At 71.5% G+C, this 55,504-nt stretch carries 53 protein-coding genes (1 of these 53 running past the window's edge); 29 read left to right on the top strand and 24 right to left on the bottom strand.

What is annotated here, in order from left to right:
* Positions 1-42 precede the first annotated feature (42 nt).
* Positions 43-360: a hypothetical protein gene (locus tag JYK17_RS10425; protein ID WP_108013123.1), complete on the top strand. Its 318-nt coding sequence runs from the start codon at positions 43-45 to the stop codon at positions 358-360.
* Between the two features lie 75 nt (positions 361-435).
* Here JYK17_RS10425 and JYK17_RS10420 read toward each other — a convergent pair whose 3' ends face one another.
* From JYK17_RS10420 to deoC, 3 genes are read right to left on the bottom strand one after another with little or no spacing between them, the layout of a single operon-like run.
* Complete coding sequence (locus tag JYK17_RS10420) at positions 436-1,341, bottom strand: aldehyde dehydrogenase family protein (RefSeq protein ID WP_222810224.1); 906 nt, start codon at positions 1,339-1,341, stop codon at positions 436-438.
* Positions 1,342-2,799 carry an aldehyde dehydrogenase family protein gene (locus tag JYK17_RS10415; RefSeq protein ID WP_108013121.1) on the bottom strand — a complete coding sequence of 486 codons (1,458 nt, stop codon included), beginning with the start codon at positions 2,797-2,799 and terminating at the stop codon, positions 1,342-1,344.
* Positions 2,800-2,804: 5 nt separating this feature from the next.
* Entirely contained in the window at positions 2,805-3,767 is a 963-nt protein-coding gene (gene deoC / locus JYK17_RS10410; protein WP_108013319.1) for a deoxyribose-phosphate aldolase, read from the bottom strand.
* Between the two features lie 443 nt (positions 3,768-4,210).
* On the opposite strand from deoC, the gene JYK17_RS10405 reads away from it, so the two are divergent.
* Entirely contained in the window at positions 4,211-4,927 is a 717-nt protein-coding gene (locus JYK17_RS10405) for a PH domain-containing protein (protein WP_108013120.1), read from the top strand.
* Between the two features lie 83 nt (positions 4,928-5,010).
* Positions 5,011-5,535 (top strand): hypothetical protein, encoded by a 525-nt coding sequence (locus JYK17_RS10400; protein ID WP_128802778.1) that lies wholly within the window; start codon positions 5,011-5,013, stop codon positions 5,533-5,535.
* Positions 5,536-5,556: 21 nt separating this feature from the next.
* Here the strand turns inward: JYK17_RS10400 and JYK17_RS10395 are convergent, their stop codons facing one another.
* From JYK17_RS10395 to JYK17_RS10385, 3 genes are all read right to left on the bottom strand, one after another.
* The gene (locus JYK17_RS10395) at positions 5,557-7,188 is read right to left on the bottom strand and encodes a phospho-sugar mutase (RefSeq protein ID WP_108013118.1); all 1,632 of its coding nucleotides are present in this window, start codon (positions 7,186-7,188) and stop codon (positions 5,557-5,559) included.
* Positions 7,189-7,398: 210 nt separating this feature from the next.
* Complete coding sequence (locus JYK17_RS10390; protein WP_108013117.1) at positions 7,399-8,223, bottom strand: purine-nucleoside phosphorylase; 825 nt, start codon at positions 8,221-8,223, stop codon at positions 7,399-7,401.
* A 102-nt stretch (positions 8,224-8,325) separates the two neighbouring features.
* Positions 8,326-8,763, bottom strand: a complete 438-nt coding sequence (locus JYK17_RS10385) for a gamma-glutamylcyclotransferase family protein (protein ID WP_108013116.1) — start codon at positions 8,761-8,763, stop codon at positions 8,326-8,328.
* 106 nt (positions 8,764-8,869) lie between these two features.
* Between JYK17_RS10385 and JYK17_RS10380 the strand changes: the two genes are divergently transcribed.
* Together JYK17_RS10380 and JYK17_RS10375 are read left to right on the top strand one after the other, a co-directional pair.
* A complete protein-coding gene (locus JYK17_RS10380) occupies positions 8,870-10,318 on the top strand; it encodes an NAD(P)H-quinone dehydrogenase (protein WP_108013115.1) in 1,449 nt (482 codons plus the stop codon).
* 175 nt (positions 10,319-10,493) lie between these two features.
* Complete coding sequence (locus tag JYK17_RS10375; RefSeq protein ID WP_108013114.1) at positions 10,494-11,450, top strand: DeoR/GlpR family DNA-binding transcription regulator; 957 nt, start codon at positions 10,494-10,496, stop codon at positions 11,448-11,450.
* 89 nt (positions 11,451-11,539) lie between these two features.
* Here JYK17_RS10375 and JYK17_RS10370 read toward each other — a convergent pair whose 3' ends face one another.
* Positions 11,540-12,091 (bottom strand): TetR/AcrR family transcriptional regulator, encoded by a 552-nt coding sequence (locus JYK17_RS10370; protein ID WP_108013113.1) that lies wholly within the window; start codon positions 12,089-12,091, stop codon positions 11,540-11,542.
* 202 nt (positions 12,092-12,293) lie between these two features.
* On the opposite strand from JYK17_RS10370, the gene JYK17_RS10365 reads away from it, so the two are divergent.
* Positions 12,294-13,283: a helix-turn-helix transcriptional regulator gene (locus JYK17_RS10365; RefSeq protein ID WP_108013112.1), complete on the top strand. Its 990-nt coding sequence runs from the start codon at positions 12,294-12,296 to the stop codon at positions 13,281-13,283.
* Between the two features lie 216 nt (positions 13,284-13,499).
* Here JYK17_RS10365 and JYK17_RS10360 read toward each other — a convergent pair whose 3' ends face one another.
* The gene (locus JYK17_RS10360) at positions 13,500-15,272 is read right to left on the bottom strand and encodes an acetyl/propionyl/methylcrotonyl-CoA carboxylase subunit alpha (protein WP_222810223.1); all 1,773 of its coding nucleotides are present in this window, start codon (positions 15,270-15,272) and stop codon (positions 13,500-13,502) included.
* 384 nt (positions 15,273-15,656) lie between these two features.
* Between JYK17_RS10360 and JYK17_RS10355 the strand changes: the two genes are divergently transcribed.
* On the top strand, positions 15,657-16,187 hold the full coding sequence (locus JYK17_RS10355; protein ID WP_108013110.1) for a hypothetical protein: 531 nt from the start codon (positions 15,657-15,659) through the stop codon (positions 16,185-16,187).
* On the opposite strand, the gene JYK17_RS10350 is transcribed toward JYK17_RS10355, so the two are convergent.
* The 4 genes from JYK17_RS10350 to JYK17_RS10340 form a co-directional block, all read right to left on the bottom strand.
* A complete protein-coding gene (locus JYK17_RS10350) occupies positions 16,156-16,776 on the bottom strand; it encodes a Maf family protein (protein ID WP_108013109.1) in 621 nt (206 codons plus the stop codon). The two genes, JYK17_RS10355 and JYK17_RS10350, sit on opposite strands and share 32 nt — an antisense overlap.
* Before the next feature lie 37 nt (positions 16,777-16,813).
* Positions 16,814-16,942, bottom strand: coding sequence for a morphogenic membrane protein MmpB (mmpB, locus tag JYK17_RS40450; protein ID WP_258198326.1), 129 nt, complete (start codon positions 16,940-16,942; stop codon positions 16,814-16,816).
* Between the two features lie 111 nt (positions 16,943-17,053).
* Positions 17,054-17,263: an acyl-CoA carboxylase subunit epsilon gene (locus tag JYK17_RS10345; protein WP_108013108.1), complete on the bottom strand. Its 210-nt coding sequence runs from the start codon at positions 17,261-17,263 to the stop codon at positions 17,054-17,056.
* 22 nt (positions 17,264-17,285) lie between these two features.
* Positions 17,286-18,905 (bottom strand): acyl-CoA carboxylase subunit beta, encoded by a 1,620-nt coding sequence (locus JYK17_RS10340; RefSeq protein WP_222810222.1) that lies wholly within the window; start codon positions 18,903-18,905, stop codon positions 17,286-17,288.
* Between the two features lie 111 nt (positions 18,906-19,016).
* Here JYK17_RS10340 and JYK17_RS10335 point away from each other — a divergent pair, with 111 nt between their 5' ends.
* Positions 19,017-19,877: a biotin--[acetyl-CoA-carboxylase] ligase gene (locus tag JYK17_RS10335; protein ID WP_222810221.1), complete on the top strand. Its 861-nt coding sequence runs from the start codon at positions 19,017-19,019 to the stop codon at positions 19,875-19,877.
* 122 nt (positions 19,878-19,999) lie between these two features.
* Positions 20,000-21,124 (top strand): adenylate/guanylate cyclase domain-containing protein, encoded by a 1,125-nt coding sequence (locus JYK17_RS10330; protein ID WP_128802783.1) that lies wholly within the window; start codon positions 20,000-20,002, stop codon positions 21,122-21,124.
* A gap of 848 nt (positions 21,125-21,972) precedes the next feature.
* On the opposite strand, the gene JYK17_RS10325 is transcribed toward JYK17_RS10330, so the two are convergent.
* Positions 21,973-22,545 (bottom strand): hypothetical protein, encoded by a 573-nt coding sequence (locus JYK17_RS10325; protein WP_222810220.1) that lies wholly within the window; start codon positions 22,543-22,545, stop codon positions 21,973-21,975.
* Positions 22,546-22,717: 172 nt separating this feature from the next.
* Between JYK17_RS10325 and JYK17_RS10320 the strand changes: the two genes are divergently transcribed.
* The 3 genes from JYK17_RS10320 (at position 22,718) to hutH (ending at position 26,848) form a co-directional block, all read left to right on the top strand.
* Positions 22,718-23,527 (top strand): enoyl-CoA hydratase/isomerase family protein, encoded by an 810-nt coding sequence (locus JYK17_RS10320; RefSeq protein ID WP_222810219.1) that lies wholly within the window; start codon positions 22,718-22,720, stop codon positions 23,525-23,527.
* Positions 23,528-24,073: 546 nt separating this feature from the next.
* Entirely contained in the window at positions 24,074-25,219 is a 1,146-nt protein-coding gene (locus JYK17_RS10315) for a GGDEF domain-containing protein (RefSeq protein ID WP_108013102.1), read from the top strand.
* 90 nt (positions 25,220-25,309) lie between these two features.
* Entirely contained in the window at positions 25,310-26,848 is a 1,539-nt protein-coding gene (hutH, locus tag JYK17_RS10310) for a histidine ammonia-lyase (RefSeq protein WP_128804514.1), read from the top strand.
* A gap of 102 nt (positions 26,849-26,950) precedes the next feature.
* Here hutH and JYK17_RS10305 read toward each other — a convergent pair whose 3' ends face one another.
* Positions 26,951-27,280, bottom strand: coding sequence for an LPXTG cell wall anchor domain-containing protein (locus JYK17_RS10305; protein ID WP_181362504.1), 330 nt, complete (start codon positions 27,278-27,280; stop codon positions 26,951-26,953).
* A gap of 109 nt (positions 27,281-27,389) precedes the next feature.
* Here JYK17_RS10305 and JYK17_RS10300 point away from each other — a divergent pair, with 109 nt between their 5' ends.
* From JYK17_RS10300 to JYK17_RS10280, 5 genes are all read left to right on the top strand, one after another.
* Entirely contained in the window at positions 27,390-27,743 is a 354-nt protein-coding gene (locus JYK17_RS10300; protein WP_108013099.1) for a hypothetical protein, read from the top strand.
* A gap of 201 nt (positions 27,744-27,944) precedes the next feature.
* Positions 27,945-29,210: a L,D-transpeptidase gene (locus tag JYK17_RS10295; protein WP_108013098.1), complete on the top strand. Its 1,266-nt coding sequence runs from the start codon at positions 27,945-27,947 to the stop codon at positions 29,208-29,210.
* A gap of 172 nt (positions 29,211-29,382) precedes the next feature.
* A complete protein-coding gene (locus JYK17_RS10290; RefSeq protein WP_108013097.1) occupies positions 29,383-30,846 on the top strand; it encodes an ABC transporter permease in 1,464 nt (487 codons plus the stop codon).
* Between the two features lie 48 nt (positions 30,847-30,894).
* Positions 30,895-31,578 carry an ABC transporter ATP-binding protein gene (locus JYK17_RS10285; protein WP_108013096.1) on the top strand — a complete coding sequence of 228 codons (684 nt, stop codon included), beginning with the start codon at positions 30,895-30,897 and terminating at the stop codon, positions 31,576-31,578.
* A 236-nt stretch (positions 31,579-31,814) separates the two neighbouring features.
* Positions 31,815-35,090, top strand: coding sequence for a S8 family serine peptidase (locus JYK17_RS10280; RefSeq protein ID WP_372465053.1), 3,276 nt, complete (start codon positions 31,815-31,817; stop codon positions 35,088-35,090).
* Positions 35,091-35,158: 68 nt separating this feature from the next.
* On the opposite strand, the gene JYK17_RS10275 is transcribed toward JYK17_RS10280, so the two are convergent.
* The gene (locus JYK17_RS10275) at positions 35,159-36,064 is read right to left on the bottom strand and encodes a helix-turn-helix domain-containing protein (protein ID WP_108013095.1); all 906 of its coding nucleotides are present in this window, start codon (positions 36,062-36,064) and stop codon (positions 35,159-35,161) included.
* Positions 36,065-36,181: 117 nt separating this feature from the next.
* Here JYK17_RS10275 and JYK17_RS10270 point away from each other — a divergent pair, with 117 nt between their 5' ends.
* Positions 36,182-37,225 carry an NAD(P)-dependent alcohol dehydrogenase gene (locus JYK17_RS10270; RefSeq protein WP_108013317.1) on the top strand — a complete coding sequence of 348 codons (1,044 nt, stop codon included), beginning with the start codon at positions 36,182-36,184 and terminating at the stop codon, positions 37,223-37,225.
* A 66-nt stretch (positions 37,226-37,291) separates the two neighbouring features.
* Here the strand turns inward: JYK17_RS10270 and JYK17_RS10265 are convergent, their stop codons facing one another.
* Positions 37,292-38,404 carry a serine hydrolase domain-containing protein gene (locus JYK17_RS10265; RefSeq protein ID WP_222810218.1) on the bottom strand — a complete coding sequence of 371 codons (1,113 nt, stop codon included), beginning with the start codon at positions 38,402-38,404 and terminating at the stop codon, positions 37,292-37,294.
* Positions 38,405-38,412: 8 nt separating this feature from the next.
* Positions 38,413-39,366, bottom strand: a complete 954-nt coding sequence (locus tag JYK17_RS10260; protein ID WP_108013094.1) for a hypothetical protein — start codon at positions 39,364-39,366, stop codon at positions 38,413-38,415.
* A gap of 254 nt (positions 39,367-39,620) precedes the next feature.
* Here JYK17_RS10260 and JYK17_RS10255 point away from each other — a divergent pair, with 254 nt between their 5' ends.
* The 4 genes from JYK17_RS10255 to JYK17_RS10240 all read left to right on the top strand — a co-directional run bounded on the left by JYK17_RS10255 (position 39,621) and on the right by JYK17_RS10240 (position 44,114).
* Positions 39,621-41,258, top strand: a complete 1,638-nt coding sequence (locus JYK17_RS10255; protein WP_222810217.1) for a phosphodiester glycosidase family protein — start codon at positions 39,621-39,623, stop codon at positions 41,256-41,258.
* A gap of 140 nt (positions 41,259-41,398) precedes the next feature.
* Positions 41,399-42,235 carry a CPBP family intramembrane glutamic endopeptidase gene (locus JYK17_RS10250; protein WP_222810216.1) on the top strand — a complete coding sequence of 279 codons (837 nt, stop codon included), beginning with the start codon at positions 41,399-41,401 and terminating at the stop codon, positions 42,233-42,235.
* Positions 42,232-43,434 (top strand): sensor histidine kinase, encoded by a 1,203-nt coding sequence (locus JYK17_RS10245; protein ID WP_108013091.1) that lies wholly within the window; start codon positions 42,232-42,234, stop codon positions 43,432-43,434. Before JYK17_RS10250 ends, JYK17_RS10245 begins: the two co-directional genes overlap by 4 nt.
* Positions 43,431-44,114: a response regulator gene (locus JYK17_RS10240; RefSeq protein WP_108013090.1), complete on the top strand. Its 684-nt coding sequence runs from the start codon at positions 43,431-43,433 to the stop codon at positions 44,112-44,114. Before JYK17_RS10245 ends, JYK17_RS10240 begins: the two co-directional genes overlap by 4 nt.
* 7 nt (positions 44,115-44,121) lie before the next feature.
* Here JYK17_RS10240 and JYK17_RS10235 read toward each other — a convergent pair whose 3' ends face one another.
* Positions 44,122-44,574: an SRPBCC family protein gene (locus JYK17_RS10235; RefSeq protein WP_222810215.1), complete on the bottom strand. Its 453-nt coding sequence runs from the start codon at positions 44,572-44,574 to the stop codon at positions 44,122-44,124.
* Between the two features lie 247 nt (positions 44,575-44,821).
* Here JYK17_RS10235 and JYK17_RS10230 point away from each other — a divergent pair, with 247 nt between their 5' ends.
* Both JYK17_RS10230 and msrA read left to right on the top strand, forming a co-directional pair.
* The gene (locus JYK17_RS10230) at positions 44,822-46,123 is read left to right on the top strand and encodes a DUF11 domain-containing protein (RefSeq protein WP_108013089.1); all 1,302 of its coding nucleotides are present in this window, start codon (positions 44,822-44,824) and stop codon (positions 46,121-46,123) included.
* 81 nt (positions 46,124-46,204) lie between these two features.
* On the top strand, positions 46,205-46,717 hold the full coding sequence (gene msrA, locus JYK17_RS10225; protein ID WP_108013088.1) for a peptide-methionine (S)-S-oxide reductase MsrA: 513 nt from the start codon (positions 46,205-46,207) through the stop codon (positions 46,715-46,717).
* A 52-nt stretch (positions 46,718-46,769) separates the two neighbouring features.
* Here msrA and JYK17_RS10220 read toward each other — a convergent pair whose 3' ends face one another.
* Positions 46,770-47,888, bottom strand: a complete 1,119-nt coding sequence (locus tag JYK17_RS10220; RefSeq protein WP_108013087.1) for a hypothetical protein — start codon at positions 47,886-47,888, stop codon at positions 46,770-46,772.
* 152 nt (positions 47,889-48,040) lie between these two features.
* Here JYK17_RS10220 and JYK17_RS10215 point away from each other — a divergent pair, with 152 nt between their 5' ends.
* The gene (locus JYK17_RS10215; RefSeq protein ID WP_108013086.1) at positions 48,041-49,195 is read left to right on the top strand and encodes a cystathionine gamma-synthase; all 1,155 of its coding nucleotides are present in this window, start codon (positions 48,041-48,043) and stop codon (positions 49,193-49,195) included.
* 12 nt (positions 49,196-49,207) lie between these two features.
* On the opposite strand, the gene JYK17_RS10210 is transcribed toward JYK17_RS10215, so the two are convergent.
* The 3 genes from JYK17_RS10210 to JYK17_RS10200 all read right to left on the bottom strand — a co-directional run bounded on the left by JYK17_RS10210 (position 49,208) and on the right by JYK17_RS10200 (position 50,666).
* Positions 49,208-49,456, bottom strand: a complete 249-nt coding sequence (locus JYK17_RS10210; RefSeq protein WP_108013085.1) for a hypothetical protein — start codon at positions 49,454-49,456, stop codon at positions 49,208-49,210.
* A 25-nt stretch (positions 49,457-49,481) separates the two neighbouring features.
* Positions 49,482-49,985, bottom strand: coding sequence for a sigma factor-like helix-turn-helix DNA-binding protein (locus JYK17_RS10205; protein WP_108013084.1), 504 nt, complete (start codon positions 49,983-49,985; stop codon positions 49,482-49,484).
* A 174-nt stretch (positions 49,986-50,159) separates the two neighbouring features.
* A complete protein-coding gene (locus JYK17_RS10200) occupies positions 50,160-50,666 on the bottom strand; it encodes a MarR family winged helix-turn-helix transcriptional regulator (RefSeq protein ID WP_441350882.1) in 507 nt (168 codons plus the stop codon).
* A 163-nt stretch (positions 50,667-50,829) separates the two neighbouring features.
* Between JYK17_RS10200 and ilvA the strand changes: the two genes are divergently transcribed.
* From ilvA to JYK17_RS10185, 3 genes are all read left to right on the top strand, one after another.
* On the top strand, positions 50,830-52,059 hold the full coding sequence (gene ilvA / locus JYK17_RS10195; RefSeq protein ID WP_108013083.1) for a threonine ammonia-lyase: 1,230 nt from the start codon (positions 50,830-50,832) through the stop codon (positions 52,057-52,059).
* Between the two features lie 196 nt (positions 52,060-52,255).
* Positions 52,256-53,272 (top strand): ATP-binding cassette domain-containing protein, encoded by a 1,017-nt coding sequence (locus JYK17_RS10190; RefSeq protein ID WP_108013082.1) that lies wholly within the window; start codon positions 52,256-52,258, stop codon positions 53,270-53,272.
* On the top strand, positions 53,269-54,126 hold the full coding sequence (locus JYK17_RS10185; protein WP_108013081.1) for an ABC transporter permease: 858 nt from the start codon (positions 53,269-53,271) through the stop codon (positions 54,124-54,126). The genes JYK17_RS10190 and JYK17_RS10185 overlap by 4 nt, the downstream gene beginning before the upstream one ends.
* A gap of 93 nt (positions 54,127-54,219) precedes the next feature.
* On the opposite strand, the gene greA is transcribed toward JYK17_RS10185, so the two are convergent.
* On the bottom strand, positions 54,220-54,720 hold the full coding sequence (greA, locus tag JYK17_RS10180; RefSeq protein ID WP_108013080.1) for a transcription elongation factor GreA: 501 nt from the start codon (positions 54,718-54,720) through the stop codon (positions 54,220-54,222).
* A 177-nt stretch (positions 54,721-54,897) separates the two neighbouring features.
* The gene (locus JYK17_RS10175; RefSeq protein ID WP_108013079.1) at positions 54,898-55,296 is read right to left on the bottom strand and encodes a DUF4307 domain-containing protein; all 399 of its coding nucleotides are present in this window, start codon (positions 55,294-55,296) and stop codon (positions 54,898-54,900) included.
* A 134-nt stretch (positions 55,297-55,430) separates the two neighbouring features.
* Between JYK17_RS10175 and mca the strand changes: the two genes are divergently transcribed.
* A protein-coding gene (gene mca, locus JYK17_RS10170) for a mycothiol conjugate amidase Mca (RefSeq protein WP_164932389.1) crosses the window boundary here: on the top strand, positions 55,431-55,504 show its 5' portion. Its footprint extends 787 nt past the window's final position; 74 of the gene's 861 nt are visible here — the first part of the coding sequence; its start codon is at positions 55,431-55,433; the stop codon falls past the right edge of the window.

The following is a 55,504-nucleotide window of genomic DNA, read 5'->3' as shown; positions in this document are numbered from 1 at the left end:
TGTCGTTCTGATTACTCTGCGAACTCGAAGGTGGCCGCACCCATGGCACGACACTCGTCCCCCCTCAACTCCACCGCGGCGCGCGCCCTGATCGCCCTCGCGACCGCCTCGGCCGCTCTGGGGGCGGGCGCGGCGACCGCGTCCGCGGCCCCCGCCGTGCCGCAGGTGGGCCCGCTGAACGGCGTCGGGGGCGACATCACGATCCTGAGGGGCGCCGCCGGCGACCCGCACGGCAACGGCGTGGACATCCCGCTCTCCCAGCTGACCGGCCCGGTCACGCAGACCGGCCCGGTCGGTGCCGTACCGGCGCTGGAAGGCGTCGCGGGACTGCTGGGCGGCGGCGCGAGCGGCCTGTCCTGACCGCGCACAGGAGAGAGCCGCGTTCTCCCCGGACGGAGGGAGGACGCGGCTCTCGGTCTGCCGGAGCGGACGGGCTCAGTACGACGAGCCGGACGCGCCCAGCGCGCCCGTCGGGTGCCAGACGGTCTTCGTCTCCAGGAACGCCGTCATGCGCTCCGTCCCCGGCGTCGCCGCCCAGTCGGCTCCGTCCACAGGCTGTGGACGAAGAACCCGCTTCAGATTGTCGGCGGCCGCGATCTCCAGCTCCTTCGCCAGGCCATCGTCGGTGCCGGCGCCCGCGAGGTCGATCGCGTTGACGTCCTGGTGCGCGGCGAGCGGCGTCGCGATCTCCGCCGTACGGCCGGACAGGACGTTGACGACACCGCCGGGCAGGTCGGAGGTGGCCAGCACCTCGCCCAGCGACAGGGCGGGCAGCGGGGCCCGCTCGCTCGCGACCACGATCGCGGTGTTGCCGGTCGCGATCACCGGGGCGATCACCGAGACCAGGCCCAGGAAGGACGACTCCTGCGGTGCGAGGACCACGACCACACCCGTCGGCTCCGGCGAGGAGAGGTTGAAGAACGGGCCCGCGACCGGGTTGCCGCCGCCCACGACCTGGGCGATCTTGTCGGTCCAGCCCGCGTACCAGACCCAGCGGTCGATCGCGGCGTCGACGACGGCGGCCGCCTTCGGCTTCGACAGCCCCTCCGACTCGGCGACCTCACGGACGAACTGCTCCTTGCGGCCCTCCAGCATCTCCGCGACGCGGTAGAGGACTTGGCCGCGGTTGTAGGCCGTCGCGCCGGACCAGCCGCCGAACGCCTTGCGGGCGGCGACCACCGCGTCACGGGCGTCCTTGCGGGACGAAAGGGGCACGTTCGCCAGCCAGTTGCCCTTCTTGTCGGTCACCTCGTACACCCGGCCGCTCTCGGAACGCGGGAACTTCCCGCCCACGTACAGCTTGTAGGTCTTGAAAACAGACAGGCGCTCAACTGCACTCATTTATCGCTCGCCCTCCGGGCTCGACGGGGCGAGGTACGCCTCCAGGCCGTGGCGACCGCCCTCGCGGCCGAAGCCCGACTCCTTGTAGCCGCCGAACGGCGAGGTCGGGTCGAACTTGTTGAACGTGTTGGACCAGATGACGCCCGCCCGGAGCTTGTTCGCGACCGCGAGGATGCGCGAACCCTTCTCCGTCCAGATGCCCGCCGACAGGCCGTACGGCGTGTTGTTCGCCTTGGCGACCGCCTCGTCCGGGGTGCGGAAGGTGAGGACCGACAGCACCGGGCCGAAGATCTCGTCGCGGGCGATGGTGTGCGCCTGGGTGACGTTGGTGAACAGCGTCGGGGCGAACCAGTAACCGCTCTCCGGGAGTTCACAGGCCGGCGACCAGCGCTCGGCACCCTCCGCCTCGCCCCGCTCGACGAGCGCGGTGATACGGGAGAGCTGCTCCGCGGAGTTGATGGCGCCGATGTCGGTGTTCTTGTCCATCGGGTCGCCGAGCCGCAGCGTGGACAGCCGCCGCTTGAGGGAGTCGAGGAGTTCGTCCTCGATCGACTCCTGCACGAGCAGCCGGCTGCCGGCGCAGCAGACCTGGCCCTGGTTGAAGAAGATGCCGTTGACGATCCCCTCCACCGCCTGGTCGATCGGGGCGTCGTCGAAGACGATGTTGGCGCCCTTGCCGCCCAGTTCGAGGGTGAGCTTCTTGCGGGTGCCCGCGACCGTCCGCGCGATCTGCTTGCCGACGGCCGTGGAGCCGGTGAAGGCGACCTTGTTCACGTCCGGGTGCGCGACGAGCGCGGCGCCCGCGTCGCCGTATCCCGGAAGGATGTTGACGACGCCCTTCGGCAGGCCGGCCTGGCGGCAGATGTCCGCGAAGAAGAGCGCGGAGAGCGGGGTGGTCTCGGCGGGCTTCAGGACGACCGTGTTGCCCGTGGCCAGCGCGGGGGCGATCTTCCACGCCAGCATCAGCAGCGGGAAGTTCCACGGGATGACCTGGCCGGCCACGCCCAGCGGGCGCGGGTCGGCGCCGAAGCCGGCGTGGTCGAGCTTGTCGGCCCAGCCCGCGTAGTAGAAGAAGTGCGCGGCGACCAGCGGGAGGTCCGCGTCGCGCGTCTCCCTGATCGGCTTGCCGTTGTCCAGCGTCTCCAGGACGGCCAGCTCACGGCTGCGCTCCTGGATGATACGGGCGATGCGGAACAGGTACTTGGCGCGCTCGGCACCGGGCAGCGCCGACCACTTCTCGAAGGCCCTGCGCGCGGCCTTCACCGCGCGGTCCACGTCCGCCTCGCCCGCCTGGGCGATCTCGGAGAGGACCTCCTCCGTCGACGGCGAGACGGTCTTGAAGACCTTGCCGTCGGCGGCCTCCGTGAACTCGCCGTCGATGAACAGGCCGTAGGACGGGGCGATGTCGGCGATCGAGCGGGACTCGGGCGCCGGGGCGTATTCGAAGACAGAAGCCATGGTGATCAGTCCACCGTCACATAGTCGGGGCCGGAGTAGCGGCCGGTGGCCAGCTTCTGACGCTGCATCAGCAGGTCGTTCAGAAGGGAGGAGGCGCCGAAGCGGAACCAGTGGTTGTCGAGCCAGTCCTCGCCCGCGGTCTCGTTGACCAGCACCAGGAACTTGATCGCGTCCTTGGACGTACGGATGCCGCCGGCCGGCTTCACCCCGACCTGCACCCCGGTCTGGGCGCGGAAGTCGCGCACCGCCTCCAGCATCAGCAGGGTGTTCGCCGGGGTCGCGTTCACCGCGACCTTGCCGGTGGAGGTCTTGATGAAGTCGGCGCCCGCCAACATGCCGAGCCAGCTCGCGCGCCGGATGTTGTCGTACGTGGACAGCTCGCCGGTCTCGAAGATGACCTTGAGGCGGGCGGCGGTCCCGCAGGCCTCCTTCACGGCGGTGATCTCGTCGTACACCTTGCTGTAGTCGCCCGCGAGGAACGCCCCGCGGTCGATGACCATGTCGATCTCGTCGGCGCCCGCGGCGACGGCCTCGCGCACGTCCGCCAGCTTCACCGAGAGCGGGGCGCGGCCCGCGGGGAAGGCGGTGGCGACCGAGGCGACCTTCACGGTCGAGCCGGCGACGGCCTCCTTGGCGACGGGCACCATGTCGGGGTAGACGCAGACGGCCGCGGTGGGCGGGGCCGTGCGGTCCGTCGGGTCGGGCCTCACCGCCTTGGCGCCGAGCGCCCGGACCTTGCCCGGGGTGTCCGCGCCTTCGAGCGTCGTCAGGTCGACCATCGAGATCGCGAGGTCGATCGCGTACGCCTTCGCGGTGGTCTTGATGGAACGGGTGCCGAGCGAGGCTGCGCGCGCCTCCAGGCCGACCGCGTCGACGCCGGGCAGCCCGTGCAGGAAGCGGCGCAGCGTGCGGTCGGACGCGGTGACGTCCGTCAGTGCGTGAGCTGCGGAGGGTGCATTAGTGGGCATGGTCACCAGACGAGCATATCTACGCGCGTAGCGGCTGTACAGCCCGGGGAGGGGGATCGCTGCGCGGGCTTGTCGGGAGGGAGGTGTGCCTTGCGCGCGGGGGGCTCGCGCTCTGGAGGGAGCGGCACCCGCGCCCGGACGGACCCGGACGCGCGTACCGCGTGGGACGCGCACCGTGTACGGGAGGGACCCGGACGCGCGTACGGGGTGGACCCGGACCCGCGTACGGGACGGACCCGGACCGCGTCCGGACGGAGCCGCACCTGTCTAGGGGGCGGCCGCCCCCACCCGTACCCGGGCGAGCGGTCGGGCGACGTGGGCATGCGTACGGGACGGACCCGGACCCGCGCCCGGACGGACCCGCACCTGCCTGCGGACCGGCCGCCCCCACCCGTACCCGGGCGATCGGTCGGGCGACGTGGGCATGCGGCACAATCGCAGGCATGACGACCCCCGACCACGAGTCACCAGCGCCGCAGCCCCCCACCCCGGGGCAGAAGGACCGTATCTACAGGTCACCCTCGGGTATCGCCGCAGGTGTCCTGCTGCTGGCCATCGTGGCCTGGCTCGGCATCGACGCGATCGTCTCCGGGCACGACCGCACCCCGTGGCTGGCGCTGGCCGCGATGATCTTGCTCGTCCCGCTGGTCACGGCCTTCACACTGCGCCCCGCCGTCTACGCGAGCGACGAGCGGCTGCGCATCCGCAACCCCTTCCGCATCGTCACGGTGCCCTGGGGAGAGGTCGTCTCGCTGCGGTCCGGCTACTCCAACGAGGTCGTCGTGAAGTCCGGCCGCAAGTACCAGCTGTGGGCCGTCCCCGTCTCGCTGCGGGCCCGGAAGAAGGCGGCGGCGCGCGACGCCAGGGCGAACGCGCAGCGCGCGGCCGAGGCCAGAGGTGAGAGCGGGCGTCGTACCGGTGGGCTGGGCGGGGGGATGAACTTCGGCTTCGGCGGAATGTCGCGCGGCAGCGTCGACGTCTCCGACGGGCCCGCCCGCGCCGAGTCCGACAAGGTCATGGACGACCTGCGCGAACTCCTTGAGACCCAGGGGGAGTCGGAGGCGGCGCGTGGTGAGGTGACGGTCCGCTGGGCGTACGAGATCGCGGGGCCTGCGGTGGCGGGGGCGGTGCTGTTGGCGATTCTGGTGGCGACTGGTTGAGCGGTGCGCGGCGGCTCGGGGGTGGGCCGGGGGCGCGTGACACAACACGTACGAGAAGGAAGCCGGCCTGGGGGCTGTCGGTGGTGCTGACCAAGAGACTGCTGTGGACACTCGGCTGCGGCCTGCCGGTGGTGCTGACCCTGTCCGCCTGTACACGCACCCCCTCCGACCCTCCGGACGTCGGGTACAGGCAGTCGAGCAGCGGATCCGTCACCGTCGCCTACCCGCTGTGCCCGGGGCAGACCGTCGACGGAGCAGCCATCGTGGTCCGCGCCAACCGCAACAGCTTCGACTACAAGTCGCTGTGGAAGGCGGACAGGCCCGCCGATGAGGAAGCGGCCCGAGGACTCTTCACCGTCGGGAAATCCAGCAGCTTCACCACGCAGCGCCAGAGACTGACGGGGCCCCTTCCCCAGAACTTCGTGATCACCGTGCGCGTCCTGCAGGACGGCCGGCGCACCGACAGCGTGGACGGCGTGATCGACCTGAAGAAACTGTCCTCCTCAGCCCTCCGAGCCGGTGAATTCATGACCTACACCGGCAAGGTCATGAACCGCGGCCAGATAGACGCACAGCTGAAATGCGACCGGGAGGACGAGGCCCCCTGAGAGGCCGCGGGGGCCAGGACGTCAGATTCCGGCGGCGTTCGACAAGTCCCGTTTGATCGCCGCGAGGCGGTCCCTTGCCGTCGTGCGGGCTGCCGGGAGTGCGGTGTGCGCCGCGACCGGGACCACGACCTCCAGGTAGCACTTCAGCTTGGGTTCCGTGCCGCTGGGGCGGACGACCACTCGGGCGCCGTCGAGGGTGTAGCGCAGGCCGTCGGTGGGTGGGAGGCGGTCGGTGCCCTCGGTGAGGTCCTCGGCCTTGGTGATGGCCAGGCCCGCCAGCTGCGTCGGCGGCTGCTCGCGCAGGCGGCGCATCGCGGCGGCGATCAGGGAGAGGTCCTCGACGCGCACCGAGAGCTGGTCGGTGGCGTGCAGGCCGTGCTCCACCGCGAGGTCGTCGAGGAGGTCCAGGAGCGTACGGCCCTCCTCCTTGAGCCCGGAGGCCAGTTCGGTGATGAGCAGGGCCGCGGTGATGCCGTCCTTGTCGCGTACGCCGTCGGGGTCGACGCAGTAGCCGAGGGCCTCCTCGTAGCCGTAGCGCAGGCCCTCGACGCGGGCGATCCACTTGAAGCCGGTGAGGGTCTCCTCGTACGGCAGCCCCGCCTTCTCGGCGATACGGCCGAGGAGCGAGGAGGAGACGATCGACTCCGCGAAGGTGCCGCGGGCGCCGCGCCGCACGAGGTGCGCGGCGAGCAGCGCGCCGACCTCGTCGCCGCGGAGCATGCGCCATTCGCCGCCGTCCCGCACGGCGACGGCACAGCGGTCGGCGTCCGGGTCGTTGGCGACGATCAGGTCGGGATCGGCCTTCCGGGCCGTGGCGAACGCCAGGTCCATGGCGCCCGGCTCCTCCGGGTTGGGGAAGGCGACGGTGGGGAAGTCCGGGTCGGGCTCGGCCTGTTCGGCGACCAGGACCGGCTCCGGGAAGCCGGCGCGGGCGAACGCGGCGAGGAGGGTGTCCCTGCCGACGCCGTGCATCGCCGTGTAGACGGTGCGGGCGGTGCGCGGGGAGCCGGGCGCGAGGACGGCGTCCGTACGGGCCAGATAGGCGTCCAGTACGTCCTCGCCGAGGGTGTCCCAGCCCTCCTCCGGGCGCGGTACGTCGGCCAGCGCGGCGATCGCGTCGATCTCGGCGGCGATCTCCGCGTCCGCGGGCGGCACAATCTGGGAGCCGTCGCCGAGGTAGACCTTGTAGCCGTTGTCCCGGGGCGGGTTGTGGCTGGCGGTGACCTCCACGCCGGCGACCGCGCCGAGGTGCCTTATCGCGTACGCGAGGACGGGGGTGGGCAGCGGGCGGGGCAGTACGGCGGCCCGCAGTCCCGCGCCCGTCATCACGGCCGCCGTGTCGCGCGCGAAGTCGGCGGACTTGTGGCGGGCGTCGTAGCCGATGACGACGAGGCCGCCCGCCCGGCCGTTGTTCTTCAGGTACGCGGCAAGGCCCGCCGCCGCCCGGATCACGACCGCGCGGTTCATGCGGTTCGGCCCCGCCCCGAGCTCACCGCGCAGACCCGCGGTGCCGAACTGGAGGGTGCCGTCGAAACGGTCGGCGAGCTCCGTGACATCCCGGGCCTCGACGAGCGCGGCGAGCTCCTCGCGGGTGTCCGGGTCGGGGTCCTCGGCCAGCCACGCCTGGGCTCGCGCGAAGAGTTCGTCGTGCACGGTCGGTCAACCTCTCGTTCGGTTTCCGGTGGACGGGCAAGGTCTGGCTTGGACGGGCAACGTCCGGCCTGGACGGGCAAGTTCCGGCCCGGACAGGCAGGTTCCGGTGGACAGGCGGTGCCCGATGGTCGGGCAGTTTCCGTTGGGCAGGCGGTGTCCGGTGGATACGCCCCGGGGAGCAGCCCCCGGCAACGGCGCCGGCGCCTACACCTACAGCCGCCCGAGCACCTGCGCCAGCAGCGAGCCCATCCGCGTCGCCGAGTCGCGGCCCGCCTGCAGGACCTCCTCGTGGTTGAGCGGCTCGCCCGTCATGCCCGCGGCGAGGTTCGTCACCAGGGAGATACCCAGCACCTCCGCGCCCGCCTCGCGCGCCGCGATGGCCTCCAGGACCGTCGACATGCCCACCAGGTCCGCGCCGATCACCCGGGCCATCCGGATCTCGGCCGGGGTCTCGTAGTGCGGGCCGGGGAACTGGGCGTAGACGCCCTCCTCCAGGGTGGGGTCGATCTCCTTGCACAGGGCGCGCAGGCGCGGCGAGTACAGATCGGTGAGGTCGACGAAGTTCGCGCCCACGATCGGGGAGGTCGCCGTCAGGTTGATGTGGTCACTGATCAGCACCGGCTGACCGGGGCGCATGCCCTCGCGCAGACCGCCGCAGCCGTTGGTGAGGACGATCGTCTTGCAGCCGGCGGCGACGGCGGTGCGGACGCCGTGCGCGACGGCGGCGACGCCGCGGCCCTCGTAGTAGTGCGTACGGCCCAGGAAGACCAGCGCCCGCTTGTCGCCGGAGCGGTACGAGCGGATCTTGCCGCCGTGTCCCTCCACCGCCGGGGGCGGGAATCCGGGCAGCTCGGTGACCTGGAACTCGGCGTCGGGTGCGCCGAGGGCGTCCACGGCCGGAGCCCAGCCGGAGCCCATCACGAGGGCGACGTCGTGGGTCTCGGCGCCGGTCAGTTCGCGCAGGCGCGCTGCGGCGGCGTCGGCGGCGGCGTGGGGGTCGCCCTGGATGTCGTCCGGAAGAAGAGATGCGTTCACGCGCACGAGAGTAGCCGGTTTGGGCCTACGCGCGTAGATGACAGAGCACACGGGATGGCGATCGTTGTCTTGTCGTTTCCAACGAAACCCGGGCCGCTGTGGTCAGCAGGGGCGCTTGCGCAGCTCCATCACGTAATCGTGTGGCGCCCCGGCGGACTCCGCCGCGTCCGCGATCTCGCCCAGGTACCGCGCCGCCGGCAGACCGCCCTCGTAGCCGTCGAGAACGTAGGTCCAGGCCGACTCCTCACCCTCCAGGGTGTGCACCCGCACCTTCATGCGGCGGTAGATGCCGAGCCCCACGCCCTCCCAGCGGTCCATGGACTCCTCGTCCAACGGGGCGATGTCGTAGAGCGCGACGAAGACCTGGCTGAGGGGGTCCTCGACGATCGTCGCCAGCGCGCCCTCCCAGCCCATGTGCTCGCCCCCGAACGTCAGCCGCCACTCGTTGAGCCAGCCGGTGGCGCGCATGGGCGAGTGGGGAGCGCGACGGGTCATCAGCCGCGCATCGAGGTTGCCGGCGTACGCGGCGTAGAGCGACATGTGTCGAGGGTACGGCAGCCGGACCGCATGCCCCGCCCGTATCAGGAGCCCCTTGCGAACCCATTGCCTCGCCCCCGGGCAGTAGCACCTTGAGGAGTGCGGGACAATGGGGTACGTGACTCGGATCGTGATCATCGGTGGCGGACCCGGCGGATACGAGGCGGCCCTGGTGGCCGCCCAGCTCGGCGCGGAGGTGACCGTCGTCGACTGCGACGGTCTGGGCGGGGCGTCGGTGCTGACCGACTGCGTACCGTCGAAGACTCTCATCGCCACGGCGGAGGTGATGACCACCTTCGACTCCTCCTACGAAGAGCTCGGCATCATCGTGGCCGACGACACCCCGCCGCTGGAGCAGGCCGCTCGGGTCGTCGGCGTGGACCTCGGCAAGGTCAACCGCCGCGTGAAGCGGCTCGCCCTCGCCCAGTCGCACGACATCACCGCCTCGGTCACACGCGCGGGCGCCCGGGTCATGCGCGGCCGCGGCCGCCTTGAGGGCATGCAGGCCCTCGACGGCTCCCGCAAGGTCGTCGTCGCCGCGGCCGACGGCACCGAGGAGACCCTCACCGCCGACGCCGTCCTGATCGCCACCGGCGGCCACCCGCGCGAGGTGCCCGACGCCCTGCCCGACGGCGAGCGCATCCTGAACTGGACCCAGGTGTACGACCTGGACGAGCTGCCCGAGGAGCTCATCGTGGTCGGGTCGGGTGTCACCGGCGCCGAGTTCGCCGGCGCCTACCAGGCGCTGGGCTCGAAGGTCACCCTCGTGTCGTCCCGCGACCGTGTGCTGCCCGGCGAGGACCCGGACGCCGCCGCCGTCCTGGAGGACGTCTTCCGCCGCCGCGGCATGAACGTCATGGCCCGCTCCCGCGCCGCCGCCGCCAAGCGGGTCGGCGACCGGGTCGAGGTCACCCTCTCCGACGGCCGCGTGATCACCGGCTCGCACTGCCTCATGGCCGTCGGCGCCATCCCGAACAGCCAGGGCATGGGCCTGGAGGAGGCGGGCGTCCGGGTCCGCGAGTCCGGGCACATCTGGACCGACAAGGTGTCCAGGACCACGGCTCCCGGTGTCTACGCCGCCGGTGACGTGACCGGCGTCTTCGCGCTCGCGTCCGTCGCCGCCATGCAGGGACGTATCGCCATGTACCACTTCCTCGGCGACGCGGTGGCCCCCCTGGACCTCAAGACGGTCTCCTCCAACGTCTTCACCGACCCGGAGATCGCCACCGTCGGCTACTCCCAGGCCGATGTGGACGGCGGCAAGATCGACGCCCGCGTGGTGAAGCTGCCGCTGCTGCGCAACCCGCGCGCGAAGATGCAGGGCATCCGCGACGGCTTCGTGAAGCTGTTCTGCCGGCCGGGCACGGGCATCGTCGTCGGGGGTGTCGTCGTGGCGCCGCGCGCCTCCGAACTGATCCATCCGATCTCGATCGCCGTCGACAACAATCTGACGGTCGAACAGATCGCGAACGCCTTCACCGTGTACCCCTCTCTTTCGGGGTCGATCGCGGAGGTCGCGCGCCAGCTCCACAACCGCAAGACCGGCGCGGGTCTCTAGGCTCCGACCCGGCCGAAACCAACTCCTCGCTGGTCACGGGGAGTTGTCGAGCATGCGTGCGGCATAGGCGGGGCGAGTAGGCTCTATACCACTTCTCGCCCTCCTGTGCGAACAACTTCTGTTATTCGGCGCAAACTGCTGAAAGCAGACGGTCGTTGGGGTTACTGTCAGTTTCGTGTTCGCTGCAGAACGTCGCCAATTGATCCTCGAAATGGTGCGAGCGAACGGGGCAGTATCGCTCCGTGAGCTCGCCCGCGTCGTCCAGACCTCCGAAGTGACCGTACGGCGGGACGTGCGCGCACTGGAGGCAGAAGGACTCCTCGACCGCCGGCACGGCGGTGCGGTACTGCCGGGCGGATTCACGCGGGAGTCCGGCTTTCCGCAGAAATCACATCTCGCGACCGCCGAGAAGACGGCCATCGCCGACCTCGCCGCGGGCTTCGTCGAAGAGGGCGAGGCCATCGTCGTCGGGGCGGGCACCACGACACAGGAGCTGGCCCGCCGGCTCGCCCGAGTGCCCGGACTGACCGTCGTCACCAACTCCCTGCTCGTCGCCCAGGCGTTGGCACATGCCAACCGCGTGGAGGTCGTGATGACCGGCGGCACGCTGCGCGGCTCCAACTACGCCCTCGTGGGCAGCGGTGCCGAGCAGTCCCTGCAGGGGCTGCGGGTCTCCAGGGCCTTCCTGTCCGGGAGCGGGTTGACCGCCGAGCGCGGGCTGTCCACGTCCAACATGCTGTCCGCGTCCGTGGACCGGGCGTTGGTGCAGGCGGCCGCCGAGGTCGTCGTCCTCGCCGACCACACCAAGCTCGGGACGGACACGATGTTCCAGACCGTGCCCACGGATGTGATCACGCGTCTGGTGACGGATGAGCCTCCGGCGCATGACGACCGGGCCTCCACCGAGTTGCAGGCGCTTGCGGATCAGGGGGTGCAGATCGCGGTCGCGGGGGGGTCCTCCGGGGGTTCGGGTGGGGCGGGTGGTGATTCTGTCCCCCCGCGACAGGGGCGCCGTGATGTTGCTCTGCCGGGGCCTCGGCGGGGGGCGGCTGGTCTTCGGACCGCGGTTCTTGGTGAGGCTTCGGCGGGGGCTGAGCGCGGCGGGCGCGTTGCAGATATGCGGCGACGTTAGCTGCGCCGTTTCGCCACCTCGCCGTAGGGGTCGTTGTGGGTGCGCGGCTATCGGTCTGTGTGGGTTGCTCGCGCAGTTCCCCGCGCCCCTTAGGGGGTTGCAGCCAGGCCTTTCACTGTCAGGTTCAGGAGGCGGTCTGCTAGGTGGGGGTCTGTTGGGGATTCCTCTGCTGCCAGGGCGATGGCGTGGGTGAGTTGGAGGAGGTCCTGGATGGCCACGTCCTCGCGGATCTTGCCTGCTTGTTGGGCTCGGGCCAGGAGGGCGTTGCCGGCCTCGCGGATGGGGGCGCTGCAGCGGGACAGGGCCGAGGTCGTGTCGGAGGAGACCGACATGAGGGCGCGGGAGAGGCCGCGGTACTCGCTCGCGTGCGTGACCGTCTCGCGGAGCCAGGTCACCAGGGCCGTGCAGGGCTCCGGGGCGTCGAGCAGTTCGCGGGAGCGGGTGAGCAGGTCGCCCACCGCGTCCTCGAAGACGGCGCTCAACAGGGCGTGCCGGTTGGGGAAATGGCGGTAGAGGGTGCCGATGCCCACGCCCGCGCGACGGGCCACGTCCTCCAGGGACGCGTCCGTGCCATGGGCGGCGAAGGCGGACCGGGCCTCGGCGAGCAGCCGCTCGTAGTTGCGGCGGGCGTCGGCACGCATGGGTCGCGGTGGCACGGGCGTCACGGCCGTCCCGCCCTGTGCTGCCGCCTTCGTCGACGTCGTGTCCACCACGCCTCCCACCTGCCCTCGTGCGCGCCCCCTTGTGCCTCCAGGATGCCATCGAGGATGCGCGAGCGGGCTTCCCCGAGCCCGTACGGGCCGTAACGTCGTCTCAGGCGAGAGCAGCGCCGGGGGAAACGGGATGGACATCAGTGGTGCGGACGCGCGTCGGGTGCTGACGCTCGTGGAGGAACTCGAGGAGTCCGACTCCGTCGAGGAGTTGCAGGAACGGGCCCTGCCCGAACTGCTGGGACTGATCGGCGCCGACGCGGCCCAGTGCTACCGGCTCTCGGTCGACGGGATGGGCCTGACCGCCCTCGCGCTGCCCGGGGACGCCTTCCACCAGGACCCGATGGTCATCTACGACCACCCCATCGACCACCCGCTGACCGAGGTCATGATGCAGACGCCGACCCTGGAGGCCTGGCGGGTGAGCGATGTCGCCGGGGACCTCCAGTGGCAGCGCACCCACTGCTACAACCTGGACTTCCGTCCCTTCGGCCTGCGCCGGCACCTGGTGGCCTCGGGCGGCTCCGACACGGTCGAGGTCGCGGGGTACACACTGGTCCGCTCGGGCGAGGACTTCACCGAACGCGACCGTGACCTCTTCGGCTTCGCGCAGCTCCAACTCCAGGTCGCCCAGCGGGCGGTGCGCGAGCGCGAGCAGCTGCGCGCGCTCGCCGCCGTGGCCCTGCAGCTGGCCGGAAACCAGGAGCGCGGAGTCGCCGCCCTCGATGAGCGCGGCCGTCCGCAGGCGCTCAACGCGGTCGCCGCCGGACTGCTCGCCGTCGTACGGGGCGATCCGCGGCTCGGCCGGCCCGAGTCGTTCACCGTGCGGGACATCGAGGTGCGGTACGTGCCCCCGGCGGGCCCCGGGCACACCGCTCTGCTTCTGTTGCGCGACCTCGCGCGGGGGCGTGCGATCGCGCGCCGGTTCGGGGTCACCGAGCAGGAGTACCGCACGCTCCTCCACCTCGACGAGGGCCGTACGGCGACCGAGGCGGCCCGGCGGATGGGCCTGTCCACGGCGACCGTGCGCGGCTACATCGCCGCCCTGCACCGCAAGTTGGAGGCGGGACACACGGCGGCGCTGCTGCGCAGGGGACGGGATCTCGGGCTGATCGGCGACTGAGGACGCACGTCCCGGAACGCGTACGACGCCCGTCCGGATGCGATAGGTCGCGACCCGTCAGAATTGACGGATGGTGGTCCTCCGCACGTCGCCGCTTCACTGATCCCAGGTGCTTCGCGACCAACGCCTCGGGGGAACGGGGGCACGGGGGAAACAACGAGGCGCCCGGCGGTCTGACTGCTCCAGACCGCCGGGCGCCTCGTGAACTTCCGTATGTCAGTCCTTGATCTCGCAGATGGCGGCGCCGGAGGTGAGGGAGGCGCCGATCTCGGCGGACAGGCCCTTGATGGTGCCGGACTTGTGCGCGTTCAGCGGCTGTTCCATCTTCATGGCCTCCAGGACGACGATCAGGTCGCCCTCCTTGACCTCCTGGCCCTCCTCGACGGCGACCTTGACGATGGTGCCCTGCATCGGGGACGCCAGGGTGTCGCCGGAGGCGACCGGGCCGGACTTCCTGGCCGCCCGCCGCTTGGGACGCGCCCCGGCCGCGAGCCCGGTGCGGGCCAGCGACATGCCCAGCGAGGACGGCAGGGAGACCTCCAGGCGCTTGCCGCCGACCTCGACGACGACCGTCTCCCGGCCCGGCTCCTCGTCCGACTCCGCATCCGCGGGGGCGGTGAAGGGCTTGATGTCGTTGACGAACTCGGTCTCGATCCACCGGGTGTGGACCGTGAACGGCTCGCTGCTGCCGGTCAGTTCGGGGGCGAACGCCGGGTCGGTGACCACCGCGCGGTGGAACGGGATGGCCGTGGCCATGCCCTCCACCTGGAACTCGGCCAGGGCGCGGGCGGCCCGCTGCAAAGCCTGCTCGCGGGTGGCGCCGGTGACGATCAGCTTGGCCAGCAGCGAGTCCCAGGCCGGGCCGATCACACTGCCGGACTCCACGCCCGCGTCCAGGCGCACGCCCGGACCCGACGGCGGGGCGAACGCGGTGACCGTGCCCGGGGCGGGCAAAAAGCCCCGGCCGGGGTCCTCGCCGTTGATGCGGAACTCGAAGGAATGCCCGCGCAGTTCGGGATCGCCGTAGCCGAGTTCCTCGCCGTCGGCGATGCGGAACATCTCCCGCACCAGGTCGAGGCCGGCGACCTCCTCGGTGACCGGGTGCTCCACCTGCAGACGGGTGTTGACCTCAAGGAAGGAGATCGTGCCGTCCGCGCCGACCAGGAACTCCACCGTGCCGGCGCCGACATAGCCGGCCTCCTTCAAGATGGCCTTGGAGGAGGCGTACAGCTCGGCGACCTGCGCCTCGGACAGGAACGGGGCGGGGGCCTCCTCGACCAGTTTCTGGTGGCGGCGCTGCAGCGAGCAGTCACGGGTGGAGACCACGACCACGTTGCCGTGGGTGTCGGCCAGGCACTGAGTCTCCACGTGGCGGGGCTTGTCGAGGTAGCGCTCCACGAAGCACTCGCCGCGGCCGAAGGCGGCCACCGCCTCACGCACCGCCGACTCATACAGCTCCGGCACCTCCTCCAGGGTGCGGGCCACCTTCAGGCCGCGCCCGCCGCCGCCGAAGGCCGCCTTGATGGCGATCGGCAGGCCGTGCTCGCGGGCGAAGGCGACGACCTCGTCGGCGCCGGAGACCGGGTCGGGGGTGCCGGCCACCAGCGGGGCCCCCGCACGCTGCGCGATGTGCCGGGCGGCGACCTTGTCCCCCAGATCGCGGATGGCCTGCGGCGGCGGGCCGATCCAGATCAGCCCCGCGTCCAGGACGGCCTGGGCGAACTCGGCGTTCTCCGACAGGAAGCCATAGCCCGGGTGGATCGCATCCGCCCCCGCCTCACGGGCGGCACCCAAAACCTTGCCGATGTCCAGGTAACTGGTGGCCGGGGTGTCACCGCCCAGGGCGAACGCCTCGTCCGCGGTCCGGACGTGCAGAGCGTCGCGGTCCGGATCCGCGTAGACGGCCACGCTCGCGATTCCGGCATCCCGGCAGGCCCGGGCAACGCGGACAGCGATTTCGCCACGGTTGGCGATGAGCACCTTGCGCACGATTGAGGCTCCCTCCTTGAAACAAGCCGAGTTTAGGGACTGGCTACACGGCACTACGACCCGTCCCCAATGGTGAGCTTGCCCACACGGAGCGTGATACGAGGCTCGCTCGACCCGCGAAAGCCCTTGTCGCGCCGCGGCACGCAGGACTCCTCCCGGAAACCCTAGCTCGCCCGTGTGGTCAAGGTCTCTGTGAGAGCGTGCTGCGGGCCACTCGGTTTCTTTGTGGAGTCCCTACGAATGGCCCAACGAATCTTTGCCCGCCGTAGAACCCTTGTCCCGCCGTTTACCCGTTAGTAGCGTTCGCGATGCAGCGAACGTACTTGAGGTAACAGCAGCCTTGTTCGCCCCACTCGGGCGGCAGTCGAAAGTGGGTGGGGGCCGGTGATACGCAGGCCGGTGGCGTGGGTCGTGGCGATCGTGCTCTTCGTGGAAGCGCTCGGAGTGGCCGCGCTGAACTGGTTCCTGGGGATCGTGGTCGACCGCCAGGACATGTCTCTTGCCGGACTCGACTCCGACATGATGGCGAACTCCTCGAAGATCGCCGGGATCGTCTTCGGGCTCTACTTTGCCCTATGCGGCGTGGTCGCGCTGCTCGTGGCGCTGCGCGACCGTCCGCCGGCCGGCTTCGGGCGCATCCTGCTGATCAGCGCGGCCGTGGTGCACGCGCTGCTGGGGGCGTTCTCCTGGGGCCTGGTGGGCTGGGGCGCGTTCCTGCTCATGGTGGTGGTGCTGGGGCTCATCGTGCTGCTCCTGATGACCTACGACAGGCCCGCGCAGCCCGCCGACGCGGCCCCGCCCGCCGCACCCGGCCCCGACGGCCCCGCGAACGGCGGGAACGGTGGCAGCAAGGACGGCGGCAGGGGCGGCGAGGGCTCCCCCCTCACTTCTCCGCCGGCGCCCACAACTCCGTGATGCCGACGCCCAGTTGGGCGAGCAGCCTGCGGACGAGGGGCAGGCTGATGCCGATCACGTTGCCGTGGTCGCCGTCGATGCCGTCGATGAACGGCGCGCTGCGGCCGTCGAGCGTGAACGCCCCCGCGACGTAGAGGGGTTCGCCCGAGGCGACGTAGGCGGCGACCTCCTCGTCGCTGGGCTCGCCGAAGCGGACGACGGTGGAGGCGGTGGCGGAGGTGTAGCGGCCGCTGACGGTGTCGTAGACGCAGTGGCCGGTCTGCAGGGTGCCCGCGCGCCCGCGCATCGACTTCCACCGTGCCGTCGCCTCCTCGGCGTCGGCGGGCTTGCCCAGCGCGACGCCGTCCAGGTCGAGGACCGAGTCGCAGCCGATCACCAGCGCGCCCTGTACGTCCGGCCTGGCGGCCACCACGGAGGCCTTGGCCTCGGCGAGCGCGAGGGCGAGTTCGGCCGGGGTGGGAGCGGTGACGGCGTCCTCGTCCACGCCGCTGACGATGGCCTCCGGCGCGAGACCGGCCTGGCGCAGGAGGTTCAGCCTGGCGGGGGACTGGGAGGCGAGGACGAGGCGGCGGCGGGGGGCGTCTGTCATGCGCTCAGGGTAGTCGCGCCGCGGGTTCGGCCGGGGGCTACCTCAGGCCGATCACGATCATGGTCAGGACCATGGCCAGGGCCATGAGGAGGCCGAGCCTGCGCAGCATGTTCTGGGTTTCGCGCAGGTCTTTGGGGGGTTCGTCCTCGGGGTCTGACCACAGCATGCCCCTAGCGTGGGGCTTGGCCTTGGGAGGGTGCCTGAGTACGCGTACTCAAGTTGGGGCGCGGAGCTGCCATGACGTGCGCGGTTCCCCGCGCCCCTGGGGAAACTGCAGTTACCCCGGCCAGTAGGTGCGGGTCCATGATGTGGGGCCCGGTTGGGGGAGGCGGTGGGTGGCGATCCTGGCCGGGTCCGACCAGGAGTCGCGGTCTCGGGGGGCGCCGGGCGGGACTGAGGCTTCCGCCGCGGCGCGGGCGCGGACCACCGCGAGGGCGGCGGCCAGCTCCTCCGGTGTCGGGTTGCCCCGTACGACCTTGATGTTCATGACGGCTCCCGGGTCCGCGGGTCTACAGGGGGATGTTGCCGTGCTTCTTGGGCGGCAGCGACTCGCGTTTGGTGCGCAGCTGGCGCAGGCCGCGGACGATGTGGGCGCGGGTGTCGGAGGGCATGACGACCGCGTCGATGTAGCCGCGTTCGGCCGCGATGTAGGGGTTGAGGAGGGCGTCCTCGTACTCCTGGATCAGCCGGGCCCGGGTCGCCTCCAGGTCGCCGTTGGCGTCGGCCTCGGCGATGGTGCGGCGGTGCAGGATGTTGACCGCGCCCTGGGCGCCCATGACGGCGATCTGGGCGGTCGGCCAGGCGAGGTTGAGGTCGGCGCCCAGGTGCTTGGAGCCCATGACGTCGTAGGCGCCGCCGAAGGCCTTGCGGGTGATGACCGTGATCAGCGGGACGGTCGCCTCGGCGTAGGCGTAGATCAGCTTGGCGCCGCGGCGGATGATGCCGTCGTGCTCCTGGTCGACGCCGGGCAGGAAGCCGGGCACGTCGACGAAGGTGATGACCGGGATGTTGAAGGCGTCGCAGGTGCGCACGAAGCGCGCGCCCTTCTCGGAGGCCTTGATGTCCAGACAGCCGGCGTACTGCATCGGCTGGTTGGCGACGATGCCCACCGGGTGGCCCTCGACGCGGCCGAAGCCGGTGAGGATGTTCGGCGCGAACAGCGGCTGCGTCTCGAAGAACTCGGCGTCGTCGAGGATGTGCTCGATGACGGTGTGCATGTCGTAGGGCTGGTTAGCGCTGTCCGGTACGAGGGTGTCCAGCTCCAGGTCCTCGCCGGTGACCGCGAGGTCGGCCTCCTCGGGGAAGGCGGGGGCCTCGGAGAGGTTGTTGGACGGCAGGTACGACAGCAGCTGCTTGACGTACTCGATGGCGTCCTTCTCGTCGCCGGCCATGTGATAGGCCACACCGGAGGCGGAGTTGTGGGTGCGGGCGCCGCCCAGCTCCTCGAAGCCGACGTCCTCGCCGGTGACGGTCTTGATGACGTCGGGCCCGGTGATGAACATGTGCGAGGTCTGGTCGACCATGACCGTGAAGTCGGTGATCGCCGGGGAGTAGACCGCACCGCCCGCGCACGGGCCGACGACCAGGCTGATCTGCGGGATGACACCGCTCGCGTGGGTGTTGCGGCGGAAGATCTCGCCGTACGCGCCGAGGGACGCGACGCCCTCCTGGATGCGGGCGCCGCCGGAGTCGTTGATGCCGATGACCGGGCAGCCGGTCTTCAGCGCGAAGTCCATGACCTTGACGATCTTCTGGCCGTAGACCTCGCCGAGCGCACCGCCGAAGACGGTGAAGTCCTGGGAGAACACGGCGACGGGGCGGCCGTCGACCGTGCCGTAGCCGGTGACGACGCCGTCGCCGTAGGGCCGGTTGTTCTCCAGGCCGAAGTTGGTGGAGCGGTGCCGCGCGAACTCGTCGAGCTCGACGAAGGAGCCCTCGTCGAGCAGCAGCTCGATCCGCTCACGAGCCGTCAACTTGCCCTTGGCGTGCTGCTTCTCGACGGCGCGAGCCGAGCCGGCGTGCGTCGCTTCCTCGATACGGCGCTGGAGATCCGCGAGCTTGCCCGCGGTGGTGTGGATGTCGATCCCACGGGTCTGATGGATCTCTTGACGCTCTTCCGGCTCGGACATCGGGATCGCGGCTCCCTGCCTGCTCAAAAGGGGGGACGGTTACTCATCCGTAGAGTAGTGGGGGGCCTACGAAACAGCAGTGCGGCGTTTCACACACCTAGGGTGGCTTGCATGACGCCGCGAGATGCATCAGACGACAGCCGCTGGTCGGATCTGGACCGGCCTCCGCTCAACGCCGCCGCCCTGCGCCGCGGCCTGGTGCAGGAGGGCGGGCTGTGGCGCGAGGTGGAGGTGGTGCGGAGCACCGGCTCCACCAACTCCGACCTGGTCGCCCTGGCCGGGGCGGGGAAGGCGGCCGAGGGCTCGGTCCTGGTCGCCGAGGAGCAGACCGCCGGGCGCGGCCGTCTGGACCGGCAGTGGACGGCACCGGCCCGCTCGGGCCTGTTCTTCTCCGTCCTGCTGCGGCCGAGCGAGGTGCCGGTCGCCCGCTGGGGCTGGCTGCCGCTGCTCACCGGGGTCGCCGTGGCGACGGGCCTGTCCCGGGCGGCGGGCGTGGACACGGCACTCAAGTGGCCCAACGACCTGCTGGTCTCCGTCGGCGGCGAGGAGCGCAAGGCGGGCGGGATCCTCGCCGAGCGGGCTGGCGACGACGGCGTGGTGGTCGGGGTCGGCATCAACGTCACCCTGCGGGAGACCGAGCTGCCGGTGCCGCAGGCGGGCTCACTGGCGCTCGCGGGGGCGGTCAGCACCGACCGCGATCCCCTGCTGCGGGCGATGCTGCGGTCCCTGGCGGAGTGGTACGGGCGCTGGCGCGACGCGGGCGGCGATCCGGCGGCCTGCGATCTGCAGGAGACGTACGCGGCGGGGTGCGCGACGCTGGGACGGACCGTGCGGGCGGAGCTGCCGGGGGACCGGGCGATCACCGGGGAGGCGGTGGCGATCGACGGTGACGGGCGGCTGGTGATCGCGACCGGGGACGGGGTACAGGAGCCCGTCGGAGCGGGCGACATCGTGCACCTGCGGCCCGCCTAGCAGAGGGTGGAGGTACGGCTGCCTGCAGCTGTGCGCGACGGAGGGGAGTGAGCTACCGCACACCTGCCGTACAGTTGAGGCCGGTCGATACCTGACCGTGACAGATCGGAAGGGCAGCAGGCGTGACCGTCGACGACACGGGCTCCGGCGCGGACGGGGACGGCCGGGTGGACCCCCATGCCGCCGATCCCGGCGAAGACCCGCTCGCCCTGCGTCTGGAGCATCTGATCCTCGGCGCCGAGCGGCGCTACACCCCCTTCCAGGCGGCGCGCAGCGCGGGCGTCTCCATCGAGCTGGCCACCCGTTTCTGGCGGGCGATGGGCTTCGCCGACATCGGACAGGCCAAGGCGCTCACCGAGGCCGACGTGCTGGCGCTGCGCCGGCTCTCCGGTCTGGTCGAGGCGGGGCTGCTGAGCGAGGCCATGGCGGTGCAGGTGGCGCGGTCCACCGGGCAGACCACGGCCCGGCTGGCCGAGTGGCAGATCGACTCCTTCCTGGAGGGCCTGACCGAGCCGCCCGAGCCGGGGATGACCCGCACCGAGGTGACGTACCCGATCGTCGAGCTGCTGCTGCCCGAGCTGGAGGAGTTCCTCGTCTACGTCTGGCGGCGCCAGCTGGCCGCCTCGGCGGGCCGGGTCGTGCAGGTCGCCGACGACGAGGAGATGGTCGACCGGCGTCTCGCCGTCGGCTTCGCCGACCTGGTCGGCTTCACCCGGCTGACCCGCCGGATGGAGGAGGAGGAACTCGGCGAGCTCGTCGAGGCCTTCGAGACCACCGCCGCCGACCTGGTCGCCGCGCACGGCGGCCGGCTGGTCAAGACGTTGGGCGACGAGGTGCTGTACGCGGCGGACGACGCCGGGGTCGCCGCCGAGATCGCGCTGCGGCTGATCGAGACCATGGCGAACGACGAGACGATGCCCGAGCTGCGCGTGGGCATCGCCTTCGGCACCGTGACCACCCGTATGGGCGATGTGTTCGGTACGACGGTGAACCTCGCGTCCCGGCTGACCTCGATAGCGCCGCGCGACGCCGTGCTCGTCGACACCGACTTCGCCCACGAGATCATCCGCCACGGCGAGGCCCCGGCCTCCGAGGCGGACGCGGCCGAGGCCGCCGCCACCGCGGAGAAGGAGGGCGAGGACCCCCCGTCCTACCGCTTCGCCCTCCAGCCGATGTGGCAGCGCCCGGTGCGCGGCCTCGGCGTGGTCGAGCCCTGGCTGCTGACGCGGCGGAGCGAGGAGCAGTAGCGGTTCGGGGGGCGGTGGGCTTGCGTGACCGCCGGCTTCTCCGGTCTGGGGGCGTGCCGGGTCGGTGGTTGTTGCGGTTGGGTGGTTGTGCCGGTTGGGTGGTTGTTCCGGTCCGCCGGCCCCGGGGCCTGACGGCCTTTTCGGCTCGGTGGCCCCTGGCCCGGCGGTCTTTGCTGGTCCGGTCCTCTCTCTCGGCCTGGCGCCTTTCCCGATCCGGCGCTGCCGCCCGGTACACCCGGGCCGGGACGACCACCGGCGCGGCGACCCTTGGTCCGGTGCTCTTTCCGATCCGGTGCTCCCGCCCGGCGCTCCCGGGCCGGGACGACCGCCGGCCTGGCGGCCTTCGGTCCGGTTGCGTTTTCCGGCCCGGTGGTCGGCCGGCGGCCGGTCGCTCGATTGCCCCTGTGGCCTGATGGCCTTTTCGGTCCGGTGGCCTCCTGGCCCGGCGGCCTTTGCCGGTCCGGTCTTCCCCCTCGGTCCGGCGCCTTTCCCGATCCGGCGCTGCCGCCCGGTACACCCGGGCCGGGACGACCGCCAGCCTGGCGGCCTTCGGCCCGGTTGCCTGTCCGGCCCGTTGGTCGTCCGGTGACCGGTGGCTCAATGGCCCCCGTGGTCTGACGGCCTTTTCGGCCCGATGGCCCCTGGCCCGTTGACCCCAGGCCCGGTGGCTCCAGGTCCGGTGACCCCCTGGCCCGGCGGCCTTTTGGTGGTCCGGTCTTCCCCCTCGGCCCGGCGCCCTTCCCGATCCGGGGCTCCCGCCCGGTGCCCCCAGGCAGGGCCGACCACCAGCGCGGCGGCCCTCGGTCCGGTTGTCCTTCCGGTCCGGTGGTCGTCCGGCGACCGGTGGCTCAATGGCCCCCGTCGCCGAGCAGTCCCACGCACAGGCTGATGACCGGTACGCACAGGGTTGGGTCGGCCGGGGCGGTCGGGTCGGCCGTGTGGGGCGGGGGTGTGGTTCGGTCGGGGGGCGGGGTCGGGCGGGGTGTGGGGGGTGTTGTGGCCGGTGGGTGGGGGGCGGTTGTCGGCGGTGGCGCGTTCCGGGTGTTCGGGGCTTCCGGGATCGTCGTGGTGTCGGTGGTCGACGGGGCGGCCGGCGGTGTCGTCGTGGGTGGTACGGGTGCGGTGCTCGTGTCCGGGGTCGGTGTCGCGCTGCGGCCGCCCAGGGCGGAGGTGGCCGACGGGCTCACCTCGGGGAGGGTTCCGACGGTGGCGGCGGTGTTGCCCGCGCGGTCGGTTTCGGCGCCCGGGTCGTGACGGGGTTCTGCCTCCGCGCTTCCGGGACCGCCGAGCACGGACTCGGGTGCCAGCCGTACCAGGCTCAGCGCGCCGGCGGCCAGCGCCAGCCCGCCGACCGCGAACAGGACCTTGCGGGGCCGGGGCCGGCGATGCCGCCCGCGTCCTCCCGGTGTCTGCGTCGTCATGACCCCTCCCCCCGCGCTCGCGCCCCCTGCGCGCCGTGGCGCAGGCAAGCTATGCGCTCCCGCGGGCGCCGGGGTGCCCTTCGCGGGGATATCACCCGAACGGGGACAACGGGCGGAAAGCCTGCGATGATCGGTCCCGAGATCTGTTAACCCGCGTTAACCGGAGGGCGTCATGAGTGAGGAGCGGTTCGGGGAGTTCGTGGCGGTGCGCCGGCACGGCGACGAGGATGCCGGGCAGGTCGCGGAGCTCGTCCTCGACCGGCCCAAGGCCATGAACGCCGTGTCGACCGGCATGGCGCAGTCGATCGCCGGTGCGTGCGCGGCACTCGGCGCGGACCGTGACGTACGCGTCGTCGTGGTGACGTCCACGCACGAGCGGGCCTTCTGCGTCGGGGCGGACCTGAAGGAGCGCAACTCCTTCAGCGACGCCGACCTGGTCCGCCAGCGTCCCGTCGCGCGCGCGGCCTACACCGGCGTCCTCGAACTGCCCGTGCCGACGATCGCCGCCGTGCACGGGTTCGCGCTGGGCGGCGGCTTCGAGCTGGCGCTGTCGTGCGACCTGATCGTGGCCGACCGTACGGCCGTGGTGGGGCTGCCCGAGGTGTCCGTGGGGGTCATCCCCGGCGGTGGCGGCACCCAGCTGCTGCCGCGCCGGGTGGGGGCCGCGCGGGCGGCCGAGCTGATCTTCACGGCGCGGCGCCTCAAGGCCGCGGAGGCACGGGAGTTGGGGCTGGTTGACGAGCTGGTGGAGGAGGGGCGCGACCGGGACGAGGCCCTGGCCCTGGCCGCCCGTATCGCCGCCAACTCCCCCGTCGGCCTGCGCGCCGCCAAGCGCGCCCTGCGCCTCGGCCACGGGCTCGACCTGCGGGCCGGCCTGGAGGTCGAGGACGCCGCCTGGCGCTCGGTGGCCTTCTCGGGCGACCGAGCCGAGGGCGTGGCCGCCTTCAACGAGAAGCGCACGCCCCGGTGGCCGGGGCAGTGACGGGGTCGGCGGGGGAGTGACGGGGTCGGCTGGGGCAGTGGCGGGTTCGGTCGGGGGCAGTGCCGGGACCGTAGGCGTGCGGGCTCGGCCCCCGTCCGGCCCGATGCAGTGGTTTCGGCGGGGGCTCACCCCAGCGCCGTATCAGTGGCGGGCTCGGCCGAGGGCAGTGACGGGGCCGGCTGGGGCAGTGGCGGGTTCGGCCGGGGCAGTGGCGGGACCGTAGGCGTGCGGGCCCGGCCCCCCGTCCGGCCCGGTGCGGTGGTTTCGGCGGGGCTCACCCCAGCGCCGTATCAGTTACTGGCTCGGCCGGGGCAGTGGCGGGACCGTGAGGCGTGCGGGCCCGGCCCCCCGTCCGGCCCGGTGCGGTGGTTTCGGCGGGGCTCACCCCAGCGCCGTATCAGTTACTGGCTCGGCCGGGGCAGTGGCGGGACCGTGAGGCGTGCGGGCCCGGCCCCCCGTCCGGCCCGGTGCGGTGGTTTCGGCGGGGGCTCACCCCAGCGCCGTATCAATGTCCCTAATCGTCCGAAACCTCCCTAACCTGGAGTGATGGGTGAGGACAAGCGGCTCGCGGCGGTCGTCGCGTTGGCGCAGGGGATGGCGGCGGCGCACGGCTCGCACGAGGCGTGGCGTTCGGCGGCGGCCGGTGCGTGCCGGGCGCTGGGCGGCAGCTTCGCCGCGCTGTCGGTGTGGGAGCGGGAGCTCGGCCGGCTGCGGGTCCTCGTGAACGTGGGGGAGAGGGCCGAGGGGGAGGACGAGTTCCCCGAGGACGAGTCCTACCCCGTGCACCAGTTCCCGGAGATCACCGAGTTCCTGCACGAGCGCTGGGCCGGGGGCGGTGAGCCCGACGCCTGGGTCGAGACCGCGCAGGGGCCCGCCGCCGGCGGCCGCCCCGGCTATGTCCACCAGCGCGTCGCCGCCCTGCGCCGGCGCGGCCGCGGCTGCTGTGTCGTCGCGCCGATCGTGCTGAACGGACGCGCCTGGGGCGAGCTCTACGTCGCCCGCCCCGCCGGTGCCCCGCTCTTCGGCCGGGCCGACGCCGACTTCGCCACCGTCCTGGCCGCCGTCGTCGCGGCCGGGATCGCCCAGGCCGAGCGGTTGGAGGAGGTGCGTCGGCTCGCCTTCACCGACGCCCTCACCGGCCTCGCCAACCGCCGCGCCGTCGACGGGAGGCTGGACGAGGCCGTCGAGGCGCACCGCGCGGACGGCACCGTCGTCAGCCTCGTCGTGTGCGACCTCAATGGCCTCAAGCGCGTCAACGACACCTGCGGCCACGCCGTCGGCGACCGCCTCCTCGAACGCTTCGGCTCCGTGCTGTCCCTGTGCGGCGCGATGCTGCCGGGGGCGCTGGCTGCGCGGCTCGGCGGCGACGAGTTCTGTCTGCTGGCGGTCGGCCCGTCCGCCGACGAGGTGGTCAAGGCGGCCGACGAACTGTGCCGCCGCGCAGCCGAGTTGGAGCTCGGGGACGGTGTCGCCTGCGGGGTCGCCTCCACCGGGGACCCGATCGGGCCGGTGCGCTCCGCGCGGCGGCTGTTCCGGCTGGCGGACGCCGCCCAGTACCGCGCGAAGGCGCTGCGCGCGGACCGGCCGGTGGTGGCGGGCCGGGAGGGCCCGGACGACCCGGTGATGCGGCTGGTCGACGCCCCCTCGCTGCAGGATCCCGCGGAGCGGCGGCGGTTCAGGGGGCGCGGCTGACGCCTTCGCGGGGCCGGATTCGGTAAGGGGCGTAACGCCGACCCAGTAGTGACATCTTCATCTTCACTGCGTACGCTCCTGAATATGGATATGCACACTGTGGTGGTGGGGACGTCCGGGGTGACCGCGTCCGACGTTCTCGCCGTGGCGCGCGACGGCGCCCGGGTCGAGCTGTCTGCGCAGGCGGTCGAGGCGCTCGCCGCCGCGCGGGCGATCGTGGACGCGCTGGCGGCCAAGCCCGAGCCGGTCTACGGCGTCAGCACCGGCTTCGGAGCCCTCGCGACCCGGCACATCAGCCCGGAACTCCGCGCCCAGCTGCAGCGCAACATCGTCCGCTCGCACGCGGCCGGCCTCGGGCCGCGGGTGGAGCGGGAAGTCGTACGGGCCCTGATGTTCCTGCGCCTGAAGACCGTGTGCTCGGGCCACACGGGGGTCCGGCCGGAGGTCGCGCAGACCATGGCCGACGTGCTCAACGCAGGCATCACCCCGGTCGTCCACGAGTACGGCTCCCTCGGCTGCTCCGGCGACCTCGCGCCGCTGTCCCACTGCGCCCTGACGCTCATGGGTGAGGGCGAGGCGGAGGGTCCGGACGGGACCGTACGGCCCGCCGGCGAGCTGCTCGCCGAGCACGGGATCGCCCCCGTCGAACTGCGCGAGAAGGAGGGCCTGGCCCTGCTCAACGGCACCGACGGCATGCTCGGCATGTTGATCATGGCCCTCGCCGACCTCGACCGCCTCTACAAGTCGGCCGACATCACCGCCGCCCTGAGCCTGGAGGCGCTGCTCGGCACCGACAAGGTGCTCGCCCCCGAACTGCACGCCATCCGCCCGCACCCCGGACAGGGCGCCTCGGCCGCCAACATGCTTGCCGTGCTGAAGGGTTCGGAGCTCACCGGGCACCACCAGGACGACGCGCCGCGCGTCCAGGACGCCTACTCGGTGCGCTGTGCCCCGCAGGTCGCGGGCGCCGGACGGGACACCATGGCGCACGCCCGCACGGTCGCCGAGCGCGAGCTGGCGTCCGCCGTGGACAACCCGGTCGTGCTGCCGGACGGAAGGGTCGAGTCCAACGGCAACTTCCACGGCGCCCCGGTCGCGTACGTCCTGGACTTCCTCGCCATCGCCGCCGCGGACCTCGCGTCCATCGCCGAGCGCCGCACCGACCGGCTGCTCGACAAGAACCGCAGCCACGGCCTGCCGCCGTTCCTGGCCGACGACGCGGGCGTGGACTCCGGGCTCATGATCGCCCAGTACACCCAGGCCGCGCTGGTCAGCGAGATGAAGCGGCTCGCCGTCCCGGCGTCCGCCGACTCGATCCCGTCCTCCGCCATGCAGGAGGACCATGTCTCCATGGGCTGGTCGGCCGCCCGCAAGCTGCGCACCGCCGTCGACAACCTCGCGCGCGTGGTCGCCGTCGAGCTGTACGCCGCCTCGCGCGCGATCGAGCTGCGCGAGGGCCTTATTCCGGCGCCCGCCTCGCAGGCGGCCATCGCGGCCGCACGGGCCGCCGGTGTCCAGGGGCCCGGACCCGACCGGTACCTCGCTCCCGACCTCGCCGCCGCGGACGCGTTCGTGCGAGACGGACGGCTGGTCGCCGCGGTGGAGTCGGTCACCGGCCCGCTGCAGTAGTCGTAGAACCGCCGCAGCAGTCGTAGGAGAAGGGGCCCTGCCGCACATGCGGCAGGGCCCCGAAACGTCGACCGGGCTCGGCTCGCGCGGGCCTCGACGTCCTCAGAAGCCGAGGCGTTCCCGGCGTACCGAATACACCACGAAACCGGCGCCGACCCCCAGGAAGAGGGTCCCGCCGATCACGTAGGGAGTGGTGTCGAAGCTTCCCGTGTCGGCGAGTTGGGTGTCCGTGGCGGAGCTGTCCTGGGCGGAGGTGTCCGTGGTCGTCGACGCCACCCGCGCCTGGGTCGTGACCTGCGAGGCAGGCGTCACCGAGGAGACGTCTCTGGCCGACCCGCCCCCGGTCGCGTTGGCGGAGGGAACGAACCACAGGGCGCACAGGAGGGTCCCTGCGGCGGTGGCGGTCAGCAACGGGCGGCGAGCGGATGACACGGAATATCGATCCCCTTGTGGCGCTGGCGAATTGGCCGTGTGGGGCGATGTTAGTGAAAGGCGCGGGTCACGGGAAAGTCACGGGAGCGACGGGCCTTACGCTCGCGCCATGAACACTGAAGAGACCTCACGTTTTGTCCGCCTCAGGGTGGACCTCGTGATCGAGGTCGACGACCCCGCAGCGGTGACCAAGGCGGCGCTGCGCCGGATCGCCGACGAGAACGACCTGCCGGCCGACGAGCGGGCGCGCGCCGAGGACGCTGTGACGGAAGACACCGCGGAGGCCCTGGCCTATCTCGTGGATCCGTTCGACCTGGTCAACGAGGTGCCCGGGGTGGAGCTCGCGCAGGCCTCCTGGTCGAGCGAGCCGGTCGACTACGATCCCGATTCGCCGGATTGGGACCTCGACGAGGATGATGACGGCGACGACGACGAAGCAGAGGGGGCTCACGGCGTCTCGTAGCGGCTCGGGAGAATTCATGTCCCGGGCGGCAACCACCGTCCGGGGTTCCGTCGTCTCAAGCGGCGCGCAGACCGAAATCCGCACCACCCGTCCCGGCAGACGTGGTGTGCCCCACATCCACGGGCTCTGTGGAACGGGACGAACCGGTCGTAGCGTTGAAGGCTTCAGCGGGGGCAGTGGCTTTTTGGGGATTCGGCAACGATGGAGAAGCGTGTGATGACGAACAGTAAGCGGCGCAAGGGCCTGGTGGCCGCGTCCGCGCTGCTCGGCGGTGTTCTGATGCTCTCGGCGTGTTCCGGTGGCGACGACGACGCCTCCGGCACCAAGGGCAAGGACACCTCGCAGGCCAAGGCCGACGAGGCGGCCGCCAAGAAGTCCTCCGCGGCCGACATCAGGATCACGCCCAAGGACGGCTCGGACAACGCCTCCATCAACAACTCCGCCGCCGTCACCGTCAGCAAGGGCACGCTCACGAACGTGACGATGACGACCGCCGACGGCACCGCGGTGGCCGGGCAGCTCTCCGCCGACAAGCTGAGCTGGAAGCCCAGCACCCAGCTGGAGCGCTCGACCACCTACAAGGTCTCCGCCGAGGCCAAGGACGCAAGCGGTCTGGTCGCGCACGAGAACGCCTCGTTCACCACGGTCTCCCCGGCCAACAGCTTCATAGGCAACTTCACGCCGGAGGCCGGTTCCACGGTCGGCGTGGGCATGCCGGTGTCGATCAACTTCGACAAGGCGATCACCAACAAGGCCGCGGTCCAGAAGGGCATCACGGTCTCCTCCAGCAGCGGCCAGCAGGTCGTCGGCCACTGGTTCGGCGCCAACCGGCTCGACTTCCGCCCCGAGGACTACTGGAAGGAGAACTCCACCGTCACGCTGAAGCTCGCGCTCGACGGTGTCGAGGGCGCCCCCGGGGTCACCGGCGTGCAGCAGAAGACGGTCACCTTCCACATCGGCCGCAACCAGGTCTCCTACGTCGACGCCAAGACCAAGCAGATGAAGGTCACGCAGGACGGCAAGACGGTCAAGACCATCCCGATCTCCGCCGGTTCGCCCGAGCACAAGACCTACAACGGCGTCATGGTGATGTCGGAGAAGTTCAAGCAGACGCGCATGAACGGCGCGACCGTGGGCTTCACCGACGACGACGGCAAGGGCGAGTACGACATCAAGGACGTGCCGCACGCCATCCGGCTGACCAGCTCCGGCACCTTCATCCACGGCAACTACTGGGGCGCCAAGTCCGTCTTCGGCAGCGTCAACACCAGCCACGGCTGCGTGGGCCTGTCCGACACCAAGGGCGCCAACGACAAGGGCACCCCGGCCTACTGGTTCTACAACAGCTCGATCGTCGGCGACGTCGTGGTCATCTCCCACACCGGCGACAAGACGGTCCAGCCGGACAACGGCCTCAACGGCTGGAACCTCAGCTGGGCGGACTGGAAGGCCGGTTCGGCCGTCTGATCCCGGCCCCCCTTTGGCCCTTCGACCCCACAGTGGGTCCACAGCTTGCCGATGCCGCCCCCAGGGGCGGCATCGGTGTTTCCGGGGCTGCCGCGGACGCGGTCACGGCCTTCTCATGCATCTCTTATCGCGGCCTTATCCAGTCATCACACGCCGTCCCTACCTTGCGGCCATGTTCTTCACCTATCTGAGGCGCGAACTGCGCCGCCGCAGAAAAGCGGCACTCGTCGTCGCCTCCGGCCTCGCGCTCGGCATCGCGCTGGTCATCGTTGTCAACTCCGTGTCCAACGGCATGGGGAAGGCGCAGGACAAGGTCCTCCAGTCGCTCTACGGACTGGGCACCGACATGACGGTCACCAAGGCCGCGACCCCGTCCTCCGGCAGCTCCCAGCGGCCGCGCTTCCAGTTCGACGCCCGCGGCAACGACGACGACTCCACGCAGAGCAGCGACCGGGTCATGGTGCAGGGCTTCACCACGCTGTCGTCTGGCACGGTCTCCAAGGTCGATGACCAGAAGGGCGTCTCGGCCGCCGTCGGCGGGCTGAGCCTCAACGTGGTGAAGATCAACGGCCAGTTCACCAGGGGGCAGTTCCAGCAGAACGGCGGGGGCAACGGCGGCGGTGGCGGGTTCACGCGCGGTGGCGGCCAGCCGCAGGGCGAAGTGAAGGGCGGCGGCGCCAACTTCGACGTCAACTCCTACTCGGTCTACGGCACCGACGTCACCCAGACCGGGCTCGGCCCGCTGACCTCGTCGAAGATCACCAGCGGCCGTACCTTCAAGACGACCGAGACGAACGCCAAGGTGCTGGTGGCCGACTCGGCGTACGCCAAGGAGAAGAAGTACAAGGTCGGCTCCAGCGTCACCATCAACAAGGTGAAGTACAAGATCATCGGCATCGCGACCGCCGACAGCGGTGACTCCGCGGCCAATCTGTACATGCCGCTGAAGCAGGCCCAGACGCTGGCCGACCAGAAGGACAAGGTCACCACGATCTACGTCAAGGCGACCGACTCCAAGCAGATCTCCGCGGTCAAGTCGACCATCCAGAAGAACGTCTCGGGTACGACGGTCACCACCTCCGCCGACCTCGCCGACACCGTCTCCGGCTCCCTGTCCACGGCCTCGTCCCTGGCCACCAACGTCGGCAAGTGGCTGTCCATCGCGGTGCTGGTGGCCGCGTTCCTGGTCGCGGGACTGCTCACCTCCTCCGCCGTCTCCCGCCGGGTGCGCGAGTTCGGCACGCTCAAGGCGCTGGGCTGGAAGTCGGGCCGGGTGACCCGGCAGGTCGTCGGCGAGGCCGTCGTCAACGGCCTGGTGGGCGGCGCCCTCGGTATCGCGATCGGCCTCGCGGGCGCCTATGTCGTCACCGCCATCAGCCCCAGCCTGCAAGCCCAGTTGGGCGGTGGCGGCGGGGGTGCCGGCGGCGGTGGCGGCTTCGGCGGGGGCGGCGGCTTCGCCGGGCCCGGCCGCAGGACCGCCAAGACCCTGGAGGTCGCGCTCACCGCGCCGGTGAGCCTGACGACCATCGCCCTCGCGGTCGCGCTCGCGGTGGCCGGCGGTCTGATCGCGGGTGCGTTCGGTGGCTGGCGGGCGTCGAGACTGCGCCCCGCGGACGCGCTGCGGCGCGTCGAGTAGCAGCGCCGCCCCGCACCCCACCCACGAACCCACCCAGGAGCCACACCCATGTACGAACTCAGAGGCGTCACCAAGCGATACAGCCGGGGCAAGGAGACCGTCACCGCCCTGGACGCCGTGGATCTGGACATCGCGGACGGGGACCGTCTCGTCATCCAGGGCCCCACCGGCGGCGGCAAGTCCACCCTCCTGCAGATGCTCGGCGGCCTCGACCGGCCCACGGCAGGGGACATCACCCTGGACGGCACCGACCTGGCCAAGCTGTCCGAGGCCCGGCTGACCAGGGTCCGCAGCGAGAACATCGGCTTCGTCTTCCAGAGCTTCAACCTCATCCCCACGCTCACCGCCCAGGAGAACGTGGAGACCGCGCTCGTACCCCTGGGCGTGAAGACGAAGGACCGCCGCGAACGGGCGGCCGAGGCGCTGAAATCGGTCGGCCTCGGCGAGCGCCTCGGGCATCTGCCCGGCGAGATGTCCGGAGGGCAGCAGCAGCGCGTCGCGATCGCGCGTGCGCTGGTGAAGGAGCCGAAGGTGCTGCTCGCCGACGAACCCACCGGAAACCTCGACGAGTCGATGCGCGACGAGATCATGGAGGTGCTGGAGCGCATGTGGAAGGAGCTCGGGCTGACCTTCATCATGGTCACCCACGACTCCGCCATCGCGAAGAAGGCCCCGCGACTCGCGACGATCCGCAAGGGCCGGATCACCGTGAAGGAGAACGCGGGAGCGTAACTCTCCTTCCCCGCTCATCACTTGAGGTGCTCTCCCATCTCTTGAGGTACCCGATCACCCCCCGGCATACTGCGTGCTCCGGGGGGTGCACGAGCGTGTGTACGAGACCACCCCCGGCCGGGTGACAGGGCAATGGGCCCGGTACTCCATCTCCAGGGGGAGACTTGCGCAGACAACTGAAAAGAGCATGCGCGTCCGCCGTCGCGACGGCCGCGGCCGTGGTTCTCGCGGCGGGCATGACCAGCCCGGCGCAGGCCAAGTCCGGTCAGGCAGAGGCCCGTTCGCAGGCCGCGTCGCCCACGGCGAAGGCCGCAGCGCTCACCGCGAAGCACCGCGTCACGCTGATCACGGGCGACCGCGTCGCCCTCGACGCCAAGGGCCGCGTCGTCGGCCTGGAGCCCGCCAAGGGCCGCGAGCACATACCCGTCCAGATACGCAGAGCCGACGGCCACACCCTGGTCGTCCCCTCCGACGCCGCTCACCTCATCGCGACCGGCAAGGTGGACCAGCGCCTGTTCGACGTCACCGAACTCGGCAGCGCGGCCACCCGGAAGGCCCAGAAGCACGGACTGAAGGTCATCGTCGGCTACCGCGGCGCCGCCTCGGCCGCCAGGTCCGACGTCCGGGGCACGGGCTCGCTCCGCGAGCGCCTCACGGCGCTGAACGCCGACGCCGTGCAGACACCCCGGCAGGACACCGCCGAGCTGTGGCACGCCGTCACCGACGGCGACAAGGCGGCCTCCGGCATCGCGCACGTCTGGCTCGACGGGGTGCGCAGGGCCAGCCTCGACAAGTCCGTGCCGCAGATCGGCGCGCCCAAGGCATGGGCGGCCGGCTACACCGGCAAGGGCGTCAAGATCGCAGTCCTCGACACCGGCATCGACGCGACCCACCCCGACCTCAAGGGCCAGGTCGTCGCGGAGAAGAACTTCTCCACCGCCGCCGACGCAGACGACCACTTCGGCCACGGCACGCACGTCGCGTCCATCGTCGCGGGCACGGGCGCCAAGTCGAACGGCAAGTACAAGGGCGTGGCCCCGGACGCCAAGCTGCTGAGCGGCAAGGTGCTCGACGACAGCGGCTCCGGCGACGACTCCCAGATCCTGGCCGGCATGGAGTGGGCGGCCGAGCAGGGCGCCGACGTCGTCAACCTCAGCCTCGGCGGCGGCGACACCCCCGGCATCGACCCGCTCGAGGCCGAGGTGAACAAGCTGTCCGAGCAGAAGGGCATCCTGTTCGCGATCGCCGCCGGCAACGACGGCGACCTCGGCGAGCAGACCATCGGCTCCCCGGGCAGCGCGGCCGACGCCCTCACCGTCGGCGCGGTCGACGACCACGACAAGCTGGCGTCCTTCTCCAGCCGTGGTCCCGGGCTCGACGGCCAGATCAAGCCCGACGTGACCGCCCCCGGCGTGGACATCACCGCGGCCGCCGCCCCCGGCAGCGTCATCGACCAGGAGGTCGGCGAGAACCCGCCCGGCTACCTGACCATCTCCGGTACGTCGATGGCGACCCCGCACGTGGCGGGCGCCGCGGCGCTGCTCAAGCAGCAGCACCCGGACTGGACGTTCGCCGAGCTGAAGGGCGCGCTCACCGGATCGGCGAAGGGCGGTACGTACACGCCGTTCCAGCAGGGTTCGGGCCGTATCGCCGTCGACAGGGCGATCAAGCAGAGCGTGATCGCCGACCCGGTCTCGGTGGGCTTCGGCACCGCTCAGTGGCCGCACACCGACGACAAGCCGGTCACCAAACAGCTGACGTACCGCAACCTCGGCACCGAGGACGTCACGCTGAACCTGGCCGCGAGCGCCACCGACCCCAAGGGCCACGCGGCCCCGGCGGGCTTCTTCAAGCTCGCCGCGACCAAGGTGACGGTCCCGGCCGGCGGCAAGGCGTCCGTGGACCTGACGGTGAACACCAAGCTGGGCGGCACCCTGGACGGCGCGTACTCCGCGTATGTGACGGCGACGGGCGGCGGCCAGAGCGTGCGCACGGCCGCGGCCGTGCAGCGCGAGGTCGAGTCCTACGACGTCAAGCTCAAGGTCACCGGCCGCGACGGCGCCCCGGCGCCGTACTACAACGCGTCCCTGGCGGGCATCTCCGGCCTCGGCAAGGACACGTTCTACTCGCCCTACGACGCCTCCGGCACCGTCACCGCGCGGGTCCCCAAGGGCACCTACGTCCTCGACACCGGCGTCTTCGTGGACCCGGACGACGCCACCAAGGGCATCGACTGGCTGGCGCAGCCCAAGCTGAACGTCACCAGGAACATGACGCTCGACCTGGACGCGCGCACCGCGAAGCCGGTCGACATCACCGTGCCGGACGCGGCCGCCACGTCGATCTTCGCGTCACCGGGTTACGAGGTCTCGACCGGTGACTCCGGCTACACCTTCGGCTGGTTCCTGGACTCGTACACCAACTTCCGCTCACGCGGCCTTGGTTCGCAGATCACCGACGGTTCGCTGACCCAGCAGTGGGACGGCCACTGGACCAAGGGCACGGACGAGCAGTACGACGTCACCAACGGCTCCGTGGTCAAGCAGCTCGCCACCGGCTACACCAAGCACTGGAAGGCCGCGGAGCTGGCCACGGTGAAGGTCGGCCTCGGCGGCGCGGCGCGAGGCAAGACGGGCGCGATCAACGCGGTCGGCTGGCTGCCCTTCAGCAGCGGCGGCTCCTCCGTCGCCGTACCGCAGGCCCTGCCCGGCACCCGCACGCTGCATCTGTCCACCGTGAACGGCGTGCGGTGGGGCATGGACTTCGAGCAGTACGGCGCCACCGACGAGGACGGCTTCCCGGTCACCGAGGCGGCCTACACGATCGGCGCCGCGCAGTCCTTCAAGGGCGGCAAGAGCTACTCGAAGACCTTCAACACGGCTGTCTTCGGGCCCCACTTGAACGCCGACTTCGGCCTCTACCGCGACGGCAACAGCATCTACGGCGTGATCCCGCTGTACTCCGACGGCAAGACCCACGCGGGTTCCTCGACCTTCCTGTCGGTCGACACCACCCTGTACCGGGGCACCACCAAGGTGGGCTCCAACGACGACCCGCTGTTCGGCGACAAGACCTTCAAGGTCCCGGCGGGCGAGGCCGGCTACAAGCTCACCACCTCGGTCAGGCGCAGCGTCAAGGTCGCGGCGGCCTCCACCCGCATCGACGCGAGCTGGACGTTCCGCTCCAAGAAGACGTCCGGCGTGGCCAAGCTCCCCGCCTCCACGGCCCGCTTCGGCGCGACCACGGACCTGGGCAGCAGGGTCGAGGCCGGAAAGCCGGCCACCGTCCCGGTGACCGTCGAGGGCTCGGCCAAGGGCCACAACCTCAAGTCCCTCGCCGTGTACGTCTCCTACGACTACGGCCAGACCTGGAAGAAGCTCGACGTCGTCCACGGCAAGGTCAAGGTGAAGAACCCGGCCAAGGGCGAGGCCATCTCCTTCCACGCCAAGATCACCGACAAGAAGGGCAACAAGTCGACGATCTCGATCTACAACGCCTACTACGGCAAGTGAGCCGCCTCTAGGCGAGCGAGCCGACAGCGAACCGCCCGCCGGGGGTCCAGCCTCCGGCGGGCGGCCGCTCAGACCGACTGTCCCGCACGGGTCGCGTCCGCTCCCCAGCTCGCCAGCAGCCTCAGCGCCTCGGCCGACGCGGAGCCCGGCTCCGCGTGGTAGGTCGTCAGCGCCAGCCCGTCGTCGTCGGCCGGCCGGAACGACTCCCAGTGCAGCGTCAGCTCACCCACCAGCGGATGCCGCAGCCGCTTGACGCCGTAGCTCTTCTCCTTGACGTCGTGCGTCGCCCACAGCCGGCGGAAGTCCTCGCTCTTCACGGAGAGCTCGCCGACCAGCGCGGACAGCCGCGGGTCGTCCGGGTACTGGCCCGCGTCCATGCGCAGGAAGCTGACGATGTCGTACGCCTTCTGGTCCCACTCAAGGTAGAGATCGCGGTACTCCGGCTTCAGGAACACCAGCCGCGCCCAGTTGCGCTCCTGCGGCGGCAGCTCCGACCAGTCGCCGAAGACGGCCGCCGCCAGCTTGTTCCAGGCCAGCAGGTCCGAGCGCCGGCCGGTGATGTACGCCGGCACCGAGCCGTCCATCGTGTCGAGCAGCTGCCGCAGCGCGCCCCGCACCTGCTGGGTGCGCGCGGGCGTCCTCTTCTTGTGCTGCTTCGGCTTCGCCAGGTGCATGAGGTGGCTGTGCTCGGCGTCGGTCAGCCTGAGCGCGCGGGCGATGGCGTCGAGCACCTCCGCCGACACGTTCCGTCCGTTGCCCTGCTCCAGGCGTGTGTAGTACGCCACCGAGACGCCCGCCAGCTGGGCCAGCTCCTCGCGCCTGAGCCCCGGCACGCGCCGGTGCCGGCCGAAGTCCGGCAGCCCCACGTCCTCCGGCTTCAGCCGGGCACGCCGGGTGCGCAGGAACTCGCTGAGCTCGGCGCGCCGGTCCAGGGACCCGGAGGGCTCCTGTGGGGTTTCGGGCTGTCCGTCCATACGTCAAGGATGCACCGTGGTGCGCACACCATCCTGACCCCGCCAGTGGTAGGCACAGCGAACGTACGCAAAGCCGTGGGCTGGGTGGATCCCGCCGACCCGGGCAGTGTCGATGGCATGACCACCACTGTTGCCGCGTATGCCGCACCCGCCGCGAAGGCTCCCCTGGAGCGCACCACCATCGAGCGCCGGGCCGTCGGTGAGTCCGACGTCCTGATCGACATCAAGTTCGCCGGCATCTGCCACTCGGACATCCACCAGGCCCGCGAGGGCTGGGGCGAGGCGATCTTCCCGATGGTCCCGGGCCACGAGATCGCGGGCGTCGTCTCCGAGGTGGGTCCCGGTGTCACCAAGTTCGCCGTCGGCGACCGCGTGGGGGTCGGCTGCATGGTCGACTCCTGCCGCGAGTGCGAGAACTGCCTGGCCGGCCTGGAGCAGTACTGCCTCAAGGGCAATGTCGGCACGTACAACGCCCTCGACAAGAAGGGCGAGCCCACCTACGGCGGCTACTCGGAGAAGATCGTCGTCGACGAGGGCTTCGTCGTCCGCATCCCCGACAGCCTCTCCCTCGATGTCGCCGCGCCCCTGCTGTGCGCCGGCATCACCACCTACTCCCCGCTCAACCACTGGAACGCCGGCCCCGGCAAGAAGGTCGCGATCGTCGGCTTCGGCGGACTCGGCCACATGGGCGTGAAGATCGCGCACGCGCTGGGCGCCGAGGTCACGGTGCTCTCGCAGTCCCTGCGCAAGAAGGACGACGGCCTCCGGCTGGGCGCCGACCACTACTACGCGACCAGCGACGAGCAGACCTTCAAGGACCTGCGCGGCACCTTCGACCTGATCCTCTCCACGGTCTCCGCCCCGCTGGACCTGGACGCGTTCCTGTCCCTGCTCAAGACGGACGGCGCCTTCGTGAACGTCGGCGCCCCCGAGGAGCCCGTCAAGCTCAACCTGTTCTCGGTGATCGGCGGCCGCAAGACGCTGGCCGGCTCCGGGATCGGCGGCATCCGCGAGACCCAGGAGATGCTGGACTTCTGCGCCGAGCACGGCTTCGGCGCCGAGATCGAGCTGATCCGCGCGGACCAGATCAACGAGGCGTACGAGCGCGTCCTCTCCAGCGACGTCCGCTACCGGTTCGTGATCGACACCGCGACGATCTGACGCTCACAACCGATCGGGGGCCCCGGCACCGGCTGCCGGGGCTGACCCGCTCACGGCGCCGCCCCGTCAGCGTCCCGACCGGAGGGCCCCTACGCCGAGCAGGCCGTCGTACGTGGACATGACGAGCTCCAACCCCCGGCTGTCGGCGGCCGGTTCGCGCATCTGATTGGTGACGTACGCCACCACCGCGCGGGCCTCGGGCTCGATCATCACCAGTGAGCCGCCCCAGCCGTAGGTGGTGCCGAACAGGCCGTAGCCGAGGCCGTAGCGCACCGGCATGCCGAGGATCCGGTCGTCGCCGCTGAACTGCTCCTGCCAGGCGCGCTCGCACCCCTCCCGGGAGAGCAGCCGCACACCGCCCACCGTGCCCGCGCACGCCATCGCCGACTGCACCAGGGCGACCGACCGCGCGTTGCCGAAGCCGCTCGCCGCGGGGATCTGCGCGCGCCGCCAGGCCACGGTGTTGCCGTCGCGGACGCGGATCGCGGTCCCGTTGCCCGCCGCGCCGTCCGCCGCGGCCGCCCCCGCCGTGTAGTCCTCGTCCCGGCCGGGCGGCGGAACCGTCAGCGCCACCCGCCGGTCGTGCTCGGCGGCAAGCCCGATGTGGAAGTCCGCGCCCAGCGGCCCGGCCACCTCGGCGGCGAAGAACTCGCCCACGCTGCGACCGGTGATCCGCCGCACCACCTCGCCCACCAGGAACCCCTGGGTGAGCGAGTGGTATCCGGCCGCGCTGCCCGGCTCCCACTGCGGAGCCTGCGCGGCCAGCCGCGCCGTCGCGGCCTCCCAGTCGTAGAGCTCCTCGACCGGGCCCTCCCAGTCGGGCAGCCCGGCGGTGTGCGAGAGCAGATGCCGAACCAGCACCCCGTCCTTGCCCGCCGCGGCGAACCGCGGCCAGTACCGGGCCACCGGCGCGTCCGGGTCGAGGGCGCCGCGGTCGGCGAGGACGAGCGCGGTCAGGGCCGTCATCGTCTTGGTGACGGAGTAGACGTTGACGAGCGTGTCCCGTTCCCACGGCACCGTGCGCCCGGCGTCGGCGAAGCCGCCCCACACGTCCACGACGGGTTCACCGTCCACGAACACCGCCACCGAGCCGCCCACGTCCCCGCCGTCCAGCAACTCCGCCAGCGCGCGGGGCACCGCGACGAACAGGTCGTCGTACGAGCCCTGAATGTCTGCCATGGGTGGCATTAGCGGGCATCGGCCGGTGCGGAGCAACCGAATTCCGGCTGCGCGCGGGCGCCGACGATCGTCCGCAGCATGGTCGCGCCCGCGAGGACGGCGGCGAGATACAGCACCGCGGCCACGGCCGGATTCTCCGGCGGCCCGTCGGCCGAGTGCGCGAGCGCCACCGCGAGCGTCAACGGCAGCTTCCAGCCGCACCACGCGAACAGCGAGCCCGACCCGAGCCAGGCCGTCGCGAGCAGGACCGGGCGGGGCAGGGCGGCCGGGCGCGGCCGGGTCAGCAGCCGCACGGCCGCGGCCCCGGCGAGCGCCCAGAACGCGCCGACGCCGCACAGCAGACGCCCGTCGGTGTCCTGCGAGGCCGGGTGCGAGATCCCCAGAGTTCCGCCGGCGGCCCAGTACACCCAGACCAGACCGACGACGGCCGAGACGGCAACTGCCGCTTCGGTGGCCCGGGTCGAGCCGCCCGCGTCGCGCCCGGCGAAGGCCCGCGGCCAGCGGCGCCGCAGATACGCGGGCAGCGCGACGGCAAGACCCAGACCCATCCCCACGAAGCTGAACTGAACCAACGCCGCCTCCCAGCCGGGCATCGCGGGATCACCGCCCCCGCCGCCCCCGGAGCCGTCGCGCGCGGCGTCGAGCACCGTGCTGAGCACGGCGTACGGCAGGATCGAGACCAGGAACCCCGAGCCGATCCAGGCGCAGAACGCCACCAACCGCCCCGGTATCCGCATGCCCCAGGGCCGCACGAGCGCCAGCGCCAGGGCGATCCCGATCGCCGCCATGCCGACGGTCACCGTGTTGAGCAGCACCCACCCGGCCGTGCTGAAGCCCTTGCCGACCGGCAGCACACCGAGCAGCGCGCCGATCACCCAGGACACCTTGATCAACAAGTACGGCGTCAGGGCCAGCGCGGCGCCGTAGGCCGCGTACCGCCCGATCCGATCCCAGCGTTCCACCCGGACTGCCCTCCTTCGTGCGGGAGTTCAAGCCTCGGACCTGCCCTCGTGTTCGCACATCCACCGCGGGAGCCGTTCGCTTCCGCCGCTCGGCGGAGGCCCCCTCGTCCTGCGGGACGCTTTTTGTTCCCCGCCGCCTTCCCCGGGCTTCATGTGCCGGAGCGCCGGGAGACGGGGCGGCCGTTTGAGATGGTGGGCGCACAGGGCCACCGCACCTTGTCCCACCGGCCATCACCGCGAGCCGTGAGGAAGCCATGAATCACCGTGCTGTCAGCAGAGTTGCCCCAGGCACCGCCCGTATCAGCGCGACCGCCCGTACGCGCGCGACCGTCGGTGCCGCGGCCGTACTCGCCGCCGTCGTCGCCTCTCTCGCCCCGACCGCGGCGCAGGCCGCCCCCGTCAACTCCGCGGCCGACGCGCAGTGGTCGACCGAGACGCTCGCCCCCGGCGTTCAGGTGCGCACGGGCACCGTCCAACACCCCGGCGTCACGCACACCTGGACGGTCACCGTCCAGGCCCCGGCCACCAGCCGGCTGACGGGCGCCAGGACCTGGGCCGAGGCCGGCACCCGGAGCTGGGCCGGGACGACGGCGCAGAAGCTGCGCGACGCGGGCTTCGAGCCGCGCGTGGAGAGCGTGCGCTGGCCCGGCTACGCCGACACCCCGCACGGGGTGATGGGCTACCGGGTCCGGGTCGGCTCGTTCGCCGCCCAGGCCGACGCGCAGCCCACGTCGAAGGCGATCACCGCGGCCGGCTTCCACACCGCGGTCGCCTGGACCGGCTACGACATCCAGCAGCCCGCCGACCGCGAGAACATCCATGTCGCGGTGATCGACCCGCACCGGTTCAAGGGCACCGTCGAGGGCACCCACGACGGCAACGTCGCCCAGCGCGAGACCACGTCCTCGGTCGCCGCCAAGCTGCACTCCCTGGTCGCCGTCAACGGCGGCTTCTTCGTGACCTCGGACGCCGACGGCGTCCAGGGCACCATGTCCGCACTGGGCGCCTACCGGGGCCGCCTCGGCTCGATGGCGGTCGGCTCGCGGGCCGCGCTCGTCCTCGGCGACGGCGGCCGGCACGTCCGCGTGGCCGATCTGACCAGCACCGCCACCGCCCGCGCGGGCCGCTCCTCGTACGCGATCCAGGGCATCAACCGCGTCCCCTCGCTCGTCCGCGACTGCGGCCGTCCCGGCACCACGCCCAGCGAGCTGCCCTGGCAGGACGTCACCTGCCGGCTCACCGACGACCTGGTGCAGTTCACGCCCCTGTTCGGCGCCGCCCTGCCCACCGGAGCCGGTGTCCAGGCCGTACTGAACACCTCCGGCCGGGTCGTCTCGGTCGGTGCGCGCGGCGGACGGGTGCCCGCGGGCGGGCGCGTCCTGCAGGGCATCGGCACCGCCGCCGACTGGCTGACCGCCAACGCCCGCGTCGGCAGGCGCATCACCGTCGACGAGACCGTCCGCGACAGTGCGGGCCGGCGCGTCGCGCTCGACCACGACGACTCCATCGTGAGCGCCGCCCCCACCCTGGTGAAGAACGGCCGTATCGACATCGACGCGGCCGCCGAGGGCGTGGTCGACCCCCAGGACCTCTCCTTCGGCTACGCCTGGGCCAACACCCGCCAGCCGCGCACGATGGCGGGCATCGACCGGCGCGGCCGGCTGATCCTGGCCACCGTCGACGGCCGCCGGACCGGTGGCAGCGAGGGCTTCACCCTGTACGAGGCCGCCGACTTCATGCGATCGCTCGGTGTCGTGCAGGCCCTGAACCTGGACGGCGGCGGCTCCACCACGATCGCCCTGCGCGGCATCCTCGCCAACAACCCCTCGGACGCGGCGGGCGAGCGCCCGGTCGGCGACACCGTCCAGGTGATCCCGTCCGGCACCGGCTGAGCGGACTGCATCACCGGCCTGTCCCCCGTGCGAGCTACGCGCAGGTGTCCACCGAGCGGTGACGATCTGCGGCCGCCGAATCCATAGCGTTGCGGTCAGCCGCGGCGCTCCGGTCCGCGGATCTGGCGGAGGGGATTTCCATGAGGCTGGTCTGGCAACTCGTAGCCGTCGCGGCGGTCGCGTTCATCGGCGGTCAGGGGGCCGCCGCGGTCGAGGACAACGCGGCGCTCTCGCTGATCGTGGGCGCGCTGACCGCGGTGCTCTCGGTGTTCGTCTACCGGTGGGTGGTGCGGCGCACCGAGCACCGCCCGGTCGCGGAACTGGCCCGGGAGGGCGCCGGGTCCGCGATCGGCCGGGGCACGCTGCTCGGCATGGGACTGTTCGGGGCCATCATCGTGAACCTCGCCCTGCTCGGGGACTACGACATCCACGGCCTGGGCTCCGTCGGCGGCGCGGTGGGGCTGATCGGCTTCATGGCCGCCGCGGCCGTGACGGAGGAACTCCTGTTCCGCGGCGTCCTGTTGCGGATCGTGGAAGAACGCTTCGGCACCTGGATCGCGCTGACGTCGACCGGTGTGCTGTTCGGCCTGATGCATCTGTTCAACCCGGACGCCACCGTGTGGGGCGCCATCGCCATCGCCATCGAGGCCGGCGGCATGCTGGGCGCCGCGTACATCGCCACCCGCAGTCTGTGGCTGCCGATCGGCCTGCACTTCGGCTGGAACTTCGCCGAGTCGGGCATCTTCAGCACCGAGGTCTCCGGCAACGACACCAAGAAGGGGCTGCTGGACGCCACCGTGTCCGGCTCCAAGCTGCTCACCGGCGGCACCTTCGGCCCCGAGGCCAGCCTGTACGCGGTGGTGTTCGGGCTGCTGGCGACGATCGTGTTCCTGCGGCTGGCCCGGCGCCGCGGCCACCTGGTGCCCAGTCGCCGCAAGTCCAACCGGGTTGACGCGACCGCTACCCTTTCCCGGTGATCGCTCTTCGGAGGTTCCCGGACGTGTGGCGTCGGCTGGACGTCACGGTCCGGGACCTCCCGCTCGGCGTGCTGCTCTTCGCCGTGTCGTTCCTGCCGGCAATGCAGCGGCACGGCACCCAGCTCGGCGGGGTGCCGGACCGCTCGTTCGACGCGGGCGCGGCCTTGGCGGCCGCCCTCGAATGCCTTCCGCTCGCGCTGCGCCGGCGGTGGCCGTTCCTCAGCTTCGCCCTGGTGTCGCTCGGCTTCGCCGTCGACCAGCTGCGCGGCTACCACCTGGTCGAGGGCACGGCGCTGCTGTTCGGGCTGGTGAGCACGGGCCTGCATCTCCAACGGCGCCGCCGGACCTCCGCGTTGCTCTTCACCGCGGCGTACGTGGCGCTGGCCGTCGCCCTCTACCGGACCGGCACCGGCGAACCGGTCAGCGAGTTCGCGACGTTCTACCTGCTGCTGGCGTTCGGCTGGGGCACCGGGGCGTGGCTGCGGGCCGGGCGGGCCGCGGAGGCGGAGCGCCGCAGCCGCCTCGCCGAGGACACCCGCACCGCCGAACGCACCCGTATCGCCCGGGAGTTGCACGACGTGGTGACCCACCATGTGACGGCGATGGTGGTGCAGGCCGAGGCGGCGCGCTATCTGACCGCCGCGCCCGACCGCCTCGACCAGGCCCTGACCGCCGTGACGGACACCGGCCGCCGGGCCATCACCGATCTGCGGCACCTGCTCGACCTGCTCAACCCCGACCACGGCACCGGGCCGGGCCTCGGCGCCGGACCCGACGACGGCACCGTTTCCGGCCACGGGGCGAGAACACCGGCCGTCGGACGCCTCCTGACGCTCGTCGAGCAGACGCGCCGGGCCGGACAGCCCGTCGAGTTCGCCGAGGAGGGCACTCCGGCCGCCTCCACCGGCAGCGCCGACCTCGTGGCGTACCGGGTGGTTCAGGAGGCATTGACCAACGCCCTCAAGTACGCCCACGGCAGCCGTACTTCGGTCCAGGTGCAGCACGGCACGAAGGACATCACCGTGGAGGTCAGCACGGACGGCTCCGGCTCACGGATCGGTTCCCCGGGCGGCAGCGGGCGGGGCCTGGCCGGCCTGCGCGAACGGGTCGACGTCCTCGGCGGCGACTTCACCGCGAAGCCGAGCACGGGCGGAGGGTTCGTCGTGCGCGCGCGGATACCTGCGGGGAGCGGGACGTGACCGAAGCCGGGGGGCAGGCCGGGGCCGCACCGATCCGGGTTCTGGTCTGCGACGACCAGATCCTGGTCCGCACCGGGCTGGTCACGATCATCGACGCCCAGCCCGACCTGGAGGTCGCGGGCGAGTGCGGGGACGGGCAGAGCGCCGTCGACCTCGCCCGCCGGCTGCGGGCGGACGTCGTGGTGATGGACGTACGCATGCCCGTGCTCGACGGCATCGAGGCCACCCGCCTGCTGGCCGGCGCCGGTGTGCAGGACCCCGTCAAGGTCCTCGTCGTGACGACGTTCAACCTGGACGAGTACGTCTACGAGGCGCTGCGCGCGGGAGCCAGCGGCTTCCTGCTCAAGGACGCGCCCCCGGCCCAACTCCTGCACGGCATCCGCACCGTGGCGACGGGCGCGGCCCTGCTGGCCCCCGAGGTGACGCGCCAGCTCGTCGGCCGGTACGCCGCCCGGATCCGCCCCACCCGGGGCACCCCGAACGACATCCCGCTGACCCCCCGCGAGCTGGAGGTCCTGCGCCTGATCGCGGACGGCCTCTCCAACAGCGAGATCGCGGGGGCGCTCGTGATCAGCCAGGAGACGGTCAAGACGTTCGTCTCCCGCATCCTCACCAAACTCAGCCTCCGCGACCGGGTCCAGGCCGTCGTGTACGCCTACCGCAACGGCCTGGTGACCTGACGGGTATTCAGCTGTGCGCACCGTCGGCCAGGAAGGCGGTCAGGCTGTCGAGGAGCATGGTGCTGCCCTGCTCGGACATGTCGCGCTCCTCGGCGGTGTCGCAGCTCTGGTGGAGCACGATCCGCGTGTACTGCTCGTCCTGCTCGTCGAGTTCGACGGTCATGACCGCGGGCCCCTCCTTGCCGGGCACGTCCATGCCGACCACCAGCAGACGGTTCTCGTCGACCTGGAGGTAGGAGCCCGTCAGAGGGATCCGCCCGCCGTCGGGCGTGACCATGGTGGCCTTCCACGTCCCGCCGGGCCGTACGTCCATCTCGACCGAGCCGACGGCGGCGTAGGCCCACTGGGCGTACTGATCGGGGGTGGTCCATGCCCGCCACACCTGCGCCGCGGGGGCGTCGAGCGTGCGGGTCAGCCGGTAGGAGAAGCCCTCGGCCGGGGTGGTCTGTTCGTTGCTCATGATGTGTCTCCTCGTTCTCGTGCCGTGTCGGGACTGTCGAACGGGTAGACGGCGGCGGGCGCGAGAACTCATCGGCCCGCCGGACGGGACGCCCGCACGCATACGGATGCGCACACGGATGCGCGCACGGATGCGGGGCCACCGGTCAGGGCACACAACCCTTCGGGACCGGCAGGAGTCTAGAGATCGCAGAGCTGTCCCCTGGCAGACCCCGTGCGTCTGCCCACGCCCCGACAGAGGTCCCCCCATGCCCATGCCCCCGCACCCCCGCCGCGCCTCCCGCGTCGCTGTCGCCGCCCTCGGCGCCGCCGGTCTGATCGCGCTGGCCGCGGCCCCCGCCGCCTTCGCCGACGAGCCCGCACCTGAACTGGTCGTCGGAGGCGTCGCACCGGTCGACGGGCTGAAACCTGGGAGCACCTTCGACGTGTCGGCCACGGTGGCCAACAGGAGCACCGTGACCGCCAAGAAGGTGTGGATCTCCTACTCCATCACCCGGGGCCTCGACTTCGCGGAGATCCCCTCCAACTGCTGGGTGCAGCACATACGGTCCTACGACGAGATGCCGGAGCAGTGGACAGCGGTCTGCGGGTTCGACCAGGCGGTGGAGAAGGGCGCCGTCTACACGACCGACAGGCCGCTGCGCGTCACGGCACTGGACCGCGCGCTCTACGACCAACTGCGCCTGCGGGTCAACTTCGGCGAGCCCGGGCCCGACGACAACGGCACTCCGCCGGTGGCGGGCACCGCGGCGCCGGTGCGACTGGTCGAGGCGCAGGCCGGGGGCGCGGGGTCCGCGGAAGTCGTCACCGAGCCCGTCACCACCGTCAACACGGCCGACTACCAGGTGACCGGCGACGCGGTGCAGGGCAGCGTCGGTGACACGGTGACGATGAAGGCGACGTTCACCAACGCCGGACCCGCCTGGGTCATGACCAGGGAAGGGGACCGGTCCGTCAGCGTGAAGATCAAGCTTCCGGCCGGCACGTCGGTCGTCAAGCGCGGCAACTTCTGCAGGGCCATCGGCACGGGGTCGTACAGCTGCGGCATGCGATCGCTCTACGAGGGCGCCCACGAGACCTACACCTTCAAGCTGAAGATCGACAAGCGCGTGGCACACGCCAGGGGCTCGGTGACGCTGAGCACGGAACCCCGGCCGTTCGACCCCGACAAGGCCAACGACAAGGCGGCCCTCACCCTGGACGTCACGGGCGGGGGGTCGACGGGATCGACAGGTTCGACCGGCTCGACGGGCTCGACCGGGGGTGCGACCAGTGGCTCGGGCGGGTCGGACGGTGGTTCGACCGGGGGGTCGGCCGGTGGAGCGGCCGGTGGTTCGAGCGGCGGCTCGGCGGGTGGTCCGGTCGGCGGGTCGTCGTCGACGGGCGGAGGCGGGACTACGACGGACGGCGGTGGCCTGGCGGCGACCGGCTCCTCGGCGCTGCCCGTCGCGGGCGCGGCAGCCGCGGCGGTGGTCGCGGGCGCGGGCCTGTTCGTCGTGGTGCGCCGCCGCCGCGGCCGTACGGAATCGCCCGGACCCCTCGCGCGTTGAGCCTGGTGGGCATCGGATGCCGGTGGTGTGCGACCCGAACAGTCCGAGTGACCAGGCCGACAAGAATTGGAGGGGCCGCAAATGGCTGCGCAGACACAGAGGGCCGTGCTGGCGGGCGGGTGTTTCTGGGGAATGCAGGATCTGATCCGACGGCTCCCGGGCGTGACGGCGACCCGGGTGGGATACACCGGCGGTGACGTGCCGAACGCGACGTACCGCAACCACGGCACGCACGCGGAGGCCATCGAGATCCTCTACGACCCCGAGAAGACCGACTACCGCGCGCTCCTGGAGTTCTTCTTCCAGATCCACGACCCGAGCACCAGGAACCGCCAGGGCAACGACATCGGCCTCAGCTACCGCTCGGCGATCTACTACGTGGACGACGAGCAGAAGCGGATCGCCGAGGACACCATCGCGGACGTGGACGCCTCCGGCCTGTGGCCGGGCAAGGTCGTCACCGAGGTGGAGCCGGTCGGCCCCTTCTGGGAGGCCGAGCCCGAGCACCAGGACTACCTGGAGCGTTACCCGGACGGCTACACCTGCCACTTCCCGCGCCCGGGCTGGCGGCTGCCCGCCCGCGCCGAGGGCTGACCGAACGCATGACGGCCTGGCGCACAGCGGCTGCGCCGGGCCGGGAGCAGCGTCAGTGCGGCAGCGTGGCCGGGCTGCCGCCGTTCGCCTCGTAGCCCGCCACCGCCAGCGCGCGGTACACCGCGAACTCCGCCGCCGGGTCGGGGGACAGGGTCCAGGGCAGGGCCCCGACGTGGCCGTCGATGTGTATGAGCTGGTTCATGGCCTCGGACCAGCGCTCGGCCCGGACCAGGAAGAACACCAGCAGATGGCGCACGTGCGCCAGCATCGGGTCGTCCGGCCGGGCGGAGTGCACCGCGTGCAGCGCGCCGTGGATCGCCTTCGTCACGACCTCGCTCTGGTAGAACCCGCTGACCAGGTTCACCTCGGGAAGGTGCTCGAAGACGGCGAACAGGGGCATCGCCGCGAGCAGCGAGCCCTCAGGGGCCCGCGCGGCCGCAGCCTCCGCGAACGACATCGCCAGCTCCCTGGAGCCGTGCCACTTCTCGCACCAGTAGTGCAGGGCGGCCAGGTGCGCCCCCATGTGCGCCGGGGCGCGGTCCAGGATCTTCAGCCACAGCTGCTCGAACTCGGCCCGGGGATACGCGAGACCGCGCGCCACCGACAGCTCGACGATGTACGGGACCGGGTCACCGGGGGCGAGCAGGGCCGCGTCGCCACATGCCGACCTCGCCTCCTCCATGATGATCCGGAACTCGTCCGTGCCCGGCGTCGACGTCCGCCACGCCTGCTGCACCAGGAACTCGGCGTGCACGGCCGCGCCACCCGCGTCCTTGGGCTGCTCGGCGCGCCACACCCGCAGCCACTGCCCGCCCGGCGTCTCGCTGACCCCGCCGGGCCGCTGCTGCAGCTCCAGCGAGGCGGCGCCGGCGAAGGCCTGCACCCGCTGCCAGCGCACCTCGCCCTCGGCCTCCGTGCCCGCCAGCAGCTGCGACGCCGCGCGATAATCCTGCGTGCGCTGCACCAGGTCCAGGACGTCCAGCAGGTCCTGGTCGGGGCCGGGCATGCGGACGTCCAGCTCCTCCTCGCGCGCGAACCCGTAGTTCGCGGGGTCGGCGGCGTCCGGGTGCCCGGCCGGGACCTGCTCGATCATGCCCCGGCGGCGGCGCAGGAACGGGAGCAGCACGAAGCCGACCATGAGCGCCGCCATCACGACCCAGATGAATTCCATGCGACAAGCGTTCCAGACGCCACCGGCAATTGGCCAACCCGGTCGGCGAGCTGTGGAAAACCTCGGCGGCGACCTGTGGGCCGACCTGTGGACAACGGCGGGCGCCCGCGCCGTCCGACGCCCGCCGCCCGGGCGCATTACCCTCGGTGCCCATGAGCGACAGGCACATCAGTCAGCACTTCGAGACCCTCGCGATCCATGCGGGCAACACCGCCGATCCCCTGACCGGCGCGGTCGTCCCGCCGATCTACCAGGTCTCGACCTACAAGCAGGACGGCGTCGGCGGCCTGCGCGGGGGCTACGAGTACAGCCGTAGCGCCAACCCGACCAGGACCGCCCTGGAGGAGAATCTCGCAGCCCTCGAAGGCGGTCGCCGCGGACTCGCGTTCGCGTCCGGACTGGCGGCCGAGGACTGCCTGTTGCGTACCCTGCTCAGCCCCGGCGACCACGTGGTCATCCCGAACGACGCGTACGGCGGCACGTTCCGCCTGTTCGCGAAGGTCGTCGCCCGCTGGGGCGTGGAGTGGTCGGTCGCCGACACCAGCGACCCCTCCGCCGTGCGCGCCGCCCTCACCCCCAGGACCAAGGCCGTGTGGGTGGAGACCCCCTCCAACCCGCTGCTCGGCATCACCGACATCGCGGCGCTCGCCCAGGTCGCCCGGGACGCGGGCGCCCGGCTCGTCGTCGACAACACCTTCGCCACGCCGTACCTGCAGCAGCCGCTCGCGCTCGGCGCGGACGTCGTCGTGCACTCGCTGACGAAGTACATGGGCGGCCACTCCGACGTCGTCGGCGGTGCCCTGGTCGTCGCCGACGAGGCGCTCGGCGAGGAGCTGGCGTTCCACCAGAACGCGATGGGCGCGGTCGCCGGCCCCTTCGACTCGTGGCTGGTGCTGCGCGGCACGAAGACCCTGTCGGTGCGCATGGACCGGCACAGCGAGAACGCCACCAGGGTCGCCGACATGCTCACCCGGCACGCGCGCGTGACGAGCGTGCTGTATCCGGGCCTGCCCGAGCACCCCGGTCACGAGGTCGCCGCCAAGCAGATGCGGGCCTTCGGCGGCATGGTGTCGTTCCGGGTCGCGGGCGGCGAGGAGGCGGCCGTCGAGGTCTGCAACCGCGCCAAGGTGTTCACGCTCGGCGAGTCCCTGGGCGGCGTCGAGTCCCTGATCGAGCACCCGGGACGCATGACGCACGCGTCCGCGGCCGGCTCGGCGCTCGAGGTGCCCGCCGATCTCGTACGGCTCTCCGTGGGCATCGAGAACGTCGACGACCTCCTTCAGGACCTGCAGCAGGCGCTCGGCTAGCCGGCGCCGCACTCACCAGCCCGTGTACGGGGGAGTCGTCTGCGAGGGCGGCTCCACCCACGGGCGGGCCATCATGGCCCAGACGAAGAACGCCACGCACGCGGCGCACAGCACCAGCCACATCAGCCGGCGGACGAGCGTCCTGCGGCGCAGCCTGCGGGCGCCGCGGCGCAGCACGTCCCCGTACAGATCCGGCGGCACCTGCGGCGGCACCCGCTCCATGATCCGCCGCGCGGCCGCCTCACGCTCGGCCCGGTTCATGCCCGCCTCCCCGTCCGCGCCCGCCTCATGACGGCGCCACCTTCGCCTTCGCGACCGCCGGTGCGGGGCCGCGCGGCGGATGCAGCAGCGTCGCCGTGGCCCGGTCGCAGATCGTGCGGACGCGTTCGATCGGCAGACCGAGCAGCGCGGCCGTCTGCTCCTCGGCGACACCCTCGTAGAGCCTGAGGACCAGGATCAGGCGCTCCTGCGGCCCGAGCCGGGCCAGCGGGCTGTCGGGGTGCGCACGGGACCGGCCGAAGCCGCCGTACTGATGCCATGCCGCGCGTGAGAAGCGGGTGGCCAGGTACTGGCGGGTGCGGTCGTAGGGGTCCTCGCCGCGCAGCCGGTCCCAGGAGGCGTACGTGTGCGTGAGGGCGAGCGTCAGCAGGCGCCGCGCGCGCGGGTTGTGGTCCGGGGCCTCCGCGGTGAGCAGCGTGGCGGCGTGCAGCAGCCGCCCTGCCGCGCCCGCGACGAACGCCTCGAACTCCCGGGCCCGACGGGCGGCTTGGGACTCCTGCCGTTGTCGCACCGCGCCTCCCGCCCTGCCGGCGACCCAGCCGATACGGGCACCCGGCCGTGCACGGGATGACGAACCGTGTACGACAGGGACCCGATCTCATATGAGGCCAGCGGCACCCCGTCGGTCAAGAGCCGGGCGGCACGCGCGCGTACGAGTCGGCGAGGTACGCGCGCGGACGGCCCGCTAGGAGGCGTTCGGCTCGTCCGCGCCGGGCACGCCCGGCGCCGACATCCGGGAGGAGAGCGCGCCGTTGAAGCGTGTGAGGAGCGAGCAGAACACCTCACGCTCCTCGGGCTCCCAGTTCTGCGTCAGCTCGGCCATGAGCTGGCGCCGGGACGAGCGCACCTCCTCCAGCCGTGCGAGCCCGCGCGGGGACAGCTGAAGGACCACCGCGCGTCCGTCCTCGGGGTGCGAGGTGCGCTTGACGAGACCGGTGTCGACGAGCGGTGCCACCTGCCGGGTGACCGTGGAGGAGTCGATGCCCATGCTCGCCGCGAGGGCCTTCACGCCCATCGGGCCCTCCGTGTCGAGGCGGTTGAGCAGCAGGTATGCGGCGCGGTCCATGGAGTTGCGCACCTGCCCGACCCCTCCGAGCCGGGTCTGTTCGGCACGGCGGGCGAAGACCGCCACCTCGTGCTGCAGCGTGTCGAGAAGACCGGTGTCACCGACGGTCGTCATGTCCATCGACATTTCAGGTGTTGTGGGCATGGCCGGAGGCTCACTTCATGAAGGGGCTGCTGGAATGGGGGACAGAGTACGCGGCCGGGGGGCGGGTCGTACCGGCGCTGCGCAAACCAGTCTCGGAGGTTGGTCACAGTGATGCCGTGCGGCTGTGAACTGCGATGCTTGTGTCATGAGCTACAGCACGGCTGACTCGTTGCCGCCCGTGACCCTCGACGACGTGCGGGGCGCCCAGAAGATGCTCTCGGGCGTGGCGCGGGTGACCTCGATGGAGGGCAGCAGGCATCTGTCCCGGCTGGTGGGCGCGCCGGTGCACTTCAAGTGCGAGAACCTGCAGCGGACGGGATCGTTCAAGCTGCGCGGCGCCTATGTGCGGATCGCCGGGCTGCTGCCCGAGGAGCGGGCCGCCGGTGTCGTGGCGGCGAGCGCGGGCAACCACGCGCAGGGTGTCGCCCTCGCGTCCTCGCTGCTCGGTGTGCGGGCGACGGTGTTCATGCCGATGGGCGCACCGCTGCCGAAGATCAGCGCCACCCGCGAGTACGGCGCCGACGTGCGGCTGCACGGGCAGGTGGTCGACGAGACGCTGGCCGCGGCCCAGGAGTACGCGGCCGAGACCGGTGCGGTGTTCATCCACCCCTTCGACCATCCCGACGTCATCGCGGGCCAGGGCACGGTCGGGCTGGAGATCCTGGAGCAGTGCCCGGAGGTGCGCACGATCGTCGTCGGCGTGGGCGGGGGAGGCCTCGCGGCCGGTATCGCGGTCGCGGTGAAGGCGCTCCGGCCGGACGTGCGGATCGTGGGCGTGCAGGCGGAGGGCTCCGCGGCGTATCCGCCCTCGATCGCGGCCGGGCGCCCGGTGTCGATCGAGAACCCGGCGACCATGGCCGACGGCATCAAGGTCGGCCGTCCCGGCGACGTGCCGTTCGGCATCATCCGCGAACTGCTGGACGAGGTGCGCACGGTCTCCGAGGACGAGCTGTCCGCCGCGCTGCTGCTGTGCCTGGAGCGGGCCAAGCTCGTGGTCGAACCGGCCGGCGCGAGCCCGGTGGCGGCGCTGCAGAGCGAGCCGGGGGCCTTCGAGGGCCCGGTGGTTGCGGTGCTGTCCGGCGGCAACGTCGACCCGCTGCTGATGCAGCGCGTGCTGCGCCACGGCATGGCGGCGCAGGGCCGCTACCTGGCCGTACGGCTGCGGCTGACGGACCGGCCGGGGGCCCTGGCCACACTTCTCGGGGTGTTGTCAGTGCTGGACGCTAACGTCCTCGATGTGAGTCACGTACGGACCGATCCACGGCTCGGGCTCACGGAGGCAGAGGTCGAGCTGCACCTGGAGACGAAGGGGCCGGAGCACTGTGCCGAGGTCGGCCGTGCCCTGCGCGAGGCAGGCCACACGGTCGTCGACTGAGGCGCTGGGCGCCCGGAAAAATAAGCGGAACGCCCAGTTCAGGGGCTCTTTGTCACTCGACCGAGTAAATCCGTTGTGAGACGCGATACATCGCGTTATGGTGTGTCTCGCGGTCGCCTGTCACGCCACCCGTCAGGCGGAGCGAAACGTACAAATCTAGGCTTTTCGAAGAATCCCCGACGACGTGGAGACTCACATGCCAGGCGCCATCTATGCCGAAGGCCTGGTCAAGACCTTCGGAGACGTAAGGGCTCTGGACGGCGTCGACCTCGATGTCCCCGAGGGCACCGTGCTGGGCCTGCTCGGGCCGAACGGCGCGGGCAAGACGACCGCGGTCCGCTGTCTGACCACGCTGCTGCGGCCCGACAGCGGCAAGGCGGTCGTGGCCGGCCTCGACGTCCTCAAGCAACCCAACGAGGTGCGGCGTTCCATCGGCCTGTCCGGCCAGTTCGCGGCGGTCGACGAATACCTGACCGGCCGCGAGAACCTCCAGATGGTCGGCCAGCTCTACCAGATGAGGGCGAAGGCCGCGAAGGCCAGGGCCGTGGAGCTGCTGGAGCAGTTCGACCTCGCGGACGCCGCCGACCGTACCGCGAAGACCTACTCCGGAGGCATGCGCCGCCGGCTCGACCTGGCGGCCGCCCTGGTCGTCTCGCCGCCCGTGATGTTCATGGACGAGCCGACCACCGGCCTCGACCCGCGCAACCGCCAGCTGCTGTGGGACGTCATCAAGCGGCTCGTCTCCGGTGGTACGACCCTGCTGCTGACCACGCAGTATCTGGAGGAGGCCGACCACCTCGCGCACGACATCGTGGTCGTCGACCACGGCCATGTCATCGCCCGCGGCACCTCCGACGAGCTCAAGGCCCGCACCGGCGGCGAGCGCGTCGAGGTCGTGGTGCACGAGCGCGAGCACATCACCACCGCCGGCGAGGTCCTGGCCGGCTTCGGCAAGGGGGAGCTCACCGTCGAGGAGCACACCCGCAAGCTCACCGTGCCCGTCACCGGCGGCGCCAAGCTGCTGGCCGAGGTCATCCGCGAGCTGGACGTCCGCGGCATCGAGATAGACGACATCGGGCTGCGCCGCCCGACCCTCGACGACGTCTTCCTGTCCCTGACCGGCCATGTGGCCGAGGTCAAGGAAGAGGAGAACGGCGCATCCGAGAAGGCGGCCGCCAAGGACCGCCGGCACAAGAAGGAGGCAGCCAAGTGAGCGCCGTCACGGACGCCGTCCGCGTCGCACCGAGCGGAAACCCCCTCGGCCAGTCCTTCCGCGACTCGATGGTCGTCGCGAAGCGCAACCTCATCCGGATGTCCCGCATCCCGGAAATGATCATCTACGGCCTGATCCAGCCGATCATGTTCGTGGTGCTCTTCACCTACGTCTTCGGCGGTTCCATGCAGATCGGCGGCAGCACCAGCGCCACCGACTACAAGAACTTCCTGATGGCGGGCATCTTCGCGCAGACCGTCACCTTCGCCACCGCCAGCTCCGGCGCGGGTATCGCGGACGACATGCACAAGGGCCTCATCGACCGGTTCCGCTCGCTGCCCATGGCACGCGGCGCGGTGCTCACCGGGCGCACGCTCGCCGACCTGGTGCAGACGGCCCTGACCCTGGTCGTCCTCGCCGTGGTCGCCGTGCTGGTCGGCTGGCGCGTCGGGTCGAACGGCGACACCAATGCCGCGAAGGTCGTGGCGTCGTTCGGTCTGCTGCTCCTGCTCGGCTACGCGTTCACCTGGATCGGCGCCCTGATCGGCATGTCGGTCCGTACGCCCGAGGCGGCCACCTCCAGCGGACTGATCTGGCTCTTCCCGGTGACGTTCATCTCGAACGCCTTCGTGGACACCAGCCACATGACCCCGTGGCTGCGTCACATAGCCGAGTGGAACCCCTTCAGCGCCACCGTGCAGGCCGCCCGGGTGCTCTTCGCCAACCCCGGCCAGTCGCAGTCGGAGGCCTGGCCGATGCAGCACCCGGTGTGGGCCTCGCTGATCTACTCGGCCCTGATCATCGTCGTCTTCAGGACGCTGGCGGTGCGCAAGTACCGCTCGGCGACGGCATGACCCGATGACCCGTGACGACGCCGCCCCCGACGTCAGCGGACGCCGGGGGCGGGTCGAGGGCGCGCGGGCCGGGAGTCCGGCCGGGCGGCAGGGTCAGCCGTTGTAGGGCTCGGCCTTGAGAATCTTCACGGAGGCCTTCTTGCCGTTCGGCAGCTCGTACTCCGCGTCCTCGCCGACCTTGTGGCCGGTCACGCCGGAGCCCAGCGGGGACTGCGGCGAGTAGGTCTCGATGTCCGTGCTCGCGTATTCACGCGAGGCGAGCAGGAAGGTCAGGGTGTCGTCCTCGTCGCCGTCGAAGGCGATGGTGACGACCATGCCGGGCGCCACGGCGCCGTCCGCGGACGCGGGGGCCTCGCCGACCTTGGCGTTCTCCAGGAGCTGGGTCAGCTGGCGCACACGGAGCTCCTGCTTGCCCTGCTCCTCCTTGGCCGCGTGGTACCCGCCGTTCTCGCGCAGGTCCCCCTCCTCGCGCGCGGCGGCGATCTTGCTGGCGATCTCCGTGCGCGCAGGACCAGACAGGTACTCCAGCTCGGCCTTGAGCTGGTTGTACGCCTCCTGGGTGAGCCAGGTGACGTTCTCGCTGGTCTGGGTCACAGGTGCTCCTCGTAGGTACTGGGAATACAAAGCATCGCCCTACCCAGAAGGATGTTCCTTCACGGATGGGCGAAACCACGAGCCTAACAATTGTGCGGCTGAAGGGGGAGGACATAAGCCATCAGAATTACATCACCGCAGGTCAGGCCCGATGTATTGCGACCGGGGCGGCGGGTGTCAGTCGGCGTGGCAGCCGAGCAGCTCCGCCGTGGTGCCCTTGGACGTCGTACGGAGCGTGACGACCTTGTCGATGCGGGTGGCATGCGTGTCGAAGTGGAAGTCGGCCCGGCCCACCTCGGCGCCGTCCTTCGACTGGGAGCGCAGAGTGCAGTAGCCGGTGGCGTCGGCGTCCTTGTGGACCTCCAGATGCACCTGCACCGAGTTCTGCCGAGTGTCGAACGTGATCACTTCGGCGCTGATCTTGTTCTGGCCGATGTAGTGGTAGGCGAAGTAGCCGACCAGGGCGAGCAGCAGCGCCGCGAGGACGGCGCCGGCGATTTTCAGCTTGTGGTCGGCACGCTCGTCCGGCGAGCGGCCGTAGCGACCCTCGGGCACCTGTGTGCTCGCCGTGCTCATGATCGTCCCCTCGGAAACCGGGTCCCGGAATTTTTCGCCCCCCGGTTCGGTCACTATAGAAGCCGCCGATCGCCCCCGAAGACACCGGGGCGCCGACTTACGAGGATTGAGTCTTGACTGACCAGCTGCGACTGATGGCCGTCCACGCCCACCCCGACGACGAGTCGAGCAAGGGCGCGGCCACCATGGCGAAGTACGTGTCCGAGGG

Source organism: Streptomyces plumbidurans, assembly GCF_019857225.1.
GTDB lineage: Bacteria > Actinomycetota > Actinomycetes > Streptomycetales > Streptomycetaceae > Streptomyces > Streptomyces plumbidurans.
Note: the sequence above shows the minus strand (reverse complement) of the source record. Positions and strands in the feature narration are given on the sequence as shown.

Excerpts from the sequence above, each read along its gene's own strand:
- JYK17_RS10425 (WP_108013123.1), top strand. The coding sequence starts at position 43 with ATGGCACGACACTCGTCCCCCCTCAACTCCACCGCGGCGCGCGCCCTG.
- JYK17_RS10420 (WP_222810224.1), bottom strand. The coding sequence starts at position 1,341 with ATGAGTGCAGTTGAGCGCCTGTCTGTTTTCAAGACCTACAAGCTGTAC.
- JYK17_RS10415 (WP_108013121.1), bottom strand. The coding sequence starts at position 2,799 with ATGGCTTCTGTCTTCGAATACGCCCCGGCGCCCGAGTCCCGCTCGATC.
- deoC (WP_108013319.1), bottom strand. The coding sequence starts at position 3,767 with ATGCCCACTAATGCACCCTCCGCAGCTCACGCACTGACGGACGTCACC.
- JYK17_RS10405 (WP_108013120.1), top strand. The coding sequence starts at position 4,211 with ATGACGACCCCCGACCACGAGTCACCAGCGCCGCAGCCCCCCACCCCG.
- JYK17_RS10385 (WP_108013116.1), bottom strand. The coding sequence starts at position 8,763 with ATGTCGCTCTACGCCGCGTACGCCGGCAACCTCGATGCGCGGCTGATG.
- JYK17_RS10380 (WP_108013115.1), top strand. The coding sequence starts at position 8,870 with ATGGGGTACGTGACTCGGATCGTGATCATCGGTGGCGGACCCGGCGGA.
- JYK17_RS10370 (WP_108013113.1), bottom strand. The coding sequence starts at position 12,091 with ATGCGTGCCGACGCCCGCCGCAACTACGAGCGGCTGCTCGCCGAGGCC.
- JYK17_RS10365 (WP_108013112.1), top strand. The coding sequence starts at position 12,294 with ATGGACATCAGTGGTGCGGACGCGCGTCGGGTGCTGACGCTCGTGGAG.
- JYK17_RS10350 (WP_108013109.1), bottom strand. The coding sequence starts at position 16,776 with ATGACAGACGCCCCCCGCCGCCGCCTCGTCCTCGCCTCCCAGTCCCCC.
- mmpB (WP_258198326.1), bottom strand. The coding sequence starts at position 16,942 with ATGCTGTGGTCAGACCCCGAGGACGAACCCCCCAAAGACCTGCGCGAA.
- JYK17_RS10345 (WP_108013108.1), bottom strand. The coding sequence starts at position 17,263 with ATGAACATCAAGGTCGTACGGGGCAACCCGACACCGGAGGAGCTGGCC.
- JYK17_RS10340 (WP_222810222.1), bottom strand. The coding sequence starts at position 18,905 with ATGTCCGAGCCGGAAGAGCGTCAAGAGATCCATCAGACCCGTGGGATC.
- JYK17_RS10335 (WP_222810221.1), top strand. The coding sequence starts at position 19,017 with ATGACGCCGCGAGATGCATCAGACGACAGCCGCTGGTCGGATCTGGAC.
- JYK17_RS10325 (WP_222810220.1), bottom strand. The coding sequence starts at position 22,545 with ATGACGACGCAGACACCGGGAGGACGCGGGCGGCATCGCCGGCCCCGG.
- JYK17_RS10320 (WP_222810219.1), top strand. The coding sequence starts at position 22,718 with ATGAGTGAGGAGCGGTTCGGGGAGTTCGTGGCGGTGCGCCGGCACGGC.
- JYK17_RS10315 (WP_108013102.1), top strand. The coding sequence starts at position 24,074 with ATGGGTGAGGACAAGCGGCTCGCGGCGGTCGTCGCGTTGGCGCAGGGG.
- hutH (WP_128804514.1), top strand. The coding sequence starts at position 25,310 with ATGCACACTGTGGTGGTGGGGACGTCCGGGGTGACCGCGTCCGACGTT.
- JYK17_RS10300 (WP_108013099.1), top strand. The coding sequence starts at position 27,390 with ATGAACACTGAAGAGACCTCACGTTTTGTCCGCCTCAGGGTGGACCTC.
- JYK17_RS10295 (WP_108013098.1), top strand. The coding sequence starts at position 27,945 with ATGGAGAAGCGTGTGATGACGAACAGTAAGCGGCGCAAGGGCCTGGTG.
- JYK17_RS10290 (WP_108013097.1), top strand. The coding sequence starts at position 29,383 with ATGTTCTTCACCTATCTGAGGCGCGAACTGCGCCGCCGCAGAAAAGCG.
- JYK17_RS10285 (WP_108013096.1), top strand. The coding sequence starts at position 30,895 with ATGTACGAACTCAGAGGCGTCACCAAGCGATACAGCCGGGGCAAGGAG.
- JYK17_RS10280 (WP_372465053.1), top strand. The coding sequence starts at position 31,815 with ATGACCAGCCCGGCGCAGGCCAAGTCCGGTCAGGCAGAGGCCCGTTCG.
- JYK17_RS10275 (WP_108013095.1), bottom strand. The coding sequence starts at position 36,064 with ATGGACGGACAGCCCGAAACCCCACAGGAGCCCTCCGGGTCCCTGGAC.
- JYK17_RS10270 (WP_108013317.1), top strand. The coding sequence starts at position 36,182 with ATGACCACCACTGTTGCCGCGTATGCCGCACCCGCCGCGAAGGCTCCC.
- JYK17_RS10265 (WP_222810218.1), bottom strand. The coding sequence starts at position 38,404 with ATGGCAGACATTCAGGGCTCGTACGACGACCTGTTCGTCGCGGTGCCC.
- JYK17_RS10255 (WP_222810217.1), top strand. The coding sequence starts at position 39,621 with ATGAATCACCGTGCTGTCAGCAGAGTTGCCCCAGGCACCGCCCGTATC.
- JYK17_RS10250 (WP_222810216.1), top strand. The coding sequence starts at position 41,399 with ATGAGGCTGGTCTGGCAACTCGTAGCCGTCGCGGCGGTCGCGTTCATC.
- JYK17_RS10235 (WP_222810215.1), bottom strand. The coding sequence starts at position 44,574 with ATGAGCAACGAACAGACCACCCCGGCCGAGGGCTTCTCCTACCGGCTG.
- JYK17_RS10230 (WP_108013089.1), top strand. The coding sequence starts at position 44,822 with ATGCCCATGCCCCCGCACCCCCGCCGCGCCTCCCGCGTCGCTGTCGCC.
- msrA (WP_108013088.1), top strand. The coding sequence starts at position 46,205 with ATGGCTGCGCAGACACAGAGGGCCGTGCTGGCGGGCGGGTGTTTCTGG.
- JYK17_RS10220 (WP_108013087.1), bottom strand. The coding sequence starts at position 47,888 with ATGGAATTCATCTGGGTCGTGATGGCGGCGCTCATGGTCGGCTTCGTG.
- JYK17_RS10215 (WP_108013086.1), top strand. The coding sequence starts at position 48,041 with ATGAGCGACAGGCACATCAGTCAGCACTTCGAGACCCTCGCGATCCAT.
- JYK17_RS10210 (WP_108013085.1), bottom strand. The coding sequence starts at position 49,456 with ATGAACCGGGCCGAGCGTGAGGCGGCCGCGCGGCGGATCATGGAGCGG.
- JYK17_RS10200 (WP_441350882.1), bottom strand. The coding sequence starts at position 50,666 with ATGTCGATGGACATGACGACCGTCGGTGACACCGGTCTTCTCGACACG.
- ilvA (WP_108013083.1), top strand. The coding sequence starts at position 50,830 with ATGAGCTACAGCACGGCTGACTCGTTGCCGCCCGTGACCCTCGACGAC.
- JYK17_RS10190 (WP_108013082.1), top strand. The coding sequence starts at position 52,256 with ATGCCAGGCGCCATCTATGCCGAAGGCCTGGTCAAGACCTTCGGAGAC.
- JYK17_RS10175 (WP_108013079.1), bottom strand. The coding sequence starts at position 55,296 with ATGAGCACGGCGAGCACACAGGTGCCCGAGGGTCGCTACGGCCGCTCG.